47 protein-coding genes and 1 pseudogene (1 of these 48 running past the window's edge) are annotated in these 50,025 nt (G+C 60.8%); 32 read left to right on the forward strand and 16 right to left on the reverse strand.

The genetic code is table 11. The features are described 5' to 3' along the window. Together EN845_RS06135 and EN845_RS06140 are read left to right on the forward strand one after the other, a co-directional pair. On the forward strand, positions 1-650 hold the final stretch of the coding sequence (locus tag EN845_RS06135) for a conjugal transfer protein TraG (protein ID WP_135906832.1). 1,336 nt of this gene lie to the left of the window's left edge; 650 of the gene's 1,986 nt are visible here — the last part of the coding sequence; the start codon falls outside the window, past its left edge; the stop codon is at positions 648-650. A gap of 5 nt (positions 651-655) precedes the next feature. Next, entirely contained in the window at positions 656-1,096 is a 441-nt protein-coding gene (locus EN845_RS06140) for a CopG family transcriptional regulator (protein WP_189521913.1), read from the forward strand. A 96-nt stretch (positions 1,097-1,192) separates the two neighbouring features. Here EN845_RS06140 and ehuB read toward each other — a convergent pair whose 3' ends face one another. Further along, positions 1,193-2,065, reverse strand: coding sequence for an ectoine/hydroxyectoine ABC transporter substrate-binding protein EhuB (gene ehuB / locus EN845_RS06145; RefSeq protein WP_135906833.1), 873 nt, complete (start codon positions 2,063-2,065; stop codon positions 1,193-1,195). A 189-nt stretch (positions 2,066-2,254) separates the two neighbouring features. Here ehuB and EN845_RS06150 point away from each other — a divergent pair, with 189 nt between their 5' ends. After that, positions 2,255-2,695, forward strand: a complete 441-nt coding sequence (locus EN845_RS06150; protein WP_135906834.1) for a hypothetical protein — start codon at positions 2,255-2,257, stop codon at positions 2,693-2,695. Here the strand turns inward: EN845_RS06150 and EN845_RS06155 are convergent. Both EN845_RS06155 and EN845_RS06160 read right to left on the reverse strand, forming a co-directional pair. Continuing rightward, positions 2,664-4,199 (reverse strand): Fic family protein, encoded by a 1,536-nt coding sequence (locus tag EN845_RS06155; protein ID WP_135906835.1) that lies wholly within the window; start codon positions 4,197-4,199, stop codon positions 2,664-2,666. The genes EN845_RS06150 and EN845_RS06155 overlap by 32 nt on opposite strands. Before the next feature lie 450 nt (positions 4,200-4,649). Then, on the reverse strand, positions 4,650-5,117 hold the full coding sequence (locus tag EN845_RS06160) for an Lrp/AsnC family transcriptional regulator (RefSeq protein ID WP_135880891.1): 468 nt from the start codon (positions 5,115-5,117) through the stop codon (positions 4,650-4,652). 124 nt (positions 5,118-5,241) lie between these two features. Here EN845_RS06160 and EN845_RS06165 point away from each other — a divergent pair, with 124 nt between their 5' ends. The 3 genes from EN845_RS06165 (at position 5,242) to EN845_RS06175 (ending at position 9,743) form a co-directional block, all read left to right on the forward strand. Continuing rightward, positions 5,242-7,623 carry a transketolase gene (locus EN845_RS06165; protein ID WP_135906836.1) on the forward strand — a complete coding sequence of 794 codons (2,382 nt, stop codon included), beginning with the start codon at positions 5,242-5,244 and terminating at the stop codon, positions 7,621-7,623. 114 nt (positions 7,624-7,737) lie between these two features. Further along, positions 7,738-8,676 carry a kinase gene (locus EN845_RS06170; protein ID WP_135906837.1) on the forward strand — a complete coding sequence of 313 codons (939 nt, stop codon included), beginning with the start codon at positions 7,738-7,740 and terminating at the stop codon, positions 8,674-8,676. Continuing rightward, positions 8,670-9,743, forward strand: a complete 1,074-nt coding sequence (locus EN845_RS06175) for a PLP-dependent cysteine synthase family protein (RefSeq protein WP_135906838.1) — start codon at positions 8,670-8,672, stop codon at positions 9,741-9,743. Before EN845_RS06170 ends, EN845_RS06175 begins: the two co-directional genes overlap by 7 nt. Here EN845_RS06175 and EN845_RS06180 read toward each other — a convergent pair. Next, positions 9,738-11,000 carry a threonine synthase gene (locus EN845_RS06180; RefSeq protein ID WP_135907073.1) on the reverse strand — a complete coding sequence of 421 codons (1,263 nt, stop codon included), beginning with the start codon at positions 10,998-11,000 and terminating at the stop codon, positions 9,738-9,740. The genes EN845_RS06175 and EN845_RS06180 overlap by 6 nt on opposite strands. A 202-nt stretch (positions 11,001-11,202) precedes the next feature. Here EN845_RS06180 and EN845_RS06185 point away from each other — a divergent pair, with 202 nt between their 5' ends. The 4 genes from EN845_RS06185 (at position 11,203) to EN845_RS06200 (ending at position 13,864) form a co-directional block, all read left to right on the forward strand. Next, complete coding sequence (locus tag EN845_RS06185) at positions 11,203-11,469, forward strand: helix-turn-helix transcriptional regulator (RefSeq protein WP_135906839.1); 267 nt, start codon at positions 11,203-11,205, stop codon at positions 11,467-11,469. Positions 11,470-11,637: 168 nt separating this feature from the next. Beyond that, positions 11,638-12,366 carry a LuxR family transcriptional regulator gene (locus EN845_RS06190; protein WP_135880886.1) on the forward strand — a complete coding sequence of 243 codons (729 nt, stop codon included), beginning with the start codon at positions 11,638-11,640 and terminating at the stop codon, positions 12,364-12,366. A 66-nt stretch (positions 12,367-12,432) separates the two neighbouring features. Next, the gene (locus EN845_RS06195; protein ID WP_135880885.1) at positions 12,433-13,047 is read left to right on the forward strand and encodes an acyl-homoserine-lactone synthase; all 615 of its coding nucleotides are present in this window, start codon (positions 12,433-12,435) and stop codon (positions 13,045-13,047) included. Between the two features lie 16 nt (positions 13,048-13,063). Beyond that, complete coding sequence (locus EN845_RS06200; protein ID WP_245511646.1) at positions 13,064-13,864, forward strand: response regulator transcription factor; 801 nt, start codon at positions 13,064-13,066, stop codon at positions 13,862-13,864. A 74-nt stretch (positions 13,865-13,938) separates the two neighbouring features. On the opposite strand, the gene EN845_RS06205 is transcribed toward EN845_RS06200, so the two are convergent. Genes EN845_RS06205 through EN845_RS06215 form a run of 3 tightly spaced genes read right to left on the reverse strand, consistent with a single transcriptional unit; the run spans position 13,939 to position 16,023 of the window. Next, positions 13,939-14,715 carry an amino acid ABC transporter ATP-binding protein gene (locus EN845_RS06205; protein WP_135906841.1) on the reverse strand — a complete coding sequence of 259 codons (777 nt, stop codon included), beginning with the start codon at positions 14,713-14,715 and terminating at the stop codon, positions 13,939-13,941. Continuing rightward, on the reverse strand, positions 14,715-15,374 hold the full coding sequence (ehuD, locus tag EN845_RS06210) for an ectoine/hydroxyectoine ABC transporter permease subunit EhuD (protein ID WP_135907074.1): 660 nt from the start codon (positions 15,372-15,374) through the stop codon (positions 14,715-14,717). Before ehuD ends, EN845_RS06205 begins: the two co-directional genes overlap by 1 nt. Continuing rightward, positions 15,364-16,023 carry an amino acid ABC transporter permease gene (locus tag EN845_RS06215; protein WP_135906842.1) on the reverse strand — a complete coding sequence of 220 codons (660 nt, stop codon included), beginning with the start codon at positions 16,021-16,023 and terminating at the stop codon, positions 15,364-15,366. The genes ehuD and EN845_RS06215 overlap by 11 nt, the downstream gene beginning before the upstream one ends. A gap of 389 nt (positions 16,024-16,412) precedes the next feature. Here EN845_RS06215 and trbB point away from each other — a divergent pair, with 389 nt between their 5' ends. Genes trbB through EN845_RS06270 form a run of 11 tightly spaced genes read left to right on the forward strand, consistent with a single transcriptional unit; the run spans position 16,413 to position 26,054 of the window. Next, on the forward strand, positions 16,413-17,396 hold the full coding sequence (gene trbB / locus EN845_RS06220; protein WP_135906843.1) for a P-type conjugative transfer ATPase TrbB: 984 nt from the start codon (positions 16,413-16,415) through the stop codon (positions 17,394-17,396). Continuing rightward, positions 17,393-17,725 carry a TrbC/VirB2 family protein gene (locus EN845_RS06225; protein ID WP_135906844.1) on the forward strand — a complete coding sequence of 111 codons (333 nt, stop codon included), beginning with the start codon at positions 17,393-17,395 and terminating at the stop codon, positions 17,723-17,725. The genes trbB and EN845_RS06225 overlap by 4 nt, the downstream gene beginning before the upstream one ends. Beyond that, complete coding sequence (locus tag EN845_RS06230; protein WP_135906845.1) at positions 17,725-18,006, forward strand: VirB3 family type IV secretion system protein; 282 nt, start codon at positions 17,725-17,727, stop codon at positions 18,004-18,006. The genes EN845_RS06225 and EN845_RS06230 overlap by 1 nt, the downstream gene beginning before the upstream one ends. Before the next feature lie 10 nt (positions 18,007-18,016). Continuing rightward, positions 18,017-20,467: a conjugal transfer protein TrbE gene (gene trbE / locus EN845_RS06235; RefSeq protein WP_135906846.1), complete on the forward strand. Its 2,451-nt coding sequence runs from the start codon at positions 18,017-18,019 to the stop codon at positions 20,465-20,467. After that, complete coding sequence (gene trbJ, locus EN845_RS06240) at positions 20,464-21,222, forward strand: P-type conjugative transfer protein TrbJ (protein ID WP_135906847.1); 759 nt, start codon at positions 20,464-20,466, stop codon at positions 21,220-21,222. The genes trbE and trbJ overlap by 4 nt, the downstream gene beginning before the upstream one ends. Positions 21,223-21,233: 11 nt before the next feature. Next, complete coding sequence (trbK-alt, locus tag EN845_RS06245; protein ID WP_135906848.1) at positions 21,234-21,551, forward strand: putative entry exclusion protein TrbK-alt; 318 nt, start codon at positions 21,234-21,236, stop codon at positions 21,549-21,551. Between the two features lie 2 nt (positions 21,552-21,553). Continuing rightward, complete coding sequence (gene trbL / locus EN845_RS06250) at positions 21,554-22,927, forward strand: P-type conjugative transfer protein TrbL (protein ID WP_135906849.1); 1,374 nt, start codon at positions 21,554-21,556, stop codon at positions 22,925-22,927. Between the two features lie 4 nt (positions 22,928-22,931). After that, positions 22,932-23,621, forward strand: coding sequence for a conjugal transfer protein TrbF (gene trbF, locus EN845_RS06255; protein ID WP_135907075.1), 690 nt, complete (start codon positions 22,932-22,934; stop codon positions 23,619-23,621). Further along, positions 23,618-24,673 carry a P-type conjugative transfer protein TrbG gene (trbG, locus tag EN845_RS06260; RefSeq protein ID WP_135906850.1) on the forward strand — a complete coding sequence of 352 codons (1,056 nt, stop codon included), beginning with the start codon at positions 23,618-23,620 and terminating at the stop codon, positions 24,671-24,673. Before trbF ends, trbG begins: the two co-directional genes overlap by 4 nt. Beyond that, entirely contained in the window at positions 24,670-25,827 is a 1,158-nt protein-coding gene (locus tag EN845_RS06265) for a TrbI/VirB10 family protein (RefSeq protein ID WP_135880873.1), read from the forward strand. Before trbG ends, EN845_RS06265 begins: the two co-directional genes overlap by 4 nt. A gap of 2 nt (positions 25,828-25,829) precedes the next feature. Beyond that, positions 25,830-26,054, forward strand: coding sequence for a DUF2274 domain-containing protein (locus EN845_RS06270; RefSeq protein WP_135880872.1), 225 nt, complete (start codon positions 25,830-25,832; stop codon positions 26,052-26,054). Positions 26,055-26,545: 491 nt separating this feature from the next. On the opposite strand, the gene EN845_RS06275 is transcribed toward EN845_RS06270, so the two are convergent. Together EN845_RS06275 and EN845_RS35340 are read right to left on the reverse strand one after the other, a co-directional pair. Next, a complete protein-coding gene (locus tag EN845_RS06275) occupies positions 26,546-27,163 on the reverse strand; it encodes a MarR family transcriptional regulator (protein WP_135906851.1) in 618 nt (205 codons plus the stop codon). A gap of 105 nt (positions 27,164-27,268) precedes the next feature. Beyond that, positions 27,269-27,430, reverse strand: a complete 162-nt coding sequence (locus tag EN845_RS35340; RefSeq protein ID WP_167531262.1) for a hypothetical protein — start codon at positions 27,428-27,430, stop codon at positions 27,269-27,271. Between the two features lie 140 nt (positions 27,431-27,570). On the opposite strand from EN845_RS35340, the gene EN845_RS06280 reads away from it, so the two are divergent. The 10 genes from EN845_RS06280 to EN845_RS06325 all read left to right on the forward strand — a co-directional run bounded on the left by EN845_RS06280 (position 27,571) and on the right by EN845_RS06325 (position 39,960). Continuing rightward, on the forward strand, positions 27,571-29,118 hold the full coding sequence (locus EN845_RS06280; protein WP_135906852.1) for an ABC transporter substrate-binding protein: 1,548 nt from the start codon (positions 27,571-27,573) through the stop codon (positions 29,116-29,118). 41 nt (positions 29,119-29,159) lie between these two features. After that, positions 29,160-30,188, forward strand: coding sequence for an ABC transporter permease (locus tag EN845_RS06285; RefSeq protein ID WP_210234932.1), 1,029 nt, complete (start codon positions 29,160-29,162; stop codon positions 30,186-30,188). Beyond that, entirely contained in the window at positions 30,185-31,045 is an 861-nt protein-coding gene (locus EN845_RS06290) for an ABC transporter permease (RefSeq protein ID WP_210234933.1), read from the forward strand. The genes EN845_RS06285 and EN845_RS06290 overlap by 4 nt, the downstream gene beginning before the upstream one ends. 2 nt (positions 31,046-31,047) lie before the next feature. Continuing rightward, positions 31,048-32,838, forward strand: coding sequence for an ABC transporter ATP-binding protein (locus EN845_RS06295; RefSeq protein ID WP_135906853.1), 1,791 nt, complete (start codon positions 31,048-31,050; stop codon positions 32,836-32,838). A gap of 9 nt (positions 32,839-32,847) precedes the next feature. After that, positions 32,848-34,221, forward strand: coding sequence for an NAD(P)/FAD-dependent oxidoreductase (locus EN845_RS06300; protein WP_135906854.1), 1,374 nt, complete (start codon positions 32,848-32,850; stop codon positions 34,219-34,221). After that, a complete protein-coding gene (locus EN845_RS06305) occupies positions 34,218-34,643 on the forward strand; it encodes a Rid family hydrolase (RefSeq protein ID WP_135880866.1) in 426 nt (141 codons plus the stop codon). The genes EN845_RS06300 and EN845_RS06305 overlap by 4 nt, the downstream gene beginning before the upstream one ends. 121 nt (positions 34,644-34,764) lie before the next feature. Continuing rightward, the gene (locus EN845_RS06310) at positions 34,765-35,379 is read left to right on the forward strand and encodes a MarR family winged helix-turn-helix transcriptional regulator (protein ID WP_135906855.1); all 615 of its coding nucleotides are present in this window, start codon (positions 34,765-34,767) and stop codon (positions 35,377-35,379) included. 695 nt (positions 35,380-36,074) lie between these two features. Next, a complete protein-coding gene (locus tag EN845_RS06315; protein ID WP_135906856.1) occupies positions 36,075-37,829 on the forward strand; it encodes a thiamine pyrophosphate-binding protein in 1,755 nt (584 codons plus the stop codon). Positions 37,830-37,891: 62 nt separating this feature from the next. Beyond that, on the forward strand, positions 37,892-39,154 hold the full coding sequence (locus EN845_RS06320; protein WP_135906857.1) for a CoA transferase: 1,263 nt from the start codon (positions 37,892-37,894) through the stop codon (positions 39,152-39,154). An 8-nt stretch (positions 39,155-39,162) separates the two neighbouring features. Beyond that, positions 39,163-39,960: a citryl-CoA lyase gene (locus EN845_RS06325; RefSeq protein WP_135880862.1), complete on the forward strand. Its 798-nt coding sequence runs from the start codon at positions 39,163-39,165 to the stop codon at positions 39,958-39,960. A gap of 722 nt (positions 39,961-40,682) precedes the next feature. Here the strand turns inward: EN845_RS06325 and EN845_RS06330 are convergent. The 7 genes and pseudogenes from EN845_RS06330 to EN845_RS06370 form a co-directional block, all read right to left on the reverse strand. Continuing rightward, a complete protein-coding gene (locus EN845_RS06330) occupies positions 40,683-41,603 on the reverse strand; it encodes an NAD(P)-dependent oxidoreductase (protein ID WP_135880861.1) in 921 nt (306 codons plus the stop codon). Further along, positions 41,600-41,989, reverse strand: a complete 390-nt coding sequence (locus tag EN845_RS06335; RefSeq protein WP_167531263.1) for a YciI family protein — start codon at positions 41,987-41,989, stop codon at positions 41,600-41,602. Before EN845_RS06335 ends, EN845_RS06330 begins: the two co-directional genes overlap by 4 nt. 17 nt (positions 41,990-42,006) lie before the next feature. Continuing rightward, positions 42,007-42,405 carry a YciI family protein gene (locus tag EN845_RS06340; RefSeq protein WP_135880859.1) on the reverse strand — a complete coding sequence of 133 codons (399 nt, stop codon included), beginning with the start codon at positions 42,403-42,405 and terminating at the stop codon, positions 42,007-42,009. A gap of 495 nt (positions 42,406-42,900) precedes the next feature. Continuing rightward, positions 42,901-43,722: pseudogene (locus EN845_RS36005) on the reverse strand (IS66 family transposase); the annotation flags it as partial. Between the two features lie 6 nt (positions 43,723-43,728). Further along, complete coding sequence (locus tag EN845_RS06360) at positions 43,729-45,156, reverse strand: aldehyde dehydrogenase family protein (RefSeq protein WP_135907076.1); 1,428 nt, start codon at positions 45,154-45,156, stop codon at positions 43,729-43,731. 83 nt (positions 45,157-45,239) lie between these two features. Next, complete coding sequence (locus tag EN845_RS06365; protein ID WP_135906861.1) at positions 45,240-46,715, reverse strand: amidohydrolase family protein; 1,476 nt, start codon at positions 46,713-46,715, stop codon at positions 45,240-45,242. A gap of 26 nt (positions 46,716-46,741) precedes the next feature. Continuing rightward, positions 46,742-48,256: a UbiD family decarboxylase gene (locus EN845_RS06370; RefSeq protein WP_167531265.1), complete on the reverse strand. Its 1,515-nt coding sequence runs from the start codon at positions 48,254-48,256 to the stop codon at positions 46,742-46,744. 140 nt (positions 48,257-48,396) lie between these two features. On the opposite strand from EN845_RS06370, the gene EN845_RS06375 reads away from it, so the two are divergent. After that, positions 48,397-49,944, forward strand: a complete 1,548-nt coding sequence (locus EN845_RS06375) for an ABC transporter substrate-binding protein (RefSeq protein WP_135906852.1) — start codon at positions 48,397-48,399, stop codon at positions 49,942-49,944. The last annotated feature ends 81 nt before the right edge of the window (positions 49,945-50,025 follow it).

Raw genomic sequence — 50,025 nt, forward strand, 5'->3', positions numbered from 1 at the left:
ATGGGCCGAACAATTCAATTCTGGACAACTGCCATGTGCGCGTCAGCTTCGCGACCAATGACGAACGCACCGCAAAGCGCGTGTCGGATGCCCTTGGCACGGCAACCGAGCTGAAGGCGATGAAGAACTATGCCGGCCACCGGCTCTCGCCATGGCTCGGTCATCTCATGGTTTCGCGCTCCGAAACGGCTCGGCCATTGCTGACGCCAGGCGAGATCATGCAATTGCCGGCTGGCGACGAGATCGTCATGCTGGCGGGCACGCCGCCGATCCGGGCGAAGAAGGCGCGTTACTTCGAAGACCCGCGATTGTTTAAGCGCATTCTGCCGCCGCCGGCTCTTGCCGATCGAACCGAGCCGGAGCCTGACGATTGGACGGCGCTTCCGCTGCCGCTTCCGTCAGGGAGTGCGGCTGCCGCGACGGTGGTGGCACAAACCCAGCAGGAATCGACCGAGACCGAGTTGCGGCGTCAGCCCGAACTCGATCCCTTTCTTCCTGCTGCGGCGGCGCCGCCGCTTGTCAACGAGTTCGAGCCCGACGTGCCTGACGACGCTGATGATCTGGCTGCGAGCAGCAGCCGGATGGCGCGCCTTGCGCGCGGCGTGGCGCGGCAGATCGCGCTCGATCCGGATGACGGTATGGGGTTGTGAAGGTGGTGACGGCAGGAAAGAAAAAGGTTCAGATCTCCGTCTATCTCGATCCTGCTGTCATGGCGATGCTGGTCGACTACGCTGCCAGGCGCGACCGCTCTCAGTCGCTTATCGCTGAAGCGGCGATCGCGTCTTTCCTCTCGCCCGATGCCGACACCCAACGCGAGGCGGCTGTCTCAACGCGCCTCGACCGTAGCGACCGCCGGCTTGCGCGTCTTGAGCGCGATGTCGGCATCTCGATTGAGACGCTGGCCGTGTTCATTCGCTTCTGGCTGGCGACCACCCCGGCGCTGCCTGAGCCGATGGCCCAGGCAGCGCGCGCCAAGGCGAGCGAGCGTTATGAGGCTTTCGTCTCCGCGCTTGGCAGGCGCCTGGCCAAGGGGCCGAACTTGCGGCAGGAAATCCCCGAAGACGTCGAGGCTTCCCGCGATCCGGAACAGACGTGAACTCGACACGTCTGTCCGCGGACCGTGGGCGCCGCCCGATTTCGCGCGACGCCTTCAATCCTGTTGACGCCAGCGCCTTCGGCCGGCGAGTGCGGGTCAGTTGGCGGCGCCGCACAGTTGCGACGTCGTCAATCCCGGCGGCACGTCTTCGGTGGGGCCAAATCCATACTTTGCCATGATGGTGGCGATGGTGCCGCTCGACATGACTTTCGCCAGACCCTGATTGTAGAGATCGCGGAGATCGCCATCGTCCTTCCTGAACGCGATCGCGATATAGCTGATCGACTTCTCACTCGTCGTGAAAGGGCTGGCGCGCTCGAGATCGGGGCTCTTGTTGCCGGCCAGCAGCCCGATCACCGTCGGGGAAGAGAACACCGCGGCATCGATGCGGCCGGCGCGCAGTGCGGCGATGTTGGTCTCGATGTCGGGGAACTGCAGGATGCGGTCCTGCGGCACGCCCTCGGCGATGGCATTCGTGATGACATTGCTGCCGCGGCCGCCGCCCATGATCACCTCGGATTTCTTGGCAAGATCCGCATAGCTGTGGATCGCCTTGGGGTTGCCGGTGAGCACGATCGCCGCGTCGTCGGACCTCAGGTCGGGAGCGCCGAAGGCGACCTGCTGGCATCGCGGTGGCGTTATCGACAGACCGGACGCGACGGCATCGAAACGCCCGGCCATCAGGCCCGGGATCAAGGCGCCGAACTCGGTGACCTCGAAGTCGACCTGCTTGACGCCGAGATCGGCGAACGCAGCTCTGAGCAGGTCCGGGTGCCAGCCGAGCAATTCGCCGGTTCCCTCCTTCTTGTAGCCCCATGGCGCACGGTTATGGATGCCGATGACGATCCTGCCTTCCTTCAAGACGCGTTCTTTTGTCGTCTCCGCCATTGCCGGCAACACGGATCCGACAATGGCGGCATAAGCGATGCAGGCCAGGCCAATGGCGGCCGATCGGGCTCGAAATTTCATCGGTGCAGTCCTCCCGTGAGATTGAGTTGTTGCGTGCAGGCGTTCCGCCTCAGCCGCGCGACGCTACGTTTGAAGATGGCAGTCCGTCAATATAGATGTATAAAATATGTACGAAATATTGCGAATTCAGCAATGAGAGGCTCTCGCTCGTGGAGGGAATCCGTTTGTTCGTGAGTTGCGATTGGGTCGATGGTGGAATTCGCGGCGTTGATCTACGCGGCCTGTTGCGTATTTCCTCCAGGGTGGCCGTTGCCAACCCTGAAGGCGACGAAACGCCCTCCAAAGGGCTCCCGCGCAATCGTGACAAGGCAGCCTCGCTCTTCGGCACTTTTCAACAAGGTGCTCACCAACAAGGAACTGCTGCCGACATCGGAGCATAAACTCTACAGCCTGCGGCACACTTTCGAGGATCGGCTGACGGCAGTTGAGGCGCCGGAGGAAGCAATCGCTCCCTTGATGGGCCGCAAATGCGTGCGGCCGAAATACGCGCCGCACCATCCTTGGCGCAGAAGCGCCTGTGTGGCTTCAAAGAATCGCCTCGATTCGACCCGCGAGTATCAGACTGATGGAAACGTAGGGTTTATCGTCTTCTTGTTTGTCATCTGCCAGCTTGCTCTGAGGACCATTTGACCCGTTTCGCCAGGAATTCGGCGAAAGGCTTTACATTCATCCCAACGCTAGCCTGTTCAAGCCCAGCGAGGTATGCCTTCCGGTCCTCCACTCTCACCACTGTCCAGGGATAGCCGCCTGATGCCAGCATGGCATTCATCAGAAAGCGGGCCACGCGTCCGTTTCCGTCAGGATAAGGGTGAACATAGCCGAGAAGCCAATGCCCCAGAACAGCGCGAACGGCCGGGTCTACTTCGGCTTCCAGTAGATCGAATAGCGCATCCATGCCGTCGAGTACCGCCTCCACACGCGGCGGTACGTGAGATGACCCCTTGAGATACACAGGGTGGTTTCGATAACCGGCGAGCGCGCTCGCTTTCAATATGCCTGCACTCACTGAGGGCGCGAAGAGCTCCCTATACCATTCCCGATGCACATCCCTTGTCAGGTTACTCGCGGGTGCGCCGTCGATAATCGCGGCAACCGCATCCTTGACCTTTTGGAACGCCTGATAGTAGCCGCGGGCGGCCAGCGCATCGCGGTTCTTTCGATCTGCTTCATCGATCTCTGGATTCCAGCCGCCATCGCGCACGCGGTCGATCAGTTCTGGCGTAACGGTGTAGCCTTCGATCGACAACGAATGATAGGCATCGCTCTCATAAATATCTTCCACGAATTTCATGTAGCTATCCTTGTCGGACGGCAGCCCGGGTGCTTTCGGGAAAATTTCAGCCACCGCATCGCGCTGTGATTCCCAGATGGCGTGGAGCCTTGTCACGATCGGTGGCGCGCCTGACGTGATGGCAGTAACGCCGACCTGCCCGTCGAAAGGATCGGACTCTCGAATGTCATAGCTTGCAGCCTTGAACGCGCCGACGATCTCGTCAGAGAAGGCATCGCGCCCTATGCGCCGAAACGCGCCGGCAAGCCGCCCGGCGATAGACGAATGGCCTCCATCGAGCAAAAGCCCTAGCACGCCTGAAACACTGCGTAATGAAGCCATAGCAACCTGGGCTTCGATTGGGTAACGCTGGAAAAATGCCTCGGGCACACGGACGAGGGCGGCATTGACGGGAAACAGGCGCAATCCGTTCTTCTCCGTCAGGTTTTCAGGCATATCCTTGATTTTGAGGTCGTATAGCGATGTGCCAAACAGCAGGCCGATTTTATTGTTGCCTCCGTAAGGGCTGCTGATCACCACCTGCGGTGGGATCGCAGTAGCCTCTGCGTGCAGGAGCAATGATTGCTCGGGAGAAAGGTACCACGCCTTCCCGAAACGCTCGTTGCAATACATCGCGCAAAACTCCCAGAAGCTGGCATACCAAGGCGTCGTGTCTTGCTCCTGCGCTTGTGGTCCGGTGGACATCAACCACCCTTTGATCACCTCACGGAGGAATCCGTTTTGGAGTAGGCGCTCACGATGGACCCGGGTGATCTCTTGAGATTTGAAAATGCGGCGCCCTCCTGCCTGCAGGCCTTGAAGGATGGCGAGGGATTCCGCGAGTTTTTCGTGAGGCTTAGCCATGGCTGTGCCCTTGCAAGTTTCTTGTGCCGTTCAAACGCAAGTATATAGAGCTGTGTTATTGCAAGTCAATTGTGCTGTGCAAAGGCAAGTTTTTGATGGTGTTTTATCGCAAGTTTTTGACACGAAATAGCCGAAAAAATCTTAAATCTCAATGAGATATATGGATATATCGCTGCCGGCGTCACCATGAAAAACCGGATTTGTGGGAGGCGGCTACAAAGCTTACGTTCCATGATGGCAACAGGGATTCGCAACATCGAGCTTACCGGCATCGGTTCACATTTGCCTTTCGGAACAAATATCATATCGACCCGACAGGCCGCCCCATCCCATCACAGTGAGGTCGCGATGGCCCTAAGGGACTTTCTGTCAAAGAATATGAGCTTGCTTTCGTCGAGCACAATGTGAGTTCCGTACCGACAACCTGACCGTCGCAGACTACCCGATCGGTTAGATAGGCAGCACTTCCGAGCGCTTAACCTGGCCAAGCGCGAAGCTGCTTTCGATCGAAGCGATGTTGTCCAGCCGCGTCAGCTTGTCCTTGATGAACCGCTCATAGGCCTCGAGGTCGCGCACCACGATGCGCATCAGGTAATCCCGCTGGCCGGTCATCAGATAGCAGTCGACCACCTCCGGCCAGCGCAGCACCGCCTGGGAGAAGCGGTCGAGATCGTCCTCGCGTTGCCGTTCAAGCTTGATCGACGCGAAAGCGCTGATCGGCAGGCCGAGCTTCTTCTGGTCGAGGATCACGGTATAACCTTTGATGACGCCGGCGCTCTCCAGGAGCCTCACGCGCCGGGCGCAAGGTGAAGGCGAAAGACCGACGGCTTCAGCGAGGTCGTTCGTTGTCGCCTTTGCGTTCTTCTGCAGCGCGGCGATGATTTTAAGGTCGATTGCATCGAGCGTCGGATTTGGCACGTTTCCCTCGTCTGGGCGTCATTGTTGGCTGGATCAGCCAATATCATCGATAGGATTACATAAGAATAGCCACTTTTGAGAGACGTTGGCTGCTATCGTTGAGCCGATTTCACGGGAGCCGACGATGACGATCCTTTCCGAACTTGAACGCAAGGTTCTGTGGCTGGCTGTTTGGATGATCCATCATGCCAATCATGTTCGCGGGTCGGAGGACGGCCTCAAGGTGGGCGGACATCAGGCGTCCTCGGCGTCCGCCTCGACCTTGATGACGGCGCTCTACTTCCAGATCCTCAGGCCTGAAGACCGCGTTGCCGTCAAGCCGCATGCCAGCCCGGTTTTCCATGCCATCCAGTATCTGTTCGGCAGGCAGACGCTCGAGCAGCTGCAGAATTTTCGCGGCTATCGCGGCGCGCAGTCCTACCCGTCACGAACCAAGGATATCGACGATGTCGATTTCTCGACCGGGTCGGTCGGACTGGGCGTGGCGCAGACCCTGTTCTCCTCCCTGGTCCAGGATTATGTCAGGGCAAAAGGCTGGAATGCGGACCAGCCGGAAGGCCGGATGATCGCCCTTCTCGGCGACGCCGAAATGGATGAAGGCAACATCTTCGAGGCTCTTCTCGAAGGCTGGAAGCACGGCCTGCGCAACACTTGGTGGATCGTCGACTACAACAGGCAAAGCCTTGATGCGGTGGTGCGCGAAGGCCTGTGGCAGCGCTTCGAGTCCATCTTTCGCAACTTCGGCTGGGATGTGGTGATCCTGAAACATGGGACATTGCAACAGGCGGCCTTCGAGGAAGAGGGCGGCGAAAAGCTGCGGTCCTGGATCGATGCATGCCCCAATCAGCTCTATTCCGCGCTGGCCTTCCAGGGCGGCGGCGCATGGCGCCGGCGCCTTCTGGACGACCTTGGTGATCAGGGACCGGTCACCCGCCTGATCGAGAAGCGCAGCGACGAAGACCTTGCCGCCTTGATGGCAAATCTCGGCGGCCATGATCTGGCAAGCATCGTCGATGCCTTTGAGGCAGCGCGCGGGCATGATCGTCCGACGTGCTTCATCGCCTACACGATCAAGGGCTTCGGCCTGCCGCTCGCCGGCCACAAGGACAATCACGCCGGATTGATGACACCGGCGCAAGTCGACGCGCTGCGGCAAGGCATGGGTGTCGGCCAGGGGCGTGAATGGGAGATGTTCGAGGGCCTTGCATACGATGAGGCCGCGATCCGGTCCTATCTGGCGTCGTCGCCTTTCGCCCAGGCAGCCACCCGTCGCCATAAAGCCCCAGCCGTACCCGTGCCGGCACAGATACCTTGGAGCGCACAGGTCTCGATGTCGACACAACAAGGTTTCGGCCTTTTGATGCACGAGATCGCAAAATCAAACAGCGATTTTGCCAAGCGTGTCGTCACCACGTCTCCCGACGTCACGGTCTCGACCAATCTTGGCGCCTGGGTGAACAAGCGCGGTCTGTTCGCGCGCGCTGGTCGGGCAGACATTTTCCGAGAGGAGCGCATACCCTCCACCTTCAACTGGACATTCTCGCCGTCGGGACAGCACATCGAACTTGGCATCTCCGAGATGAACCTTTTCACGATGCTTTCGGCGCTGGGTCTGTCGCACTCGCTCAACGGCCAACGTCTGCTTCCAGTCGGAACCCTCTACGATCCGTTCATCGAGCGTGGCCTCGATGCGCTCAACTATGCCTGCTATCAGGATGCACGCTTTATCCTGGCGGCGACGCCTTCCGGTGTGACGCTGGCGCCCGAGGGAGGCGCGCATCAGTCGATCGCCACGCCGCTGATCGGCATGGCGCAGGATGGGCTGGCGACGTTCGAGCCGGCCTATGTCGATGAGCTGGCCGTCATCCTGCGTTGGGCATTCGACTATATGCAGCGTTCCGGCGAGGCCGAGCCCGACGACCATAGCTGGCTGCGCGATCAGACTGGAGGTTCGGTCTACCTCAGGCTCTCGACGCGGTCGATCGAGCAACCGACGCGCCAGGCCAAGGGACCGCCCGCGCGCGACATCGTGGATGGCGCCTACTGGCTGCGCAAACCAGGGCCGAACGCCGAAGTGGTCATCGCCTTTTCGGGGGCGGTCGCGCCGGAGGCAGTGCAGGCACTGGGGCTGATGGCCGGCGACCGGCGCGATGTCGGGCTTCTGGCCGTGACCTCGGCAGATCGATTGAACGCTGGCTGGTCAGCCGCGAGCCGGGCGCGCCAGTATGGCAATCCGGGTGCCACCAGTCATGTTGAGCGCCTGCTGGCCGGTCTTCCGGCCTCCTGCGCCATCGTGACGGTGTTGGACGGGCATCCCGCGACGCTGGCCTGGCTGGGGTCGGTTTATGGCCACCGCACGCGCGCCCTCGGCGTCGAGCATTTTGGCCAGACCGGCACGATCGCGGATCTCTACCGGCACTACGGGATCGATGCGCAAGGGATCATGGCAGCAGTGCAATCGGTTTCGGCAGGCCGGCCGCTTCGGCACCTGGGCTCCGCCGCCTGACGAACCCATCACGCATCGCTCGATAGGACGCTGTCAATACCGGAATTCCTTGAGGGCAGGTACCAGCTGTCGGCGCCATCCTCCCGCGCTTCGAGAAAGCGTGGGGGAGGAGAAATGGCTGGGACCGGCGATCTTACGAGGCATGAAACGCTGCGGTCGACGGTGGGTACGGCAGCGGCGATTGCGCATCACGGCGAACTCATCCAGGGCGTCTTCAAGGATGATGGCGGGCGCCTGCATCGCGGGCTCGTCACGCTGCCGCTTGCCGGGTTGAGATCGGAGGCGAGCTTTGCCAGGAGCGACGGCGATGCGATCGTTGTCCACCCCGATCACAAGGTCAAGGCGGCGACCGCCGCGCGGCTCACGCTCGAATTCCTGAAGGTCGACGGCGGTGGCGTGCTGACGCTCCAAAGCTCGATCCCTGTGGGGCACGGCTACGGCTCATCGACTGCGGACGTCGTCGCTTCCATTCGCGCAGTCGCCGCAGCGCTCAATATCCACCTGCGGCCGTCGAGCATCGGTCGTCTCGCCGTTGCCGCTGAGCGCGCCAGCGACGCCATCGCCTTCGACGACCACGCGGTGCTGTTCGCGCAACGAGAAGGCACGGTGATCGAGAATTTCGGAGGCTCCCTGCCGCCGCTGCTTCTGGTCGGCTTCAAGGCAAATGACGGGGTTCCGGTCGACACATTGCAGCTGCCACCGGCGCGCTACGACAGTGCCGAAATCCAGGAATTCGGCGTGCTTCGGGCGATGGTGGCACGGGCGGTTCGTCTTCAGGATCCCAATCTTCTCGGACGCGCCGCATCGGCAAGCGCCGTGATCAGTCAACGGCACCTGCCGAAACAGGGGTTAGACGAGATCGCCGAAATTGCCAGGAGAACCGGGGCCTGCGGCGTGCAAGTCGCCCATAGCGGCTCGCTGTTTGGTCTGATTTTCGATCTGTTCACACCCAATCTGAAGCGTCGGGCGGCCTTGGTCGCGCAGCAGATAAGGCGTGCCGGCTTCAAGGACGTTGAAGTCCATCACGTCAATGCGGAGGGTTGGACATGGTAAGCCTCGACGTGGACTATTTCAGGGACCTTGAGACCCCGCGCCTTGCGCGCCTGGCACCAAATCTCGTCGCCGCTGCGTTCCCGCTGATGAAACTCATGCCGGCCCGCTACATTCTGGATCGGGCAGCGTCTAATAGGGAACTGAAGGCAGGCTCCCACATTGTCGAGACCACGTCGGGCACATTTGGCATGGCGGTGGCGCTGCTGGCGGCGGCGCGTGACTATCGCCTTACGCTCGTCACCGCTTCAACGCTGATCGATGCCAAATACAAAGCCCGCCTGGAGCGCATCGGCGCCACGGTTATCGCCCTTGACGATCCGCGCGGCGACGGCAATCAGCCAGGCCGGCTGGAGCGCCTCCAGGAAATCCTGGCCAACGAGCCGGACGGCTTCTGGACACGCCAATACGACAGTCCGGGCAACTGGCTTGCGTATGCACGGCTGGCCGAACTCTTCATCCGGGCGATCGGCAAGGTCGACTGCCTGGTCGGCTGCGTCGGTACGGGCGGCTCGCTCTGCGGCACCGCGTCTTTTTTGCGAACGGTCTTTCCGCATCTGACGGTGTTTGCCGTCGATACCCATCGCAGCATCCTGTTTGGACAGCCCGTCGGCAAACGCATGCTGCGGGGCCTGGGCAACAGCGTTCTGCCGAAAAATGTCAGGCATGAGCTCGTCGACGAGATCCATTGGGTTGGCGCCTATCCGGCGTACAGGACCGCGCATCGTTTGCTGCGCGAGCACGGCCTCTTCATGGGGCCGACCAGCGGCGCCGCCGCGTTGGTGGCGCAATGGGTTGCAACGACCCTTCCGGATGCGCAAGTGGCGGTCATCATGCCTGACGAAGGCCATCGCCATGCCGAGACCGTCTACAATGACGACTGGCTTGCGGCTCTGCCTGGCTGGCCCTGCAAGGAACTGGCCGAGCCAAGGACTCTGACCACCATCGCACCGGCCGCGGAGACGCAATGGACGCGCTTTCTTTGGCTGCGTCGCAGTCTCGACGATGTGCTGAAAACGCAGGCAGCAAACGAGGTGCCACCGTCTGTCGGCGCGCCGGAAAATCTATGAGACGAGATCAAGCCCGCTTTTGTCGAGCCAGCGCCAGGTATCTTCCGTCGTCTGGAACACCTGATCGTGTTCGTTCGATCCGGCGGACCGATCGAGGTCCTTGAGGCCGCTGGCTGTCACGACGGCCACGACACGGTCTGTGGCTGCGATGACACCTTGGTCCTTCAATGTCGATATCGCCATCAGCGGCGTGACCGACGCCAGTTCGGCAAAGATCCCTTCGTCCCGCGCAAGGCGCTCCTGCATCGCGATCAGGCCGTGATTGCTGACGGGGACGGCGTGCCCGCCGGATTCTCGCAGCGCCTTCAGCGCCTGAAAGGTGCTGCGCGGCGTGCCGATCGATACGGCAAGGCTGTCGAAAAGCATCTTGCGTTCACTCAACGCGTCGGCGCCGCTGGCCAGAGCGTCCGCCAGCGACCCATGCACCTCCGCCGCGACGAGACGAGGCAGGCGCGTGATCGACCCTTGCGCGAACAGCTCGCAAAAGCCAGCCCACACACCGGACAAGGCATCGCCGTAGCAGACGGGCAGGACGCACCAGTCTGGCGCCATGCCATCCGATTGCTCGACGATCTCATAGGCGATCGTCTTATAGCCCTCGATGCCGAGTGGATGGCTGCCGACGACCGGACCGTGATAGGGCGATGCGATGAACCAGTCGTAACGGGCCGCTGCCTGTTCAAGCAGCGACCATCGGTCCATTTTGCTGACCAAGGGCAGGACCGTCGCACCATATTTGCGGATCTGCGCCAACATCGCGCCGGCCGATCCCGCGAAAGTGGTGACGACGCATTTGAGGCCGGCTCGGGCAGCGTAGGCCGCCAGCGAAGCGCCGGCGTTCCCCGACGAGGCGGTGGCGACGACTTTAGAACCACGTGCGCGCGCCACGCTGACCGCGATGGTCGAGAAGCGGTCCTTGTGCGACCAGGTCGGATTTCTGCCTTCATCCTTGATTGCTAGATCCGGCACGCCGAGAAACGCGCCGATGCGCGGCGTGGCAAGCAACGGCGTCAGACCCTCGCCGAGGCTCACCGCCTCGGCTTCTGTGCAAGGCAGCATATGCGCAAAACGCCAGAGCGAGCGCGAGCTGGTGGCGCCGGTTAAAGGGTGAGGCTGCGGAGTTGCATAGACGGGCGCAAGATTTGCCGGCGCGGTGTCTTGGCAGCGCGCGCATCCCCTGGAGTCGATGGTGACTTCGGCGGGGTAGGAAGCGCCGCATCGGATGCAGACGAATTCCAGGACCCGGCTTTTGTCCATCCCGGGACGGCTGATCTCGCCTGAGGAATGCACGGACATATCGTGCGCGAGGTCGCGAAACGGCCGGCTCGTCATGGCTATTCCTTGTCCAGGAAACGATGAATTCGCATGTTGTTTCAAACAGTCCGCAGCACGGCTGTCAATGCGGAATGTGCACTATAGTGTGTCGCACCATAGTGCGCGCCGTAGCATCCCTTGTTTGATGAAACTTCGCGGCGTTTTTGGTCTGAACGTGCAGCGGCTTCGAAGAGAGAGAAAACTCTCTCAGGAGCAGTTGTCTTTCGTTTCGGGCCGCACGCGCGCCTATATCAGCAGCGTCGAGGCCGGGCGGCGCAACGCCACGCTGGATACAGTCGAAATTCTGGCCAAGGCGTTGAATGTCGAACCACAAGAGTTGGTTTCAGCGAGCCCGGCAAACAAGCGAGCTATTCGGGTGACGAAGCAGGCGACTTCAAAGTTGAATGGATGAAGCCGCACGTCCTCGATGCAGTACTGGTAAGATTTTCACTTATCTCGTCTTTGTGATACGCGATTGACTCCTTTAGTGTACATTCGATGCTTGTCCCATTGAAGATGGTGTCTAGACAGCCATAGGTTGTTCCGCGGGGTAGGGCCTGACTGTGGTTGAGGTCTACCGATGGAGAACGAAACTGTTATCGACCTTTTTGCGGCGATCACGAAGATCGACACCGCGCGGTCGGCTGATGCAATCCTTCAGGCGTTCCGCTTAGCCATGGAGCGCTACGGATTGCGCAATTTTCTGATCACCGGACTGCCTGTGCCGCACGGTACGGACTGGCAGCGTGAGATCCTTGCTGATGGCTGGTCTCCTGAATGGCATCGTCGCTATGTCACCGAGGAATATTTCTTGCACGATCCTTGTGTCGCCCAGTGCCGGCACTCGCCGGAGCCTTTCCGATGGGGCGAGCTGCCGTCCGCAAGGCTGGTTGCACGCGCGACGCTGGTGATGGACGAGGCGGCCGAGTTCGGGATGAAAGAAGGTATCTGCGTCCCGATTCATGTCCCATTGGCCGGGCCCGGCGTCGTCACGATGGCGAGTGACCGGATGGACGTTCCGCCAAGCGCCATGCCCCTTATCGAAACGCTTTGCGTGCACACCTTTCGCAGCCTCTCAGGGCTCGGAACGCCCGGCGATGGCGATGAGCCCACGCCCTTGACGGCGCGCGAGCGCGAACTCCTGGAGTGGAGCGCACAAGGCAAATCCACAGAGGATATCGCTTGTATCCTCGGTGTTACCAGGAACACGGTTGAAAGCCATCAGCGCAACATTCGAGCAAAGCTCGACGCGATCAATGTCGCGCACGCCATCGTCAAGGCGCTGCGACGGCAGGAAATCCAGATTTAGCAATACCTGAATACCGTCATACGTACCGCAAGTTCATTTTCCTACGACCCTCCGCCTGGAGGCGTCATGGTTCGTATGCATCTGGTCACTTGGGATAACAGGAAGCGCTACCGGAAAGTTCTGGAACGCTACTTTCGGATACGGTACGAGATTTACGTCAAGCAGAGGCGTTGGCGCGACGTCGCACGGCCCATCAACATCGAGATCGACGCCTTCGACAACGAGCATACGCTTTATGTTCTCGCGCTTGACACCAACGGCAAGATCGTAGGCGGCTCCCGTCTCTTGCCGACGCTGGAGCCGCATCTCATGAGCGAGGTCTTCCCGGGTCTCGCCGGCGGCAGGCCTCCGAGAGCAGCTGGAATCTTCGAATGGACGCGTTTCTTCGTCGTTCCATCGCTTCGCACACAAGGCGCCCCGTCGCCGATCGCCGGCATTGTTCTTTGCGGCCTGCTCGAGACCGCGCAAAGCCTTGGGATTCGACAGATCAGCGTGGTTTGCGAGACATTCTGGCCAAAACGGCTGCGCGCGCTTGGCTGGACGCTGATCGAGCTCGGCGAAGCTCTTGAACATCCCGACGGCGATATCATCGCGCTGCTGATCGATGTCACGCCCGAGGCTGTTGAACAGACGCGCCGCGCTTACGGCATCAGCGGCGTCATACTTGCCGACAACATCTAGGCTCATAACCAGGCACTTGCGGAAAGCCCGCGAGGCGTCGATCGTCAGGGTATATTGTCATCGCGCCCATTTGCGCGGTAGTCAGCCTTATGATGTGTCGAATCCGGTTGATGGACTCATGAAGCCGCTGGTCCTGATCTCCTCGAAGGACCCGGATTTTTTCCTGGTTTTCGGCCACATACTGTCGGTAGCTGGCTTCGAGATTCAACTGATTACGGGAGACCGGGAAATCGCACGCGCCATCGAGGCGGCATCCCCGCTTGCCGTGATCATGGACTGCCATCCAGGCGACCGTGCAGTGGTCAAACAGTGCGCCTGGCTGAAGTCTGGCGCTGCGACCAAAGGGACTCCGGTCGTGAGCCTGGTTGCCCCGCGTTCTGGCAAGCTGCATCTCGACTTGATCAAGGCTGGCGTCGACGAGATATTTTCGCGGCCGTTCGCCCCCGAACAGCTTCTGGCCTGGCTGCATGGCAAAGCGGGCCTTGCGAAGCTATCGCGCGAAACGGACTCGGGTGATTTGGTTCAGGGCGATTTCCGGCTGGAGCGGCAGACCCACCGGACATTCTTCCGGCAAAAGGAAATCGTGATGCCACCGATCGAGTTCAAGCTTTTGCGCAGCCTTATGGCGCGGCCTGGCAAGGTCTTCAGCCGCGAGGAACTGGTCGCGACCGCGTGGCCTGAACATGCCGCCGCAACCGACGTGCGGGGCGTCGACGTTCATATAGCCAGGCTGCGCAAAAGGCTTCGGGCGTCCGTGGGAACCGATGTGATCCGGACGGTCCGCTCGGCTGGCTACGCCTTCGCGCCGGAGTGGTGACGTGCTCGGCAATTCCGGCATGTGGCGCGCTTGCGCGCCGATTGCCGGCACGCGGGGTCCACACGCGTCGGCTCTCAATGGCTCAAGATGGTATCCAGGAACAGCCGGGCGCGTGGGTGAGCGGCCGCTGAGAAAAAGTCTTTGGACGAGGCATGCTCGAGGATGCGGCCGTCGTCCATGAAAACGATCTCATCCGCGACTTCGCGTGCGAAGCCCATCTCGTGCGTCACGCAGACCATGGTCATGCCGCTTCCCGCCAGCGCGATCATGACGTCGAGGACTTCCTTGATCATTTCCGGGTCGAGCGCCGAGGTGGGTTCGTCGAACAGCATGATGCGGGGATTGAGGCAAAGCGCGCGCGCGATCGCCACCCGTTGTTGTTGACCGCCCGAGAGCTGGGCCGGGTAGGCCTGCGCCTTTTCGGGGATGTGCACCGCTGTCAGATGCTGCATGGCGATCTCTTCGGCCTCCCGTGCCGGTTTCAGGAGAACCCGGCGCAGCGCCAGCGTGCAGTTGGCGAGCACGGTGAGGTGCGGAAACAGGTTGAAGCTCTGAAATACCATGCCTGTCTGCCGGCGCGCCTTCGTGGTATCGCGGCCATCCTTGTCCAGAATTGCTGCTTCGAACTGAATCGTTCCCTTCTGGAAAGGCTCGAGACCGTTGATGCAGCGGATCAAGGTCGACTTGCCGGAACCGGACGGTCCGCAAACGACGATCCGTGCGCCCGCTCCTACCGTCAGATCGATGTCTTTCAAAACCTGCAGGGCGCCGAACCATTTGTTGAGGCCGTCGATCCGGACGTGAGGAATGGATTGAACGGCCGGGACGGGATGTGGGGCTTGAGCGAGCATCAGCGACGTCCAACTGCAAGCAGGCGCTGCTCGACGCGTTTCACGCCATAAGAGATGAGCAAGGCCAAGGCGAGAAACAGTATGCCGGCAATCGTCAGCGGCTCCGCGTATCGATAGGTCTCGGACGCGATATCGAAGGCGCGCCCGAGCATTTCGGGCACGGCCAGAATCGCGAGATAAGGCGTCGCCTTGAGGATCGAAACAAGATAGTTGCCCAGCGGTGCGGCGACGTTGCGCAACATCTGCGGCGCGATGACGAACACGACCGTGTCGCGGCGGCTAAGCGACAAGGCTCTGGCCGCTTCCTGCTGGCCTTTCGGGATCGCGTCGATGCCCGCTTTGAACACCTCCGCCAGATAGCCGCTGTAGTACAGGCTCAGCCCCAGTATGCCGACAGTCATGGAGCCAAGCTTGATCCCGTAGAAGGGCAGGACGAAATACAGGAAATAGAGCCAGGCCAGAACCGGCGTCGAGCGGATGAAGTCGATCAGGAAGCGGACGGCGAGACCAGTCGCACCGCCGCCGCGGCGGATCATCTCGAAAGTGAAGCCAAGCACTGATGCGCCGAGGCAACTCAAGACCGTTGCGAGCAGGGTCGTTCCGATCGCCCCGATGATCGTTGGGACGGTCGATAGTGCGAAATCGAAGTTAAATCCCACGCGGCGTTCCTCTTTCAGGATTGACCCGCGCCTCGAGCCAGCGGCCGGCAAGTGCGATCGGATAACAGACGACGAAGAAGGCCAGCAGCAGCGCCGAATAGATCGTTACCGGGTCGTAGTCGGTCTGCGCGATTTCCTTGGCGCGGAAGGTCATGTCCGTCAGCGTGACCAGCGAGACGAGGGAAGTCGCCTTGACGAGCTGGATAAGGTTGTTGACGAAGGTCGGGCTCATCGCGACCAGCGCCTGCGGCAGCTCGATCAGGAGCAGGATCGCCGGGCGCGGGAGGCCGAGCGCCATGCCGGCCTCGCGTTGGCCGGCAGGCACAGACTGCAGCCCGGCGCGAACCGCCTGGCTGGCATAGCCGCCGGTGTTGAGACCGAGCACCAATGCACTGACGGTCAGCGCCGACAGAGTGACCCCCATCACCGGCAGCACGTAATAAAAGAAGAAGAGCAGGACGACGACCGCTGAGCTGCGCCAGAATTCGATCACGGCGGTAACCAGAAAGCGCGTCATGCCGGTGGTCAAAAACTGCGCGACGCCGAAGACGAGCGCGAAGGGGATCGCAAAGACCAGGCCATAGGCGGTGACCTCTGCGGTGATGCCCAGCCCTTGCAGAATGCCCAGCCAGATCTCGAGCATGCTCACGGGGTGCCACCATTCTTTGTTGAGGCGGGCGGCGACGATGTCAGTATAGTGTCGGCGTACCTGAGGAGGGCGGTTTTGCGCTGAGAAATCGCGCCCTCCGGACCGGACCTCATGACACCCTCCGCTCCGTGGAAAGAACGATGCCTGTAGGAGCAGGCCATCGGTGGTTCCCTCATAAACCCGGCAGGAGTCGCGTGTCAATAAAGATGTACTTATTATTGACAAAGTTCATATTATGTCGCCGCGGCCAGCGGCGCCGCCGTTGGCCGGTAATTGCACGCTACGCTACGATGACGGCTGAAACCCGTTGAATCGGCCCGCTTCAGGGCTGTTTTGATCGTCCCCGACCGGGCGTTGTTTGACGCGCTCCCGGCTTGAACGGGGACAGGATGGCCATCTCGCACAATGATACCGAGGGACGCGCGCGCAGCTCGCGCATGCTCCGCACCGCGCTCGGACCCGCCATCGCCCGATTTCTCGACGATCCCGCGATCGTTGAAATCATGATGAACCCGGATGGCCGGATCTGGGTGGATCGGCTTTCGGAAGGTCTGGCCGATACGGGGGAAATGCTGACGCCTGCCGCTGGCGAGCGGATTGTGCGCCTGGTCGCCCATCATGTCGGCGCCGAGGTCCATTCCCGTTCCCCGCGTGTCTCCGCTGAGTTGCCGCAAGCCGGCGAGCGTTTCGAGGGCTTGTTGCCGCCCGTCGTCGCAGCACCCGCCTTCGCGATCCGCAAACCCGCCGTCGCCGTGTTCAGCCTCGATGACTACGTCGCGGCAGGCATAATGTCGGCCGGTCAGGCCGCGATATTGCGCGCCGCGGTTGCCGGTCGCGCGAACATCCTTGTCGCTGGCGGCACGTCGACTGGCAAGACCACCCTCACCAACGCGCTGCTCGCCGAAGTGGCGAAAGGGATGGATCGGGTCGTCATTATCGAGGACACCCGCGAACTGCAGTGCGCCGCGCCCAACCTCGTCGCGATGCGCACCAAGGATGGCGTCGCCACGCTCGCTGACCTGGTTCGCTCTTCGCTGCGCCTGCGGCCCGATCGCATTCCCATAGGCGAGGTGCGCGGCTCCGAGGCCCTCGACCTCTTGAAGGCATGGGGAACCGGGCACCCCGGCGGCATCGGCACCCTTCATGCGGGCTCCGGCATCGGCGCCCTGCGCCGCCTGGAGCAGCTTATCCAGGAAGCCGTCGTCACTGTCCCGCGGGCGTTGATCGCCGACACGATCGGCATCGTCGCCGTCCTGTCGGGACGTGGCGCCGCGCGACGGCTGAGCGAACTCGTCCGGGTCGAGGGCCTGGGTCCCGACGGCGATTATCGCATTGCTGAAGCCACACCGATCAACCCAGGAGAAACCCCATGATCCGCCTCCTTGCACGCTGCCACTGCCACCTGGCCGCGGGGGCCACCGCCCTTGCTGTCAATCTCCTGGTCGCGTCGAGCGCCCATGCGTCAGGCTCCTCGATGCCGTGGGAACAGCCACTCGAAAAGATCCTGCAGTCGGTCGAAGGACCGGTCTCCAAGATCATGGCCGTCATCATCATCATCGTCACCGGCCTGACGCTGGCCTTCGGCGACAGTTCGGGCGGTTTCAGGCGGCTCATCCAGATCGTTTTTGGCCTCTCGATCGCCTTTGCGGCATCGAGTTTCTTCCTGTCGTTCTTCTCGTTCGGCGGCGGAGCGTTGATCTGATGACAACCGCTCTTGAACAACTCGACGCGGTGCCGGGGTGGACGGTGCCCGTCCACCGGGCGCTGACGGAGCAGATCCTGCTCGGCGGCGCGCCACGCGCAATCGCGATCCTGAATGGCACGCTGGCGGGCGCTGTCGGCCTTGGGCTGCGGCTGTGGCTGGTCGGTCTCCTCGTCTGGGCAATCGGACATCTCACGGCGGTATGGGCCGCCAGGCGCGATCCGCTGTTTTTCGAGGTTGGGCGCAGGCACCTGCGGCTGCCTGGACATCTTTTGGTTTGAGGGCGCCGCCATGATGAGCCTTGCCGAATACCGCCGGACCGCTGCTCGCCTTGCCGACTATCTGCCTTGGGCAGCACTCGTCGCGCCGGGCGTCGTGCTTAACAAGGATGGCAGCTTTCAGCGCACAGCGCGGTTTCGCGGCCCCGATCTCGACTCCGCCGTCGCGGCCGAGCTGGTTGCGGTGGCGTCGCGCATCAACAATGCCCTTCGTCGCCTCGGCTCGGGCTGGAGCGTCTTTGTCGAAGCGCAGCGGCACGAAGCCGCCTCCTATCCCGAGAGCCAGTTTCACAATGCGGCCTCCAGCCTGCTCGATGCCGAGCGCAAAGCCGATTTTGACGAGGAGGGGGTTCATTTCGTATCGAGCTACTTTCTTACATTCCTGTTTTTGCCACCGCCCGAAGACGCCACACGTGCCGAGGGGTGGCTTTATGAGGGTCGCGACCAGTCGGACGCGGATCCGGGCGAGATCGTGCGCGCCTTTGTCGACCGGACGGAGCGCGTACTGTCCCTGCTCGACGGGTTCATGCCGGAATGCCACTGGCTCGATGACGGCGAAACGCTCACCTACCTGCATTCGACGATCTCGACCAAACGCCATAAGGTTCGTGTTCCCGAGACGCCGATCTATCTCGATACACTGCTGGCCGATGAACCGCTCGCCGGCGGGCTCGAGCCGCGACTTGGCGACAAGCATCTTCGTGTGCTCTCGATTGTCGGCTTCCCGACCGCCACGACACCCGGCCTGCTTGATGACCTTAATCGGCTGGCCTTCCCCTACCGCTGGTCGACCCGCGCGATCCTGCTCGACAAGGTCGACGCTGTCCGCCTGTTGACCAGGATACGGCGGCAATGGTTTGCAAAGCGCAAGAGCATCGCCTCGATCCTCAAGGAGGTGATGACCAACGAAGCGTCAGCCCTCCTCGACACCGACGCCGCCAACAAGGCGGCCGACGCCGACACGGCGTTGCAGGAGCTCGGCGCCGACATGGCGGGCATGGCCTATGTCACCGCGACCGTCGCCATATGGGATTACGACCCGCGCGTGGCCGACGAGAAATTACGGCTTGTCGAGAAGGTCATCCAGGGCCGCGACTTCACGGCGATTGCCGAGACAGTCAACGCCGTCGACGCCTGGCTCGGTTCCTTGCCCGGGCACGCCTACGGCAACGTCCGTCAGCCTCCCATCTCAACGCTCAATCTCGCCCACATGATGCCGCTGTCCGCCGTGTGGGCGGGGCCGGAACGGGACGAGCATCTGGTCAGTCCTCCCTTGCTTTACGGCAAGACCGAAGGCTCGACCCCGTTCCGGTTGGTCCTTCATGTCGGCGACGTCGGTCATACGCTGGTCGTCGGCCCCACTGGCGCTGGCAAGTCGGTGCTGCTCGCGCTGATGGCGCTGCAGTTCTGCCGCTACCGCAACGCTCAGATATTCGCCTTCGACTTCGGTGGCTCTATCCGCGCCGCGGCACTCGCCATGGGTGGCGACTGGCACGATCTCGGGGGGCAGCTCACCGAAGGCGTGGACGCCTCCGTTTCGCTGCAGCCGCTCGCCCGGGTTCATGACACATACGAGCGCGCCTGGGCGGCTGACTGGATCGTCGCGATCCTGATGCGCGAGGGCATCCAGATCACCCCCGACGCAAAGGAGCATATCTGGGCGGCGCTGACGTCGCTTGCCTCGGCTCCCGTCGAGGAGCGCACCATCACTGGGCTCAGTGTGCTCTTGCAAGCCAATGACCTGAAACAGGCATTGCGCCCATACTGTGTCGGAGGCGCTCACGGCCGATTGCTCGACGCCGAGGCCGAACACCTCGGCCAGGCATCCGTGCAGGCCTTCGAGATCGAAGGGCTGGTGGGCACGCAAGCCGCGCCGGCTGTCCTGTCCTATCTGTTCCATCGCATCGGCGACCGGCTCGACGGGCGTCCAACGCTGCTCATCATCGACGAAGGCTGGCTTGCCCTCGATGACGAGGGGTTTGCCGGGCAGTTGCGCGAGTGGCTGAAGACGCTGCGCAAGAAGAACGCCAGCGTCGTCTTCGCCACCCAGTCACTTGCCGATATCGACAATTCGACCATTGCGCCGGCGATCATCGAAAGCTGTCCAACCCGGCTGCTGTTGCCCAATGAGCGCGCGGTTGAGCCACAGATTACCGCCATCTATCGGCGCTTCGGCCTGAACGACCGCCAGATCGAAATCCTGGCACGAGCGACACCCAAACGCGACTACTACTGCCAGTCCCGTCGCGGCAACCGTCTCTTCGAGCTCGGCCTGTCCGCGGTCGGGCTGGCACTTTGCGCCGCGTCCTCGAAGAGCGATCAGGCCCTGATCGGCAGCATCATCGCCGAGCATGGCCGCGAGGGCTTCCTGGCGGCCTGGCTGCGTGCCCGTGACGTCGGCTGGGCCGCCGACCTCATTCCCAACCTCATCTTTCCCGAACCTGAAGAGGATTCCCAACCATGACTGTTCATCAAAGCCGACCGCGCGTCATCTTTCTGGTCGTGGCGATGCTTGCCGCGCCGGTCGCCATCTCACCGATGATGACCGCGCCAGCTTATGCCTTCATCGTGTTTGATCCATCGAACTATTCCCAGAATGTTCTGACGGCCGCGCGGTCGCTGCAGCAGATAACAAACCAGATCACCTCGCTGCAGAACCAGGCCCAGATGCTGATCAACCAGGCGCGCAACCTGGCGAGCCTGCCTTTGTCCTCGCTGCAGCAACTGCAGCAGTCGGTGCAACGCACGCAACAGCTTCTTGGCCAAGCACAAAACATCGCCTTCGACGTCCAGCAGGTCGACAAGGCCTTTCAGCAGCAATATGGCAGCGTCTCGCTCTCCGCATCCGACCAGGATCTCGTCACGGACGCGCGCTCGCGCTGGCAAAACACGGTGGGCGGCCTTCAGGACGCGATGCGCATCCAGGCGGGCGTCGTTGGAAACATCGAGACCGGCCGCGCGCAGATGTCGGCGCTGGTCGGCGCCAGTCAATCGGCGACGGGAGCGCTGCAGGCGACGCAAGCTGGCAATCAGCTGCTTGCGCTCCAGGGCCAGCAGCTCGCGGACCTGACCGCTGTGGTCGCCGCCAACGGCCGCGCCCAGGCTCTAAGTGAGGCCGAACGTGCCGCCGCGGTCGATCAGGGCCGCGAGCAACGCCGCCGCTTCCTGGCGCCAGGCTCCGGCTACGAGGCCGGCTCGGCCCAGATGTTCAACCGCTGAGATCGAAGGCCATGGACGGCAACACGCTCGCTCGCATTGTAGCTGTCATCTTTGTCGCGGCCGCCGTTACGGCGGCCGCGCTCGGTACGAGCCGGAAGGAGACCAGGCCGGCGGGCGAGCGCGCGTACACAACCGCAGGCTTGATGCCGAACCCGCTTCGCGATGGTCTGCGCCGCTGCCAGGTCCTCGGTGAGGCTGCCCTGCGTGACGATGGATGCCCGCGGCTGTGGGCCGAACAGCGCGATCGCTTCCTCGGTCTCAAAGAGCCGTCGGGGCGCTCGATAGGCGAGCCTGACGCGCCGGATGCTGTCCTGCACGAGGCCCGATAGATATGGGCAATACCGGTGTCATCGACCAGTTCCTGGCCACCTTCACCCGCTACATCGACAGCGGTTTCGGCCTGCTCGGCGGCGAGGTCGCCTTCGTCGCCACCACGCTGATCGTCATCGACGTGACGCTTGCCGCGCTCTTCTGGAGCTGGGCCGCTGATGACGACATTCTTGCTCGGCTCGTCAAGAAGACACTCTTCGTCGGTGTCTTCGCCTATCTGATATCCAACTGGAACGGTCTCGCTCAAATCGTATTCGAGAGTTTCTCCGGTCTTGGTCTGAAGGCGAGTGGAACCGGTTTCTCGGCACAGGACCTGCTGCACCCCGGCAAGGTGGCGCAAACCGGTCTCGATGCGGGACGACCATTGCTTGAGGCGATCTCCGGTTTGATGGGCTACGTCTCCTTCTTTGAAAACTTCATCCAGATCGCTTGCCTGCTCTTTGCCTGGGCGCTCGTCCTGCTCGCCTTCTTCATCTTGGCGGTGCAGCTCTTTGTGACGCTGATCGAGTTCAAGCTGGCGACGCTGGCCGGCTTCGTGCTGATCCCCTTCGGTCTCTTCGGCAAGACGGCCTTCATGGCCGAGCGCGTGCTCGGCAACGTCATCTCGTCGGGCATCAAGGTTCTGGTGCTTGCCGTCGTCATCGGCATCGGATCGACGCTCTTCGGCGAATTCACCCAAGGCTTCGGCGGTGAGAGCCCCACCATCGACCAAGCCATGGCGATCGTATTGGCGGCGCTGTCGCTGCTTGGCCTCGGCATCTTCGGCCCCGGCATCGCCAACGGCCTCGTCTCGGGTGGACCGCAGCTCGGCGCGGGTGCGGCTGTCGGCACTGGCCTTGCCGCGGGGGGCATGGCGGTTGCGGGCCATGGCGCAGCCGGCCTGGCGGCGCGAGGTGGGACAGCCGCATTCTCCGGCGCGATGTCAGCCGCGCGTGGCGGGACGTCACTCGCTGGCGGCGCCTCGGCCGCTTATACGCTTGGCGCCACCGGCCAAGCTGGCGCGGCAGGCATCGCCTCCGGCTTGGGCGGCATTGCGCGTGCTGGCGCTGCGGCAGCCTCCTCTCCTCTCAAGCGCGCTGCCGCAAACACCGGTCAATCGTTTAAGTCCAGCTTCGCCTCCGGCGCCAGTTCGGCGGCTGAAATCCACGGCGGTTCGTCGACCACCATGGGAACGATCGGCGGCGCCGCGTTGTCAGCCGCGGCGCCTGCGTCCGGCGTGGGCAAGCCGTCCGCCGCCGACGGACAGCCGGAATGGGCCAGACGCTTGCAGCGCTCTCAACGCCTCTCTCATGGCGCCCAGACCGCCGCCCACGCGGTGCGTGCCGGCGACAGCCATGGCGGCGGAGCTTCGATTTCTCTTTCTGAAGGCAAATGACAAGATGAATATCTTTAGGCGACCCGACGTCCACTACGGCAAGACTCCTCGACCGGAAACCCCGTATCAGAAGGCGGAGCAGATCTGGGATGAGCGCATCGGGTCTGCTCGCGTGCAGGCACGCAACTGGCGCGCCATGGCGTTCGGGTCGCTCATCTTGTCGGCAGGCCTTTCCACGTCACTGGTCTGGCAATTGGGCCGCGGCACTGTCGTGCCCTGGGTCGTGCAGGTCGACAAGATGGGCCAGGTTCAAGCGACCGCGCCCGCGATCGCGGATTATAAGCCGACTGATCCTCAGATAGCGTGGCATCTCGCCCGCTTTGTCGAACAGGTGCGCTCCGTCCCCGCCGATCCGATCATCCTGCGCCAGGACTGGCTGCGCGCCTATGATTGGACCACCGACCAGGGCGCCGCGGCGCTCAACGATTACGCCCGCGCCAACGACCCTTTCTCCAGGGTCGGCAAGCAGCAGGTCGCGGTGGATATCTCTTCGGTCATCAGGGCTTCACCGGGCTCCTTTCGTGTTGCCTGGATCGAGCACCATTACGAAAACGGCCAGCTTTCCGGCACCGAGCGCTGGACCGCGATCCTGACGATCGTGACACAAATGCCAAACGACGCCGAACGTCTTCGGGCCAATCCGCTCGGCATCTACGTCAACGCCATCAACTGGTCCCGGGAGATGAGCCAATGAACCTGCCATTGTGTGTCATCGCCACTCCGGCTTTGACAAGGTCGGCGTTTGCCGTGGTGTTGTTATCGGGCTCCATACTTGCCGGTTGCGCCACACCTCAGAAACCACCTCAGATCTCCTATGATGCCTACGTGCCGCCTTTGCCCGCCGCTCCGGCAGCCGGGCTCGATGAAAGGCCAAAGCCGCTGCACGTTCCACCAGGGTGGGTCCCGGCCCGCGGCGGTGTCGCCGGCAGCACGCCGGTGGCGCGCGTCGAGAACGCAAACGCGGCGGCGCGAGTCCAACCGCGTCGTGAGGGCTATTACAACGCCATTCAGATTTATCCCTGGAGTGAAGGAGCCCTTTATCAGGTCTATGCCGCTCCAGGACAGATAACGGACATCGCGCTTGAGCCTGGCGAAAGCCTGACCGGCGAAGGTCCGATCGCGGCGGGCGATACCGCGCGCTGGATCATCGGCGACACCGAAAGCGGAGCGGGCGTCACCAGGCGCGTCCACGTGCTGGTCAAGCCTTCACGCTCGGACATCAACACCAATCTCGTCATCACCACCGACCGGCGCAGCTACATGATCGAGCTGCGATCGGGCGAGAAGCCGTACATGCCCGCCGTGTCATGGGCCTATCCGGCGCCGCCGGCCGGACAAGCGCGGGCGATCCCCGCGACACCGGTGATTCCCGCCATCACCGCACGCAACTACCGCTATGGTCTCACCGGCGACGCGCCCCCCTGGAGACCCGTCACCGTCTATGACGACGGCAGGCGGGTCTATGTCGAGTTTCCACGCGGGATCGTGCAAGGCGAGATGCCGCCCATCTTCGTCATCGGCCCGGACGGCGAGGCCGAGATTGCCAACAGCCGCGTCTACCAGAACACCCTGATCGTCGACCGACTCTTTGGCGCCGGGGAATTGCGGCTTGGCAGTGGCAAGCGGCAACAGACCGTCAGGATCGTCCGCACCGATGCCACGAGGAGAGGCCTGTGGATGTCAGGCGCCAACGCCGTGCCGAATGCAAAGAACGCATTTCGTCAAAGGGGAGGGGAGCACTCGTGAACGAGAACGAAATACCGGCTGCGCCGATGCAGCTTCGCGCCGATCCGCCGCGTGTCACCCGCCTGTCGCGCAAAGTGCTCGCCGGCATCAGCTTATGTGCATCGCTTGGCGTCGGCGGCGCGCTGATCTACGCGCTTCAGACGAGCGAAACCGGCAGGCATGGCGACGAGCTCTACTCGACGTCCAACAGGCAGCCCGCCGACGGACTGGCCAGCCTGCCGCGCGACTATACCGGCCCTGTTCTTGGACCGCCACTGCCTGGCGATCTTGGCCGGCCGATGCTTGATGCCCAGAACAAGGGACAGCCCGTCGTGCCGCCAACGATCGCGACACCCATGGTCGATGAGGCTGAACAGCGCCGGCGGGCCGAAGAGGAGGCGGCCCGAACCTCGCGCGTCTTCTTCCAGACAGGGCAGTCAACCGCGGCGATGGCCGAAACCCCGCCCGGGGGAACTTCTCCGGCGAACCTTGGCGGCCCCGAGCTTGCCGGTCAGGTCGGCCAGTCGACCACACAAGACCGCCAGCTTGGCTTTCTGAATGCGGCCGCTGATCGGCGCACCGTGACGCCGGATCGCGTCACGCCGCCGGCATCGCCCTATGTGCTCCAGGCAGGGGCCGTCATCCCGGCGGCCCTCATCACCGGTATCCGTTCCGATCTGCCTGGTCAGATCACCGCGCAGGTGACCGAAAATGTCTATGACAGTCCGACGGGTCGCTCGCTGCTGATCCCGCAAGGCACGCGTGTCATTGGCCAGTATGACAATGGGGTCGGCTTCGGCCAGCGGCGCGTGCTGCTTGTCTGGAGCAGGCTGGTCTTTCCCAACGGACGCTCCATTGTTCTTGAACGCCAGCCCGGCACTGACGCCCAAGGCTATGCCGGCCTTGAGGACGGCGTCGACTACCATTGGGCCGAGCTGTTCAAGGCGGCCGCACTCACCACCATCCTCAGCGTTGGCGCGGAGGCCGGCTCGTCCGGCCAGGAAAGTGACATCGTGCGCGCCTTGCGCGGCGGCGCCTCCGACAGCCTCAGCCAGGTGGGCCAGCAAATCGTCCAGCGCCAACTCAACATCGCACCGACGCTGACGATACGGCCAGGCTTCAATGTGCGTGTCGTCGTTACGCGCGATCTCGTGCTCGAACCCTACGGAGGCTGAAAATGGCCAAGCTGAAACTCGGTCCGATTGCAGACGACAAGCCGGTCAAGGTCACAGTGGAACTGCCGGCGCCGCTGCACCGCGATCTGTCCAGATATGCTGAGATCCTTGGCCGCGACGCGGGTCAGCCTTCCGCCGATCCCCTTCGCCTGATTGTGCCCATGCTTGAGCGATTTATCGCGACGGATCGGGGCTTTGCCAGAGCCAAGCAGGAGCGAAAAGGTTGAGGGTCACCTCGCCGCAAGGCGAAACGAGCAATGCCAAGGGCAGCACGGTTCACTGCTCTGACCGGTTCCTCCCGTAGGCAGCCAACTTTGCCCGTAGCTCAAGACCCTCAAGGTCTGACACCCTACGAGTTCATCTGCAACGCGTGGACTTTCGCAACCTGACCACGGCCGTTCTCGCGAGCTTTGAGAAACCAAGAACTTACGCTAGTATCTGGTTCTGGCTCACTTATAGGAAGTTTTGGCACAAGGGATGGTATTGAAACCGAAATGACCACAAATGCCGGCCATGGTTTGCATTCTCGGATGATATCTTACTTCCGCCGGCCCGCTGGCGGTTTGCTCATCGGGCTCTTCGTAATTATTGTCATTATTTATATCGCGATCAATATATCATTGACGCTCTAACCACGGCATAAGGCCGGAACTGCCGCCCGGCGGCTATCGCGTGGCGCGCCCCGACTAACGAGCTCCCATCTCTTAGGCCAAGCCCATCACGTCGGTGCGAGCACCAGCGAGGGAAAGGTGCCTTCGGGCCGCTTCTTGACGAAAAAGATCGCGCCTTCGCTGTTTGAAACCACCTTCGCGAAGAAGTTGCGGACCGAGTCGATTTCCGATCGTGTGACACCTGCAAAGAGCAAATCGTTAGCTGTGCGAATGAAGGGGGTGAGTCGGGCCACCGCATCGCGACCGCTGTCGGAGAGACTGACCTGCACGGACCGTCGGTCGTTCGAGCTTGGCTTCTTTTTAAGAAGGCCAATGCGAACGAGGCGACCGACCTCGGTCGTCACGTGCGTCTGGGCTAGATGAACGTGTTCTGAAAGCTTCCTTATGGTCACGCCGTCGCAGCCCTCACAATATGCGGTGCCGAGAAGAACAGCGAACTGCGACCCCGTAAGGTTGGCCCGTCTTCCAAACGCATCGCGACAGATCAGAAGGCGACCAATCGCGAGTGTCATCAGATGGATCGTATCTCGAAACTCATAATCGCTACCATCGCGCAGGAGGTCGGGGTGCGAAACGGTCGCAGCTGGAACGAAACGCTCGGATCGGCGGTCACTGGGTCCGGCGCTGCCCTGCTGGAGTGCATGTGTATGCCTTGAATTGGTCATGAGCGCTGCGCTCCTCGCCTCGAAATTTGCGTTTGCCAAACGCGTTAGAAAGGTACACAGTGTAGGTATATATTGTACCTAAGATGCTCCGCAACGGAGCTTCGATCAGGGAGAGCAGTCGATGAACGCCAGCGCCGCCTCTTCAGCTTCCGTGTCGACGCCAGGTGCCGCTTTTTGCCACTGCTGTACAGGAAAACATGCGAGGTCGACTTCCATGCCCTGGTTATCGAGCGCCTCGATGAACCCTCTCAGGTCTGCGTAACTCACGAGAAACGTCTCCTCTGTGCGCAGTTCCCCGCGGCTCGCGCTCATCGATGCGCTTCGCCCGGGAGCAATCATTGAGTGAATTAAACACACTTGACTACCTATTGTCTATAGCAATATTCTATGTGTAGGGAGGAACGCTCATGTCGAAAATACGCATGCTTCGGAACACACTGGACCGCCGTCAGCTGATGGGTGGCGCGATTGCCGCGATGGCTCTTGGTTATGCGGGCTCCGCACTTGGGCAGAGCAGCCCAAACCCCCAGAAGGGTGGGTCTCTGCGCGTCGGCATCGCCGGCGGCGGCCCCATCGACTCACTTGACCCGCATTCCCCGATTACCCCGGCTGACATCGCCCGTGTTCTCAATCTCTACGACGGTTTGGGGGATGATAACGAACAGGCCGAGTATCGACCGCTTCTGGCTGAGGAGTTCGAGGTAAATCCCTCGGCAACCGAGTGGACGATTCGGATCAAGCAGGGAGCTGAATTTCACAACGGCAAGACGATCGGCGCGGATGACGTCGCCTATACGATTCGACGGATCATCGATCCGAAGAACCCTCGCAATGCAGCTCCGGTTATGCGCTCCATCGATCCAGCGCAGATCGTCAAGCTGGACGACCGTACGATCCGTCTTAAGCTTCGCCGTCCCGATGCGGCGCTGCGGGATGCTTTCCGCATTCTGAACACCGGTGTTGTGCCCGTCGATTTCGACCCCAAGAATCCTGTTGGTTCAGGCCCCTTCAAGCTCGACCAATTTGTTCCCGGTGAGCAATCGACTTTCAAGCGCTTCGAGAACTATCATGGACAAGCGCCTTACGTAGACGAACTGGTCCTCATCGATCTCCCCGACGATGTTGCGCGGGTGAATGCTCTTCTCGGAGGGCAGGTTCACGCGATCGAGGGTCTTCCCTACTCCCAGATACCGGTGGTGAGTGCCAACAGTAGCTTCAAGGTCCTGACGAGCAAAGCGGGGTCGTTTCGGCCATTCACGATGCGGGTCGACAAGCCTCCTTTCGACGACGTCAGGGTGCGGCAGGCTCTGCGGTTGCTGGTCGATCGCGAGCAACTCGTAAAACTGGCCTTCTCCGGCCACGGGCGTGTCGCATACGACGCGTACTCGCCCAATGATCCCTGTTTCGACACATCTCTGGTTCGGGAGCGCGACGTCAAAGAGGCTCGGTCGCTGCTTGCCCGCGCGGGTCATTCCAATCTGCAGTTGGAATTGGCCACGACCGCGGCCGCACCGGGTCTGCTCGAAGCTTCACAGATCTTTGCCGAACAGGCGCGGGAAGGGGATGTGACAATCAACGTCAAGCGGCTCGACCAGGGCGGCTTCTTCGCGGAGTATACCAACTGGCCCTTCGCGGTAGATTACTGGACCCACAATCCTTACCTGAACCAGGTTGCCTTGGGGGAACTCGCCACTTCACCCCTCAACCCGACCCGGTTCTCCGACGAAGAGTTCACGCGTCTTAACGACCTTGCCCGCGCCGAACTTGATCAGAACCGCCGGTGCGAGCTTGTGCATCAGATGCAGCGGATTTCCTTTGAGCGGGGCGGGCTGATCATCTGGGGCTACCCCGACACTATCGATGCTCACTCGGCCCAGATTGGCGGCTTGGAGCCCGACCTTACGGGTTGGGGTCTGAACCGTTACAAGTTCAAGAAAGCATACTTCGTCGCCTAGTGACGCTGGCGAGGCCGACCTTCAGAATAGGAAATGACGTGATGCTGTATCGTTCCGCGATGAGCACAGAGGACGCTGATGTTGCACCGGCAGACCTGCCGGTGCCGTCCGCCCCATCGCGCTGGGCCTGGATCTTGCGGCGGTTGGGTTTCGGACTTCTGGCTCTATGGCTTGTCTCCGTCTTGGTATTTGCCGCTACTCAGGTGCTTCCAGGTGATCCGGCCCAGATTATCCTGGGCCGGGATGCGACACCTGCGCGCCTGGCCGCCCTTAGGGAGGAACTTGGCCTGAATGCCGCGCCGCTAGACCAATATATACAGTGGATGAAGGGCGTTCTCACGTTCGACCTTGGGCAGTCGTTGGCCACCCGTCAGCCCGTAGCCGATCTCATCAGCCGGCGAGCCGCGAACACGATGATCCTGGCCGGTGCGGCCGCCATTCTAAGTCTCCTGATTTCAGTAGGCCTGGGGCTGCTCGCGGCAACGAGGCAGAAGGGAGTGTTCGATGGAGTGTTCAACGTTACTGCTATGGTACTGACAGCGTTGCCGGAGTTCGTTGTCGGTATCGGCCTCGTCCTGGTCTTCTCGACCGCAGTGTTCCATCTGCTTCCTGCGATCTCGATTGTGACGCCTGGGATGAGCCCTCTCAAGGTGCCCGAGGTCCTGGTCCTCCCTGTTGCTACTCTGGTTCTGGTGACAGTTCCTTACCTGGGCCGTTTCGTACGTGCCACGATGCTGGCTGTGCTCGAAACAGATTACGTTCAGATGGCGCGCCTGAAAGGCTTGTCCGAGTGGCGCGTCATCTTCGTGCACGCGTTCCCCAATGTGCTTGTTCCCACGATCCAAGTAGCTGCCGCAACACTGGCGTATCTGGCGGGCGGTGTGGTCGTGATCGAATACCTGTTCAGCTATCCAGGGTTGGGTCAAACCCTCGTTGAAGCCGTCGCATCTCGCGACCTTCCCGTACTCCAGGCAGCCACATTGTTGCTGGCCAGCGTCTACGTGGCCCTCAACCTTATCGCAGATATACTCAGCGCGTTTGCGAACCCGCACATGAGGGGGGCATCATGACATCCAACGTTCTAACGGCACCACAGCGCCGTAAAAGGCCCAGACGTTTACCCGACGCCGGAATGGGCTTTGGAGTGGTCCTCGTCGGTTTTGTCCTCGCCCTCGTTCTGCTTGGCCCCTGGCTCGCTCCCCATACATCGACGGCGCTCTTGGCTGCGCCCTTCGAGCAGCCGTCCGGTGAGTTATGGTTCGGCGCCGATTTTCTTGGGCGCGACGTTCTCAGCCGCACTCTGTGGGGTGGTCAAACGGTGCTTGGACTGAGCTTGACGGCGACGGTTCTGGCACTCGTCGCCGGGGTAGCTGTCGGCCTCGCGGCGGGTGCGTCGAACAGCTGGGTCAGCGACGTCATTATGGCAGCGATGGATCTGATCCTCGCCTTTCCGCAGATTGTTCTTGTCGTCCTTTTCGTTTCGATGCTCGGTCCGCAACTGTGGCTGATCACCCTCGTTACGGCGATTTCGCACGCCCCGCGGATCGCACGGGTGACCCGCGGCCTAACTGCCGAGCTCATGCAGCATGAATTCATTCAAGCAGCTCAAGTGATTGGAACGCCGAGCCGGGTTGTCCTGACCCGCGAAGTTCTACCGAGCCTGCTTACGCCGCTGGCCGTGGAGTTTACGACCCGACTGACGTGGTCGGTCGGCCTCATTTCCGGCCTTAGTTTCATTGGCTTCGGACTACAACCGCCGCAAGCCGACTGGGGGCTGATGCTCAATGAAAACCGCAATGGGCTACTCATCCAGCCCTGGGCCGTCGTGCTCCCGGCGTTCATGATCGCGGTCCTGACAATCGGCGCCGGGCTCATCGCCGATTCTCTGGCGCGAAGAGCATCCGGATCGGGCCAGCAAGGACGTTGACGATGTTAGCTGCAGAAGTAGTCAAGCTAAAGGTTGAGACGATTGGTCGACGCGACGAAATCGTGGACGATATCAGTTTCACGCTCCGCCCTGGTGAAATTGTCGGCCTGGTCGGTGAGTCAGGATCCGGCAAGAGTACGGTTGCCCTCTCTCTTCTGGCATACGCGCGAAGGGGAGCGACCATTGCCAGCGGTCGGGTCATCATCGACGGAAAAGACATTCTGTCGATGCATCGGAGCTCATTGCAGGGGATCAGGGGGCGTCTCGTCGCTTATATACCTCAGGATCCCGCTGCAGCCATCAACCCCTTCCTCAGCATTGGCACCCAGCTCAGAGAGGTTTTGGCGGCTCACCGCGACAAACTGACCGGGACCGAACGTAATGAGCTGGTCGGTACGGCGATGCGCGACGTTCAACTGCCCGGCGATGCCGCCTTTCTTTCACGCCTTCCGCATCAACTATCGGGAGGACAGCTCCAACGGGTCGCCATCGCGATGGCATTCATGTGCCAACCCAAGTTGATCGTTCTCGATGAGCCGACCACAGGGCTCGACGTGAGTACCCAGGCCTACGTCCTTCGCACCGTTGCGAGGCTCTGCCAGCAGAGCAATGCAGCTGCGCTCTACGTGACGCATGACTTGGCGGTCGTCTCATCTCTCGCTGATCGGATTTTGGTCATGTACGGAGGGCGGATCGTCGAGGCGGGTCGATGCGAGGATGTTTTCACGCGTCCGCGTCATCCGTACACACGCAAGCTTCTTCGGGCGACTCCCGATCGCCATGCGCGTTATGCTCTTGAAACCATGCCGGGGCGAGCCCCGCGTCCGGGGTCTCGTGTTCCCGGCTGTCGCTTCGCTCCGCGCTGTGCACAGGCCCAAGAGCGCTGCCATGTCGAGGAACCATCGCTCGACTTGGTCGCCGAGGCTCATCAAACCCGGTGCTTCTTCCCAACCGAAAACCTGCACCAGGCGCGTGTAACTGCAACGATTGGACCCGAGGTGAACGGCACCGAGCTCCTCAATGTGTCTGGTCTCTCGGCAAGCTATGGCAACATGCGCGTCCTGGATGGCGTGAGCCTTTCCGTTCGCGAGGGCGAGTGTGTTGCGCTCCTGGGCGGCTCAGGATCCGGCAAAACCACCCTGGCGCGGTGCATCATGGGCTTGGTCGCAGCCTCTGACGGAACGGTCCGGTTTGCAGGACAGGTTCAGGCCCGTGATGCGCGAGGTCGACCCGCCTCCGTTCGGCAGCAGCTTCAGTACATCTTTCAAAGCCCATTCCGGTCGCTCAACCCTCGCCGTACGATCGGCGACATTGTTGCTTCACCCCTTGAAACGCTCTTTAACATTCGAGGAGCGCGGGCACGTCAAGAGGTCCTGACAGCGCTCGAGAGAGTATCTTTGACCCCCGCGGTGCTCGGACAGTATCCGGGAGAACTCTCGGGCGGAGAGCGCCAACGCGTCGCGATTGCCCGTGCGCTCGTGTGTCGACCCAAGCTCCTCATTTGTGATGAGATTACGTCAGCTTTGGACGTATCGGTGCAAGCGAACGTTGTCGATCTGCTACGGCGATTGCAGCGAGAAGATCGACTCGGGCTCTTGTTCGTCACTCACGATATTGCGCTCGTGCGCAACATCGCCGACTCCGTGCTGGTGATCAACCAGGGACGGGTCGTCGAGAGTGGTCGCGCGGCAGACGTCATCGACCGGCCGAGTGACGGCTACACCAAGTTCCTCGTCAATGCCACGCCGTCGATTGAAATACCTGTGCCGGCACATGCCGGCAGCGGAATGTAGGGGGCACAGATGGACCAATCGTTTGAGGTAGATGCGGATGTCATTATCATCGGCGGCGGTTTCGCCGGTGCTGTCGCACTGCGAGAGCTTTCTTCACGGGGTGTAAACTGCATCCTGCTTGAGGCTCGCGACTGCCTCGGCGGTAGAACAAGGACGATCGAATGGCACGGGCGTGTCACGGAGGTGGGAGGACAATGGCTGCACTGGCTCCAGCCGCACGTCTGGTCCGAAGTCACGCGGTATGGTTTGGAGCTCTACGAACGAAAGCCAATTCAACGAGTTCGCTACGCTAGCGGCGGCGCTATTCGCGAGTGCTCGGTGGGTGAGTTCCACGATCTTTATTCGGGAGCTTGGCAGACCCTTTATGCCGGCGCAACCGATGTTTTCCCCCGCCCGCATGACCCACTTTATGCTCAAGCGAAGCTCGCAGAGATCGATAAGTTGTCAATCCGGGACAAGCTCACCGCCGACGGCGTGGAAGGTGAGGTGCTCGACGCGGTCAGGGGGCTGGCGTCGGTCTCCTTCAACGCGCCTCCCGACGATGGAGCGCTGTCCCAGGGGATGCGCCGTCTTGCGATGGTTGGCGGAGATCCTGATCTTCTCGCTCAGACCCTCCAGCAGTTCCGATTGCGTGACGGAACGCGGCGGCTTCACTCGGCGATCCTGTCGGAAGGCAAGGGAAGCATTGAACTTAATGCAGTGGTCTCGCAAATTCGCCAGAATCCCCAGGCCGTCGAGATCCTTCTGGCCGATGGTCGTACCTTCACCTCACGCGCGGCTGTGGTTACCGTTCCGTTATCGACGCTTGGGGACATCGAGTTCTCTCCACCACTCGCGAAAGGCAAATCTGCCTTCGTGAGCGAGGGCCAGATGACACAGGGAAGCATGTTCTGGTTGCGGTTGCGGAACATGCCTCAGGAGGCCTTGCTCGCCCTGGCGCCGCCGGAGCACCCGCTGTCTTATTTGCGTGTCGACGATGAGGAGAAGGACGGCACCGTCATTGCAAATGGCTTTTCGCCATCCCGAAAGGCACTTGATCCGTCTGACCGCTCCGCGATCGAGAAAGCGGTGCGGCTCTGGGTGCCGAAGGCGCAACTTGTCGAGCATGTTTACCATGACTGGGCGACCGACCCATTCTCGAAGCAGACGTGGACGATGCTGAAGCCTGGGCAGCTCTCAAGCTACTTTGATGATCTTCAGCGGCCCGAAGGATCTGTCTTCTTTGCCGGAGCGGACTACGCGAGTGGTTGGTTCGGTTTCATCGATGGCGCTATTCAATCGGCGCACGTGGCAAGCCGCCAGGTCGCGGCATACTTGCAGGAGAAAGGACTCGAACATTCGGGTTCGTTGAACAAGGTTGACAAACAGCAGAGGGTCGCATGAGCACAAACACAAAACGGATAGAGAAGAGAGCCCTCGGTCGGGTTCACGTCGCGGGCCAGCCGATGCCATGGCTGAAGGGCGTGGTTGCTGGCGATTTCGTGTTCTTGGCGGGTACTGCTGGCGAGACAGATGATGCGGGCCAACCCGTGAGATCGATCGAGGAGCAGACCGCTTTGGCTTTCGCGAGGGCTCAAGAAGCTTTGTTGGAAGCCGGAAGCACACTCGAACGAGCCGTTCGGATCAACCAGTACCTGTCCGACCGCACGTTGAGGACACGTTATGTGGCTGCTCGCCAATCCTGGCTCGAGGCGAATGTTCCGGCACTCATGAGGGAGCCGTCATTCGCTTCGCTGCTCGTCATTCAGGAACTAGCGGACGAGGAAATGCTCATCGAGGTAGAGGTAACGGCGCTGGTCGGCTGATGAACCGCCGTGCTCCCGGCCCCGTGAAAACCGCGTCGATATCTGTGGGAAACCGAGTAGTGATCGCTTGCGATCCGCAGTCCTTCGTATATTGAGTATAGCAATAAAAAAGGGAGCTCCGGTGGCTAGATCGTTCGATTTTGCCGACAAAAGGACGACGGTAGGACCGTCGTCCCGGGTGAAGAAGCCAAAATCTTCAAATCAGCTAAGTACGCGGCCGACCCTGACTTTGCCGGAACTGCTGGAAGGAGGCGACAGTCAAGAGTTTAGGCACATGATGGCTTTGCTGTTCGCCTCCGTCAGCCGGTTGCAATCCATGCGTCGGGCCTTGGCAGGTGAACTCGGAGTAAGTTCCACCGAGTTTGCCGTCATAATGGCGCTGTACCACATAGAGGGTGAGAGCGGCGTACGCATAAAACAGATAGCGGACTACCTCCACAGTGCCGGTGCGAATGTCACAGCCACAGTCGGTCGCCTGCAATCCGAGGGTTGGGTCACCAAAGTTGAGGACAGCGAGGACAGCCGCGCAATGCTGGTGAAGCTCACCCGTAAGTCGAGAAATACACTCGATAAATCGATGCCTTCGATTTCCGCGATCAACGATGTCTGGTTCAAAGGTCTCCGAAAGGATGACGTTCGGGTTGTGACCCAGTTCCTGGAACGATTGATCGAGCAATACGGTGCTGCCGCTGCGGTTGCAAACAACCTCTCGATACTGACGGAATCCACCGACTAGATTCTGCCCCGTAGGGATGCAAGTCGTTCACCGGGCAAGATCCGGGCTGCGGCTTGGCATACGAATACGCGTCGAGTGGCCTTGACCAGCCTTGCATGGCAATTGTCACATGCTGGCGTCCAGCGCTTGTTTTATGCAATTTCCTCTATTTCTGCTGCCTGCAAGATATCCGGTGCGCTTGTCTCCATGAGAACCTGGACACGCCAAGCGTAGCATGTGTGCAGGATGCGCTACCCGGTCTTTGCATAGATCGGCCGGATCCGACTCTGGGCTAGCGATGTCCAAGCGGGTAGAGCAGCTCCTGCATTCTTCTATGCGAAGAACTGAAGCCGTCGTCAGCATTTTGTCCTAGAGTTAACGGGTGAGCAGGGTCGACACCTGCTCGAAGGAGAGGCTTTGCAACGCGGACATCAACCGTGTCGCAATGCCCTGAAACGATGTGTTCGACCCGGCCCGGAAGGGCGGACGCCAACTGTCCGGAAGAACCGAAGTAACACGTGTCCACCGCGTATCTCGATCATCGAAGTCTCCGGATTTGAGCTAACTCCTTGCAGGCCCTCTCTCACTCGCTCGTCACCAGTCGCGCGGAGGAAAAGTGTGCTGTCTGGTGAATGGCTCCCTTGACCAAGAAAGCTATTAAATATATGTATAATAAGATAGACACACCGCTAGCGATTTAGATTCAGGAGGAAGCTATGAACATCGAGACGCAGGTCACGAGTGCGCCGTCCGCCAAGGGCGCTGCAGGAGCACAGGAGACGGCTGCTGAGGCTATCGTCGATGCTCTGGTCAAGGAGGGGGTTCCATTCGTTTTCGGCATGACGGGGGACACGATCCTGCCGATCATCGACGGCCTCCACGCTCGATCGAGCGAAATTCGCTATATCACGACGCGGCTTGAGATGAGCGCTGTGGCTATGGCGGACGGCTATTCCCGCGTCACAGGGAAGCTCGGCGTCGTGACGATGCACGTTGGACCAGCCGTCGCGAATGCAGTTCTTGGCACCTGGACGGCTCATAAAGACAATGTGCCCGTCATGGTTCTCTCAGCCAACCTAGACCGTTTTCGACTTGGGCGAGACATCTGGCACGAGTTCGATGTCGTGGGGGTTTTCAGCAAGTTCACGAAGTTCTCCGATCAGATGATTGAAGCGAAGGACGCGAGGCGCCTGATGCGCACTGCGATGCACGTGGCCCAGTCGGGGCTTCCGGGCTGCGTCCATCTGGACTTCCCCAAAGATCTGCTGGCCCAGCCTGCCGACACAGAAACGTTCGATCTTTCGCTTCGTGGCGGCGCCCACATGGGCTTTGTTGCCCGTGCGCCGCGGCCAGAAGAGGAGGCTGTCGAGCGTGCTTTGGACATCCTGGCCGAAGCGAAAAGTCCCGTTATCATTGCGGGGCGGGGCGTTGCTTGGTCGAAAGCCGATTCGGAACTGAGATCCCTGGCCGAAGCACTCGGAATTCCCGTGGTGGCGACTGAGATGGGCCGGGGAACATTTCCTGAGGACCACGCCCTCGCGGGCGGACTTCTCGGCCACTTTGGTCACACCGCAGCGAACACGATCGTAGCGGAGGCGGACGCGATCCTTGGGCTGGGATGCCAGTTCCATAACGTGAACACGATTAACTGGCAGCTTATCCAGCCCGAGGCCAAGATCATCCAGGTTGAGAGCGAACCGCTCGAAATCGGTCGACAGTATGCCGTGGCCCTTGGGGTGCATGCTGACACTGGGTCGTTCCTCCGCGATGTCCTGAATCGGATGCGCGATCGTTCTACAACCCGGCCATCCGAGTACAAGGATGCGGCGATCGCAAGGCTCTCGGAGTTGAAGCGTCAGGAGAGAGAGACGTTCTACTCGGTCGACCTCGACTCGAAGCCCATCAAGCCACAGCTTGTAGCATCTCTTCTTGAGGAACTCGCCGACGACGACGCGATCTTTGTCATCGGCTCTGGTCACAACACCCACTTCTCAAACTACATCAAGATCCTGCATCCCGGACAGTACCATTACAGCATCGGTTCAGGCTCTATGGCTTGGGCTGTTGCTGCCGGCATGGGCATGAAGCTGGCTCAACCGCACCGACAGGTTATCGTTCCGATCGGCGATGGCGATTTCAGCATGAATGCCCAAGAGCTTGAAACGGCTGTTCGCGAGAACATTCCAATCACCGTGGTCATCTATAACGATGTCTCCTTCGGCGCGCTCAGGATCTTCCAGCAGAGGCAATACGGGGACCGCCAACTCGGGTCGACCTATGGGGACACCGATTTCGTCAAGCTCGCCGAGGCGTATGGTGCGCGAGGAATTCGAGTGGAAGATCCAAAGGACCTGAAGGCAGCGCTTGAACAGGCCCTGGCGGCCGATGTCGTGACTGTAGTCGACGTGCGAATCGATCCTTGGGAGCTTGCTCACCGAACCCCTGAGTTCAAGGAGTTCCATAGGTTCTGATGGAATGCGTTGCCGCCTCCTGTTCAAAGGAGGCGGCAGACTCAGAAGTAATGGAGGCGGCGATGCAGGAACGGCCCTTACAGGGAGTGCGAGTGGTCGAATGTACAACGATGATTACCGGACCACTTGCAGGCATGATGCTGGCGGACCTTGGTGCCGATGTAATCAAGGTAGAACATCCGGAAGGTGGTGACCCGTTTAGAAGTTTCCGTGGGGGATCCGTCAGCCCTTATTTCTTGGCCTACAATCGTAACAAGAGGTCAATCGCGTTGGATCTCAAATCCGAAAGCGGTCGGCGCGTTCTGGAAAAACTTCTTGGGACTGCCGACGTTCTGATCGAGAACTTTCGTCCTGGTGTCCTCGACCGTCTTGGGTTCGGCAAAGATCGGTTGCAGAAGATCAATCCCAATTTGATCCTCTGCTCGATCAGCGGCTTCGGCACGAGCGGCCCTTACCGCGATCGACCTGCCTATGATGCTGTCGCACAAGCCGTAAGCGGCCTTTCCAGCTTGTTCTTCACGCCCGAGGAGCCTCGGATCACCGGGCCAACCATCGCTGACAACTTAACAGGTATCTACGCCTGTTACGGGTTGTTGGCCGCCCTCCATGCTCGGATGGCACACGGTCGGGTGAGCAGTGTTGAAGTGAACATGCTCGACTCCGCGATCGCGTTCACGCCCGACACGTTCCTGGCCCACACCCTCCTTGGTCTCGAGCCGGGCCCTTTCATGCGGGTGCAGGCTTCTCAGTCCTATGCTCTTCGCTGCCGGGATGGAGCAATGCTGTCGGTCCACCTGTCATCGCAGGAGAAATTCTGGCGGGCCTGCCTGGAAGCATTGATGATCCCGGAACTCGCCGATGATCAGCGATTCAGCACAAGGGCAGCGCGCGTCGATAATTATCTCGAACTCGCCCGTGAGTTGAATGCGGCGGCGCGTTCGCAGGATAGAGCGTACTGGCTTGATCGCCTGGCTGCGCTGGACGTGCCGCATGCGCCTGTCAATTCGCTCGCAGAGGTGATCGACGACGAACAGGTGAAGCACCTCGGCGTTTTCGCGCAGATGCAGCATCCGATTCTGGGACCGCACATTGCCCCGCGCCGGCCGGTTACCTTCAACGGGTCACGTGAGGATCAGCCGCTGGTGGTGGCGCCTGAGATGAATGCGCATGGTGAGGAGATCGTGCAGGAACTGGAGCTTAGCGAGGCTGACGTTCTGAGCTGGCGTGAGAACCTTACGGCTAAGGGAGTTAGTGAGGGAATTGGAGCACCTGCGGGGTCTACCGCGCCGGAACCGGCTTCAACTCCAGAACGAGTGACAGGGTAGGGGGGTATATGAGCACTCGAACAGACCAGGTCGAAGGACCCGTCACGCGGATCGGTACATCGCCTTTCGACGTTGACCGCCTGCGCTTGCGCGGTCGGGACGTTCTGACTGAGGTTCTTGACCATGTCACGTTCTCAGAGGCGTTCTTTCTCGCTGTCACCGGGACAATACCAGACGGCGTGCAGCGCCGCGTTCTCGACGCGGCCCTCGTCATTCTGATGGATCATGGTTTAACGCCAACGGCCCTCGTTTCGCGCCTTGTCGGCGACTCTGTTGCCGATCAACCCCAGGTCGCGGTGGCGGCTGGCCTGATGATGGTCGGGGACAAGTACGCGGGTACGATGGTAGGCGTCGGCACTTTTCTCAAGGCCGGCATCGACGTTGCCGATCACACTGCCTGGGCGCAGGATCTCGTGAACCAGTATCGAAGTACTGGACGACGTTTGCCGGGGTTTGGTCACCCGTTCTACCGAGGAACGGATCCACGAGCAGAGAAGCTTTTGGAAATCGCTGTGGAAGCTGGGGTGCAAGGGAAGTACATCAAGCTTCTTAGGATCGTTCAAACGGAGCTTAGCTCAAGCCTCAGCCAGCCGGCTCTCCTGAACGTAACGGGGGCACTCGGCGCAGTCCTCTGTGAGATCGGCTTTCCCGTGCGGGCGATGAGGGGTCTCGCCGTGGTCAGTCGGGCGGCAGGTTTGGCAGCTCATGTGGCCGAGGAGGCCACGCATCCGATCTCCCCGGCCCTTATAAAGTTTGCTGCAACCGTGCCCTACCACGAGGATGACGGCAACGGCATCAACGGCTAGACAGCCGGTCGAGTTCGGGCGTGCCTCTGACGATGAACGAGACCGACTGATCGAAGAGCCCCGGGGTGCCTGAGTGCGGCAAATCTTGCTGGCCGGTTCGGCAGCGGGCTATGAACGGGCGTCGATATCGTCTCGCGTGTGGAGAGCCACCAGCGTTGAGTAGAGGCACGTTGGCCGCATACCTGCCGCAGCTTCGACGATCTCTTCAGCCAACAGCGCCTCCTGCTCATACGTTCGTCCTCCTGATGGCACATAACCATGGATCAAACGGCCACCTCAGCGGGGGCAGGCAGATTGTCGAAGCTGTCGAGATTGAAATCGTGCCAACATGGACAAGCAAGCGAAACGTCCACGCGGCCTAGATCACCGTGTGCGGGTCGTCGTACGGGAGGGTCGGATCCATTGGGACAGGGGCATTGCGCGACCCTCCCGGAGAGCGGATGGCTATGTTGTTTGGGATGAGCTCGTGATCGATGTCACGCGCGAGGTGGAGGCTGAAGCCAATTTCCGCATGGCGAAAGATTAAACCAGCCGGGCGCACGTGGCAGCCACGCAAGGTGTTGCTGGGGTCGTTGAACAATTGAGGCCATTACGGAGTTGCGGCAGGTAGCAGATTCACCCGCTGATGCCATGATTAAGGGCAATGTGACGGCGGCCCCAAGGGGACTGCACGCCTGGTGGCGCCATTACGGGCTTGGCCGCGTTGGCTACGACCGTCATGACTAGTCTCCTTGTCTCTCAGGAGCGACGAGATCGATCATTCGCGCGACGTCCTCGTCTCCGTAACCACGCTCCATCGCCTCCCGATAGCGAGGAATGGCTGCGCTCAGGAGATTGGGAGAGAGCCCACCCGCCCGCGCAACCCTGTCAATGATCTCAAGATCTTTGAGCAGGATGCGCGGAGTCCCCAAGGGCTTTGTTGGCTCCCGCGCCGCCATGATCGGACCGCGTGCATCGAACTGGGCGGACGAAGCAGCGCTGCCACGTAAGGTCTTTGCGACGAAAAGTGAGTCGAGACCAAGGATTTCCGCTAGAGCAACAGCCTCCGCGGCGGCTTGAATATGGACACCGACGAGGAAATTCGCGACGTACTTCACCCGCAATCCATTGCCAAAATCTCCACAGTAAACAACGCTGTCGAGCATGTCTTCGAGAACGGAACGCCAGCGTTCGACTACAGCGAGTTCCCCGCTCGCGAGCATCAAACCCTTTCGAGCCGCGACGGCAGTCGGAATACCTGAGATCGGGCAGTCCAGCATGACGCCGCCGTGAGCGGCGTACTGGCGCGCCGTATGCATTTTCACGTCGATGTCAAGTGTGCTCATTTCGACAAGCACCGGGAGCAAGCCGCCGCGCGACAGAAATCCATTCGGACCGGCCACGACCTCGGTCAGGGCTTCAGGTGTCGGCAGGCAGGTCATGAGCACGTCCGATCCGGCGGCGGCCGCCGCCGGCGAAGCCGCAGGCGTGCCACCAATACCTGAGAGCGGCTCAAGCGACCCGCGCCGATAGCCGACGACGCGGTGACCACGTTCTATCAGGTTGCCTGCCAGTACCAAACCGAGACTGCCAAGGCCGACAAAGCCGACCTGGACGGATCGCGCGATCGGCTCGGTTGGGGCAGGTCTGTCAGAAACGCTCACGACGAGACCCCCGGAAGGGAGGCTGTCGCCGTCGACAGAGACAATCGGATGCGTAGTGCGCCTTCGTTGAGAGTCCAGATGGCAAAGTGCGCGTCGCGAAGCCCAGCTTTAAAAAAGGGCTCATCGCACCAGAGGGCTTGAGCTTCGGAGAGATCAACACCCTGAAGGATAGTCAGACCCTCATAGGGAGGCACCTCCGGGCCCGCTACAGGACCAGACCCAAACAGCACGCCGCGGCGCTCCAGTTCAATGAGGTAGGCGAAGTGATCGGGCAGGAGCCGGCGTATCGCGTCGGGATCGCGGGCATTGACATGGCGGATCACGACAAATGGTGCTGCCATCATTCGCTCTGTTAGGAGTTTGAGGTCGTTACCCTCGTTCGGCATTTCCGTCTCCCCCGTTGTCATGCCAGGTTGAACGAGCGGTCGGAGAAATGCACAGAGAGGTCTAGCGCTCCTTTATTGATCAGCCAGGGACGGACTCGGTAGGTCCGGTACTTCAAGACATGAAAGATGTCCCCTTGTGCAATTTCGTGCGCCTCCGCTTCTGAGGCAACCTTTAGCAGGATCATTCCATCGGGGTGGTCTGGATCATCAACGAAAGGCCCAGCCAAGAAGACTTTGTTCTGGCGCTCCAACTCGGCATAGTACCCAATATGCTCACCAATACGTGCGATGCGCCCGCCAGCATCTTCGTTCCATAGGGGCGTCTTCTCTAGAAGGAGGGCATAGACCAGAAGCCCAAGCATGCCTTGGGTGCTCTCCTGCTCGCTGGCGTGTACCGCCTCGCGGAAGGTACTCATCGCATGCTCTCCCTAAGTGTGGTCGGCCTCGGGCACTGCCGCATAACAGCACCACAAAAGCAGGCTGGCAGACATTCATATTTTCTATAGCTATTTTTAACAGGCGTTTGCAAGACCTGCAATCGACATTGTGAATCTGGCTTCGGCTAAACCGCCGGATGGAGATTGATGCCGTATTGGGCCCAAATAGCCCAAACGTGTCAGCAGCCCCCTGGCTCCCGGCCCCGACACAGCGCACCTCGTGCCCGACCGGAATGCGCTCGAGCTATTGCGGAGAATGGGTGACGACGGAGGCGTGAAGGCGGCGTATCGAGGCGGGTGTCCAAGCCTGTCAACCTCTCAAAGAGAGCGACACGCCATGCACACACCTGCCAGCATCGTCCGACTGCGTTGGCCCGACAAGATCGACGATCACCTGACTGAGGTGCTCCGCACAGGAGTCTGCCGTCTCCTGGCCCTAGCTGTCGAGATGGAGGCTGAAGCGCATGCGGTGTTCTAAGGCCCACGACCTTGAGCGGCTAGGCGCATAGGCAGCAGGTCGTTGATCTGGCTCTGCGGGTGGCAGGCGACGATGCGGGCGATGACGTCGGCGAGGTAAGATTGTGGGTCAACGCCGCTGAGCTTGTAGTTTCGATGACCTAGCGATGACCGTCCAGCGCTCGCCGCCGCCGTCGCTGCGGGTAGAGGGCGCATTTTGCGATTGAGCGCGATTGGTCGGATAGCGCGTTCGACGACGTTGGAGTCGATCTCGGCGCGGCCGTCGTCGATGAAGCGACTGAGGCCTATCCATCGCGAGAGTGCGTGGCGGATGGCCTCGGCGAGTTTGCTCTTCTGGCTGATGAGGGCGAGTCGACGATGATGCGGCTTCTCGCCAGGCGGATGTCGCGGCGTTCCTCGGCCGAACCGCCGCGGACCTCACTGTCGATCCGGTAGAGTTCGGCGATCCGCGCGAGCGCTTCCGTGGCGATCCGCGCCGGACCGCTCGGCGCGAGATCGTGTAACTTGTGCCGCACGTGGCTCCCGCAGAAGGCCACGCCCACGGTATTGCGGTCGGCCAGAACCTTATAGCCTGCGTAGCCATCGACCTGCAGCGTGCCGACGAAGCCTTGAAGGTGCTGGACCGCCTGCTCGGACTTGCGATCAGGCGCGTAGAGATAAGCGACGCACGGCGGATCGACGCCCCCAGGGTCGTTCGTCACGAACGTAGGCGAAGAGCTGGCCGGTCTTGGTTCGGCCGCGACCGGGATCGAACACCGGCGCCGTGGTCTCGTCGACAAAGAGCTTGGTCGACGCCTTCAAGCGCTCGATCAGACGTTCAAGCAGCTATGCCGCCGCCCAACCAAGTATCGCCTTCACTTCCAGATACTCTTCCAGTCCGAACACACCGTTCTCGCGTCCGTTGCCCGACTGCCGGTACCCTCCAAAGGGCGCGACGGTATCTGACGTTGCCATGTTGATGTAAGCGCGTCCGGCACGGAGCTTTCGCGCAACAGCCTGCGCGCGCAGGAGGTTAGATGAATGGACGTACGCGGCTAGACCGAAAACCGTTCCATTCGCGATCTCCACGGCTTCGTCCTCGTCCTCATAGCCGATGATGGACAGAACAGGCCCAAAGATCTCCTCCTGTGCGATCCTCATTCCGGGCGCCACATCAGCGAAGATCGTGGGACGAACATAATAACCGCGATTGAGACCGTTAGGGCGACCAAGACCGCCGCCTACCAATTGAGCGCCTTCGTCGATCCCAAGCTGAATATAGGTTTGCACACGGTCGAACTGTGCCTGGCTGATAAGCGGCCCGAGTCGGGTGCCTGCGTCATCCGGGTGGCCGACCACAACCTTGTCGAGGGCACGACGTGCGATTTCGACAACGCGAGGCATCTGATCACGTTGTACCAGCATGCGGGTCGGCGCAACGCAGGCCTGTCCGGAATTTGTGAAGGCCCGCAACACCCCAGCTGGAATTGCCTCGTCGAGATCCGCGTCAGGCAGGATGATGTTGGCCGACTTGCCACCAAGCTCCTGATGAACGCGCTTCACCGTATCGGCCGCCGTTTTGGCGATTTGAATGCCAGCACCGGTGGATCCCGTGAAGGACACCATGTCGACATCCGGGTGGGAGCAGATTGCGTGACCGACCACCGGCCCAGTCCCGTTCACGAGGTTGAAAACGCCCGCCGGGACGCCTGCGTCATGTAACACCTCGGCGAGCAGTATCGAGCTCAAGGGCGCTACCTCGCTCGGCTTGAGGACGACGCAGCACCCTGCGGCCAATGCGTAGGCAAGCTTCGAGGCAACAAGTCCAAGCGGCCAGTTCCAGGCGGTTATCAACCCGCAGACGCCGATCGACTCCCTCACAATCCGACTCGTCCCAAGCGGGGCCTCGAAATCGTAGGCCTGCAAGACACGTCGGGCTTCCCGGAAGTGGGATAACGCCATCGTCACCTGCACTTGGCGTGAGAACCAAGCCGGCGCTCCCATTTCCAAGGTGATGATCTTGGCAAACTCATCAAGACGCTGCTCGTAGATGTTTGCAATCTGGTCGAGGAGTTCTACGCGTTCAGCTACCGAAGTCGCACTATAGGCTGGAAAAGCCCGTCGAGCAGCGAGCACGGCCTTATCAACGTCCGCCGCCCCCCCCAAACTGATCTGCGCGAAAGGCTCCTCCGTCGCCGGATTGATCACGTCCATCGTTTGCGGGGCGACGGGGTCAACCCATTCGCCCGAGATATAGAATTTGTGATGATGCATCTCTTCCCTCGCAGATGGCGCCCGTTTTGCGGCGCCGGATGTCTTAGAACGTAAAATCTGGGTTTGTAGGTTCAGGGCGCCTGTCATTTTTTCTCCAGCCCTTGCTCGATGAGTCTCTGGCCTGATTGCAAGAGACGGTCGCGCAGGCCGTGGGCTGCAGAATTGACGAGACGCCCTTGCCATTTCTGTGCTTTGCCGTTCACGAACACCGATTCGACTTGCGCTGCCGTCGAGTAGAACACAACGCTTTCAGCTGGGTTCTGTGCCTGCCCAAGATCGCGGGGTGATTTCCTGATCAGCTGAATATCGGCAGCCTTTCCTTTTGTGATCGAGCCGATCTCCCGATCAAGACCAAGGGCTCTGGCACCCGCCATGGTCGCCCATTCCAGAGCCTCATGTACGGTGATGGTGAGCTCCTTTGGATCCTGACCCTCTCGAAGAAGGCGATCGTTGTCGAGCGCGCGCTGCATCTGCAGCGCGATCCTGATCTGGGTAGTCATATCCGGACCGACGTTGGTGGGGATGTCCGTCCCAACCGCAGGTCGTCCCCCGGCCAGCCGAACATGTCCGGTGGCTGGGAAGCCCATTCCCATTTGCATTTCGACTTCCGGTGTCACCGTGATCGTCGCACCCGAGTCGACGACGGCCTTGTACTCGCTGGCGGTGAAGGAGTTTGCGTGAACGAGGTTGATGTCAGGGCCAAGCAGTCCCGCGTCCGCCAGCTGGCGAGCCGCCTTGTTCTTCGGTCCGACCGTGCCCCATCCTGTGTGCATCGTAACGATGACGCCAAGGCGGCGCGCCATGGCGATATCGCGCGTCGTGGCCGGGAGGGTTGATTCATCCGGCCCACGGATAGCAAGAGCCATTCGTACAAGCCCGCTGTCAGACGATAGACGCTCCTTCCGCAGCCGGGCCGCATCTTCGGGATGGTCCCGGTTAGGGTCGGCATACCAGTCCCAATCGCCTGGCGGGCCGTATCCGAAAACGCTACGGACGCCCGACTCAAGGAGAGCGTCAACGGCACGGTCCGCATGAGCCGGCGTATTGATCGCATGACAGTAATCGAACACAGTGGTGGTCCCGGCGCTCACTTGCTCGAAGCACCCAGCCAAGTTCGCCAGGTACAAGTCTTCGGCGCTGATGTGGGGTCCGATTCCACCCAGAATACGCTGAACATACTGGTCCAGGCTCCAATCGCCTGCGATACCAGCCATAGCGCTTTGCCAAAGATGGATATGAGCATTCACGAAGCCTGGCAGAGCTATCAAGTCGCTTGCATCTATGACTTCGGCATCTGGCGCGTCGATGGAGTGATCGACGGCTGCGATTCGACCGGACCGGATGAGGATGTCACCACGCTCAAAAATCGGGTTCTGCGGATCCATTGTCAGGATCGAGGCGCCGCGGATCAGAATGTCGTCCCGAGTTGGTGCCGGCCGAGATTGTGTCGGCTGGTCAGCGCTGCGCGCGCCCTGGACGCCCGCCAGCACCGCTACTCCGGCAAGAGCTGGCAAGATCTGTCTGCGATTCAAGGAAAACAGGTGTCTATCATTGTTCATGAGTGTTCCTCCGTTGAAAATTTCTCTCAGAGCCCGTTCTTCGGTGCGCGCGCTGTCGTGCCGGTGGTTCCTGCCCGATTGATCGCTGGACCTTCTTCCTCGGTGCGCGTGGTCTGATCGCGCAAGACCGTGGCCCACTTATCGCTGACGGCCTTAGCCTCTGCTGGATGAAGCGCGGTGCTGGGCGGAAAGCGCGAGGACCAGGCATAAGGCCGACAAGCATCGATGATGGCTTTGGAATGCGCTGTCACACCAAGCTCCTTCGCCTCGGGCGGGATGCGCGGGTCGAGGGCGGAACTCCAGCCATTTCTGATGATATCGATCGAGTCCGAGGGCTCGCAGCGCGTAGCGACCGCCCACAGAACATCGTCCATGTTGGACGGATCGATATCGTCATCGACGAGAATGATCAGGCGTCCCATGTAGCTATTGGCGGCCGCTATCAGGCCAGCTCGCTTCGCATGCCCATCATAGCGTTGCTTGACAGCGACAACCGTAACGAGTGACGAGACATGCTGCCAAACACCGGCGACATCGGTAACACCGGCGTTTTCGAACAGTGTCCAAAGGGTTGCAGCCTTCAATGGCAGCCCAAAATGGTGGAGCGGAGGCCTCAACGGAGGCGAGGCAAACAGGATCGGATTGTGCCTGAAATGCACCGCGTCGACCTGCATTACCGGTTGCGGTCGGCGATCCGCCGCATAGTATCCGGTGAACTCTCCGAATGGACCTTCCTCCGCCATCACCGTCTTCGGATCAAGCAGGTAGCCTTCGAGAATACTTTCGGCCAGTGCCGGAACCAACAGTTGTGTCAGCGGCGCTCTTGCCAGCGGAATCGCTTCGCCCTTGACGGCTCCGGCAAAATCATACTCCGAATAACCGGCTGGGAGAGCTTCGAAACCTGCTAAGAAGAGTGACGGATCCTGGCCGTTGACGATGGCGACCGGACAGCTTTTACCCTGGTCCCAGAACTTCTTTGCAAGGATGGCTCCGTGCCGTCCCAAGTGATCGAACTGAATCGTGACCGTATTCGCTGTTTGAACCTGGACTCGGTAGATCGATGCGTTCACCCAGTCGCTGTCAGGATCGCCCATGACGACGAGGCTGCCCGATCCGATATAGCGGCCGCCGTCGTCCGCATGCCACTGCGGTACAGGAAAGCATGCGAGGTCGACTTCGTGGCCCGCCATCGTGTTCTCTAGAAACAGAGGTTCGGTGAGGCGCTGCGGCAAGGGGCCACTCCGCTGGAAGGCGGACCGTTTCTCTTTCCATCGCTTGAGAGCTTCCAGAGGGGCGAGCGATGGATCAAGGCCGAGTGCAATGGCCGCTTTGACGGAACTGTTTGTCGCGTTGGTGAAGACGCGAAAGCCCGCGGGATAGCCGTCGAATTCGTCAAACAGAAGGGCAGGGCATTCGGGTAGGTTGGCCGCGACCTCGGTAACAGCTCCAACCTCTAGATGCGGATCAGCACCGGGAACTCTTCTGAGCATGCCCTGGTTGTCGAGCGCCTCGATGAACCCTCTCAGGTCTGCGTAACTCACGAGAAACGTCTCCTCTGTGCGCAGTTCCCCGCGGCTCGCGCTCATCGATGCGCTTCGCCCGGGAGCAATCATTGAGTGAATTAAACACACTTGACTACCTATTGTCTATAGCAATATTCTATGTGTAGGGAGGAACGCTCATGTCGAAAATACGCATGCTTCGGAACACACTGGACCGCCGTCAGCTGATGGGTGGCGCGATTGCCGCGATGGCTCTTGGTTATGCGGGCTCCGCACTTGGGCAGAGCAGCCCAAACCCCCAGAAGGGTGGGTCTCTGCGCGTCGGCATCGCCGGCGGCGGCCCCATCGACTCACTTGACCCGCATTCCCCGATTACCCCGGCTGACATCGCCCGTGTTCTCAATCTCTACGACGGTTTGGGGGATGATAACGAACAGGCCGAGTATCGACCGCTTCTGGCTGAGGAGTTCGAGGTAAATCCCTCGGCAACCGAGTGGACGATTCGGATCAAGCAGGGAGCTGAATTTCACAACGGCAAGACGATCGGCGCGGATGACGTCGCCTATACGATTCGACGGATCATCGATCCGAAGAACCCTCGCAATGCAGCTCCGGTTATGCGCTCCATCGATCCAGCGCAGATCGTCAAGCTGGACGACCGTACGATCCGTCTTAAGCTTCGCCGTCCCGATGCGGCGCTGCGGGATGCTTTCCGCATTCTGAACACCGGTGTTGTGCCCGTCGATTTCGACCCCAAGAATCCTGTTGGTTCAGGCCCCTTCAAGCTCGACCAATTTGTTCCCGGTGAGCAATCGACTTTCAAGCGCTTCGAGAACTATCATGGACAAGCGCCTTACGTAGACGAACTGGTCCTCATCGATCTCCCCGACGATGTTGCGCGGGTGAATGCTCTTCTCGGAGGGCAGGTTCACGCGATCGAGGGTCTTCCCTACTCCCAGATACCGGTGGTGAGTGCCAACAGTAGCTTCAAGGTCCTGACGAGCAAAGCGGGGTCGTTTCGGCCATTCACGATGCGGGTCGACAAGCCTCCTTTCGACGACGTCAGGGTGCGGCAGGCTCTGCGGTTGCTGGTCGATCGCGAGCAACTCGTAAAACTGGCCTTCTCCGGCCACGGGCGTGTCGCATACGACGCGTACTCGCCCAATGATCCCTGTTTCGACACATCTCTGGTTCGGGAGCGCGACGTCAAAGAGGCTCGGTCGCTGCTTGCCCGCGCGGGTCATTCCAATCTGCAGTTGGAATTGGCCACGACCGCGGCCGCACCGGGTCTGCTCGAAGCTTCACAGATCTTTGCCGAACAGGCGCGGGAAGGGGATGTGACAATCAACGTCAAGCGGCTCGACCAGGGCGGCTTCTTCGCGGAGTATACCAACTGGCCCTTCGCGGTAGATTACTGGACCCACAATCCTTACCTGAACCAGGTTGCCTTGGGGGAACTCGCCACTTCACCCCTCAACCCGACCCGGTTCTCCGACGAAGAGTTCACGCGTCTTAACGACCTTGCCCGCGCCGAACTTGATCAGAACCGCCGGTGCGAGCTTGTGCATCAGATGCAGCGGATTTCCTTTGAGCGGGGCGGGCTGATCATCTGGGGCTACCCCGACACTATCGATGCTCACTCGGCCCAGATTGGAGGCTTGGAGCCCGACCTTACGGGTTGGGGTCTGAACCGTTACAAGTTCAAGAAAGCATACTTCGTCGCCTAGTGACGCTGGCGAGGCCGACCTTCAGAATAGGAAATGACGTGATGCTGTATCGTTCCGCGATGAGCACAGAGGACGCTGATG

Origin of the sequence: Mesorhizobium sp. M8A.F.Ca.ET.202.01.1.1 (assembly GCF_004791595.1) — a bacterium.
Taxonomy (GTDB): Bacteria; Pseudomonadota; Alphaproteobacteria; order Rhizobiales; family Rhizobiaceae; genus Mesorhizobium.

What these genes read in the sequence shown, in the direction of transcription:
- trbL (WP_135906849.1), top strand. Translation starts at nt 21,554, where the DNA reads ATGGGCAATACCGGTGTCATCGACCAGTTCCTGGCCACCTTCACCCGC.
- EN845_RS06165 (WP_135906836.1), top strand. Translation starts at nt 5,242, where the DNA reads ATGACGATCCTTTCCGAACTTGAACGCAAGGTTCTGTGGCTGGCTGTT.
- EN845_RS06365 (WP_135906861.1), bottom strand. Translation starts at nt 46,715, where the DNA reads ATGAACAATGATAGACACCTGTTTTCCTTGAATCGCAGACAGATCTTG.
- EN845_RS06325 (WP_135880862.1), top strand. Translation starts at nt 39,163, where the DNA reads ATGAGCACTCGAACAGACCAGGTCGAAGGACCCGTCACGCGGATCGGT.
- EN845_RS06180 (WP_135907073.1), bottom strand. Translation starts at nt 11,000, where the DNA reads ATGGACAAAAGCCGGGTCCTGGAATTCGTCTGCATCCGATGCGGCGCT.
- EN845_RS06270 (WP_135880872.1), top strand. Translation starts at nt 25,830, where the DNA reads ATGGCCAAGCTGAAACTCGGTCCGATTGCAGACGACAAGCCGGTCAAG.
- EN845_RS06300 (WP_135906854.1), top strand. Translation starts at nt 32,848, where the DNA reads ATGGACCAATCGTTTGAGGTAGATGCGGATGTCATTATCATCGGCGGC.
- EN845_RS06320 (WP_135906857.1), top strand. Translation starts at nt 37,892, where the DNA reads ATGCAGGAACGGCCCTTACAGGGAGTGCGAGTGGTCGAATGTACAACG.
- EN845_RS06150 (WP_135906834.1), top strand. Translation starts at nt 2,255, where the DNA reads ATGGTGGAATTCGCGGCGTTGATCTACGCGGCCTGTTGCGTATTTCCT.
- EN845_RS06175 (WP_135906838.1), top strand. Translation starts at nt 8,670, where the DNA reads ATGGTAAGCCTCGACGTGGACTATTTCAGGGACCTTGAGACCCCGCGC.
- EN845_RS06335 (WP_167531263.1), bottom strand. Translation starts at nt 41,989, where the DNA reads ATGCCGAACGAGGGTAACGACCTCAAACTCCTAACAGAGCGAATGATG.
- EN845_RS06295 (WP_135906853.1), top strand. Translation starts at nt 31,048, where the DNA reads ATGTTAGCTGCAGAAGTAGTCAAGCTAAAGGTTGAGACGATTGGTCGA.
- EN845_RS06205 (WP_135906841.1), bottom strand. Translation starts at nt 14,715, where the DNA reads ATGCTCGCTCAAGCCCCACATCCCGTCCCGGCCGTTCAATCCATTCCT.
- trbJ (WP_135906847.1), top strand. Translation starts at nt 20,464, where the DNA reads ATGACTGTTCATCAAAGCCGACCGCGCGTCATCTTTCTGGTCGTGGCG.
- EN845_RS06315 (WP_135906856.1), top strand. Translation starts at nt 36,075, where the DNA reads ATGAACATCGAGACGCAGGTCACGAGTGCGCCGTCCGCCAAGGGCGCT.
- EN845_RS06155 (WP_135906835.1), bottom strand. Translation starts at nt 4,199, where the DNA reads ATGGCTAAGCCTCACGAAAAACTCGCGGAATCCCTCGCCATCCTTCAA.
- EN845_RS06290 (WP_210234933.1), top strand. Translation starts at nt 30,185, where the DNA reads ATGACATCCAACGTTCTAACGGCACCACAGCGCCGTAAAAGGCCCAGA.
- trbG (WP_135906850.1), top strand. Translation starts at nt 23,618, where the DNA reads ATGAACCTGCCATTGTGTGTCATCGCCACTCCGGCTTTGACAAGGTCG.
- EN845_RS06285 (WP_210234932.1), top strand. Translation starts at nt 29,160, where the DNA reads ATGCTGTATCGTTCCGCGATGAGCACAGAGGACGCTGATGTTGCACCG.
- EN845_RS06185 (WP_135906839.1), top strand. Translation starts at nt 11,203, where the DNA reads ATGAAACTTCGCGGCGTTTTTGGTCTGAACGTGCAGCGGCTTCGAAGA.
- EN845_RS06280 (WP_135906852.1), top strand. Translation starts at nt 27,571, where the DNA reads ATGTCGAAAATACGCATGCTTCGGAACACACTGGACCGCCGTCAGCTG.
- EN845_RS06230 (WP_135906845.1), top strand. Translation starts at nt 17,725, where the DNA reads ATGACAACCGCTCTTGAACAACTCGACGCGGTGCCGGGGTGGACGGTG.
- trbB (WP_135906843.1), top strand. Translation starts at nt 16,413, where the DNA reads ATGGCCATCTCGCACAATGATACCGAGGGACGCGCGCGCAGCTCGCGC.
- ehuB (WP_135906833.1), bottom strand. Translation starts at nt 2,065, where the DNA reads ATGAAATTTCGAGCCCGATCGGCCGCCATTGGCCTGGCCTGCATCGCT.
- trbK-alt (WP_135906848.1), top strand. Translation starts at nt 21,234, where the DNA reads ATGGACGGCAACACGCTCGCTCGCATTGTAGCTGTCATCTTTGTCGCG.
- EN845_RS06170 (WP_135906837.1), top strand. Translation starts at nt 7,738, where the DNA reads ATGGCTGGGACCGGCGATCTTACGAGGCATGAAACGCTGCGGTCGACG.
- EN845_RS06190 (WP_135880886.1), top strand. Translation starts at nt 11,638, where the DNA reads ATGGAGAACGAAACTGTTATCGACCTTTTTGCGGCGATCACGAAGATC.
- EN845_RS06305 (WP_135880866.1), top strand. Translation starts at nt 34,218, where the DNA reads ATGAGCACAAACACAAAACGGATAGAGAAGAGAGCCCTCGGTCGGGTT.
- trbE (WP_135906846.1), top strand. Translation starts at nt 18,017, where the DNA reads ATGATGAGCCTTGCCGAATACCGCCGGACCGCTGCTCGCCTTGCCGAC.
- EN845_RS06225 (WP_135906844.1), top strand. Translation starts at nt 17,393, where the DNA reads ATGATCCGCCTCCTTGCACGCTGCCACTGCCACCTGGCCGCGGGGGCC.
- trbF (WP_135907075.1), top strand. Translation starts at nt 22,932, where the DNA reads ATGAATATCTTTAGGCGACCCGACGTCCACTACGGCAAGACTCCTCGA.
- EN845_RS06375 (WP_135906852.1), top strand. Translation starts at nt 48,397, where the DNA reads ATGTCGAAAATACGCATGCTTCGGAACACACTGGACCGCCGTCAGCTG.
- EN845_RS06275 (WP_135906851.1), bottom strand. Translation starts at nt 27,163, where the DNA reads ATGACCAATTCAAGGCATACACATGCACTCCAGCAGGGCAGCGCCGGA.
- EN845_RS06360 (WP_135907076.1), bottom strand. Translation starts at nt 45,156, where the DNA reads ATGCATCATCACAAATTCTATATCTCGGGCGAATGGGTTGACCCCGTC.
- EN845_RS06195 (WP_135880885.1), top strand. Translation starts at nt 12,433, where the DNA reads ATGGTTCGTATGCATCTGGTCACTTGGGATAACAGGAAGCGCTACCGG.
- EN845_RS06340 (WP_135880859.1), bottom strand. Translation starts at nt 42,405, where the DNA reads ATGAGTACCTTCCGCGAGGCGGTACACGCCAGCGAGCAGGAGAGCACC.